Source organism: Microbacterium sp. HJ5 (genome assembly GCF_054824025.1).
The window spans coordinates 1-57,671 of the sequence record NZ_JSYE01000033.1 but is presented as its reverse complement, the minus strand read 5'-3'; the positions used below and the strand labels follow the sequence as shown (position 1 = coordinate 57,671).

51 protein-coding genes and 1 riboswitch (1 of these 52 running past the window's edge) are annotated in these 57,671 nt (G+C 70.3%); of the genes, 24 read left to right on the top strand and 27 right to left on the bottom strand.

The features are described from left to right. From OB08_RS14395 to OB08_RS14385, 3 genes are all read right to left on the bottom strand, one after another. On the bottom strand, nt 1-583 hold the beginning of the coding sequence (locus OB08_RS14395) for an MDR family MFS transporter (protein ID WP_461475879.1). Its footprint begins 1,136 nt before the window's first position; the window shows 583 of its 1,719 coding nt (coding positions 1-583); its start codon is at nt 581-583; its stop codon lies off the left edge, out of view. A 159-nt stretch (nt 584-742) separates the two neighbouring features. Further along, nucleotides 743-1,399, bottom strand: coding sequence for a YqaJ viral recombinase family protein (locus OB08_RS14390; RefSeq protein ID WP_461475877.1), 657 nt, complete (start codon nt 1,397-1,399; stop codon nt 743-745). Between the two features lie 50 nt (nt 1,400-1,449). Next, nucleotides 1,450-2,886 carry a helix-turn-helix domain-containing protein gene (locus OB08_RS14385; RefSeq protein WP_461475875.1) on the bottom strand — a complete coding sequence of 479 codons (1,437 nt, stop codon included), beginning with the start codon at nt 2,884-2,886 and terminating at the stop codon, nt 1,450-1,452. Nucleotides 2,887-3,009: 123 nt separating this feature from the next. On the opposite strand from OB08_RS14385, the gene OB08_RS14380 reads away from it, so the two are divergent. After that, nucleotides 3,010-4,890 (top strand): phosphoenolpyruvate carboxykinase (GTP), encoded by a 1,881-nt coding sequence (locus tag OB08_RS14380; RefSeq protein WP_461475873.1) that lies wholly within the window; start codon nt 3,010-3,012, stop codon nt 4,888-4,890. 62 nt (nt 4,891-4,952) lie between these two features. On the opposite strand, the gene OB08_RS14375 is transcribed toward OB08_RS14380, so the two are convergent. Together OB08_RS14375 and OB08_RS14370 are read right to left on the bottom strand one after the other, a co-directional pair. Beyond that, the gene (locus OB08_RS14375; protein ID WP_461475871.1) at nt 4,953-6,905 is read right to left on the bottom strand and encodes an ABC transporter ATP-binding protein; all 1,953 of its coding nucleotides are present in this window, start codon (nt 6,903-6,905) and stop codon (nt 4,953-4,955) included. 25 nt (nt 6,906-6,930) lie between these two features. Then, complete coding sequence (locus OB08_RS14370) at nt 6,931-7,146, bottom strand: AsnC family protein (RefSeq protein WP_461475870.1); 216 nt, start codon at nt 7,144-7,146, stop codon at nt 6,931-6,933. 123 nt (nt 7,147-7,269) lie between these two features. Here OB08_RS14370 and OB08_RS14365 point away from each other — a divergent pair, with 123 nt between their 5' ends. The 7 genes from OB08_RS14365 (at nt 7,270) to OB08_RS14335 (ending at nt 12,667) form a co-directional block, all read left to right on the top strand. Next, nucleotides 7,270-8,211 (top strand): ABC transporter ATP-binding protein, encoded by a 942-nt coding sequence (locus OB08_RS14365; RefSeq protein WP_461475869.1) that lies wholly within the window; start codon nt 7,270-7,272, stop codon nt 8,209-8,211. A gap of 32 nt (nt 8,212-8,243) precedes the next feature. After that, a complete protein-coding gene (locus OB08_RS14360) occupies nt 8,244-9,128 on the top strand; it encodes an ABC transporter permease (RefSeq protein WP_461475896.1) in 885 nt (294 codons plus the stop codon). 32 nt (nt 9,129-9,160) lie between these two features. After that, entirely contained in the window at nt 9,161-9,949 is a 789-nt protein-coding gene (locus tag OB08_RS14355; RefSeq protein WP_461475895.1) for an ABC transporter permease, read from the top strand. A 300-nt stretch (nt 9,950-10,249) separates the two neighbouring features. Further along, nucleotides 10,250-10,921, top strand: a complete 672-nt coding sequence (locus OB08_RS14350; RefSeq protein ID WP_461475867.1) for a TetR/AcrR family transcriptional regulator — start codon at nt 10,250-10,252, stop codon at nt 10,919-10,921. Beyond that, nucleotides 10,918-11,337: a hypothetical protein gene (locus tag OB08_RS14345; RefSeq protein WP_461475865.1), complete on the top strand. Its 420-nt coding sequence runs from the start codon at nt 10,918-10,920 to the stop codon at nt 11,335-11,337. Before OB08_RS14350 ends, OB08_RS14345 begins: the two co-directional genes overlap by 4 nt. After that, nucleotides 11,334-11,942, top strand: a complete 609-nt coding sequence (locus OB08_RS14340; RefSeq protein WP_461475863.1) for an SRPBCC family protein — start codon at nt 11,334-11,336, stop codon at nt 11,940-11,942. Before OB08_RS14345 ends, OB08_RS14340 begins: the two co-directional genes overlap by 4 nt. A gap of 44 nt (nt 11,943-11,986) precedes the next feature. Continuing rightward, nucleotides 11,987-12,667: a DUF4166 domain-containing protein gene (locus OB08_RS14335; protein WP_461475861.1), complete on the top strand. Its 681-nt coding sequence runs from the start codon at nt 11,987-11,989 to the stop codon at nt 12,665-12,667. A 161-nt stretch (nt 12,668-12,828) separates the two neighbouring features. On the opposite strand, the gene OB08_RS14330 is transcribed toward OB08_RS14335, so the two are convergent. From OB08_RS14330 to OB08_RS14300, 7 genes are all read right to left on the bottom strand, one after another. After that, nucleotides 12,829-14,313, bottom strand: coding sequence for an MFS transporter (locus OB08_RS14330; protein ID WP_461475860.1), 1,485 nt, complete (start codon nt 14,311-14,313; stop codon nt 12,829-12,831). Nucleotides 14,314-14,554: 241 nt separating this feature from the next. Then, entirely contained in the window at nt 14,555-14,908 is a 354-nt protein-coding gene (locus tag OB08_RS14325) for a Fe-S protein (RefSeq protein ID WP_461475858.1), read from the bottom strand. Between the two features lie 63 nt (nt 14,909-14,971). Beyond that, nucleotides 14,972-15,451, bottom strand: a complete 480-nt coding sequence (gene ribH, locus OB08_RS14320) for a 6,7-dimethyl-8-ribityllumazine synthase (RefSeq protein WP_461475856.1) — start codon at nt 15,449-15,451, stop codon at nt 14,972-14,974. Then, nucleotides 15,448-16,728, bottom strand: coding sequence for a GTP cyclohydrolase II (gene ribA, locus OB08_RS14315; protein WP_461475854.1), 1,281 nt, complete (start codon nt 16,726-16,728; stop codon nt 15,448-15,450). The genes ribH and ribA overlap by 4 nt, the downstream gene beginning before the upstream one ends. Then, nucleotides 16,725-17,411, bottom strand: a complete 687-nt coding sequence (locus OB08_RS14310) for a riboflavin synthase (protein WP_461475852.1) — start codon at nt 17,409-17,411, stop codon at nt 16,725-16,727. The genes ribA and OB08_RS14310 overlap by 4 nt, the downstream gene beginning before the upstream one ends. After that, a complete protein-coding gene (ribD, locus tag OB08_RS14305; protein WP_461475850.1) occupies nt 17,411-18,436 on the bottom strand; it encodes a bifunctional diaminohydroxyphosphoribosylaminopyrimidine deaminase/5-amino-6-(5-phosphoribosylamino)uracil reductase RibD in 1,026 nt (341 codons plus the stop codon). Before ribD ends, OB08_RS14310 begins: the two co-directional genes overlap by 1 nt. A 65-nt stretch (nt 18,437-18,501) precedes the next feature. Then, a riboswitch (FMN riboswitch) is annotated at nt 18,502-18,658 on the bottom strand. Nucleotides 18,659-18,720: 62 nt separating this feature from the next. Beyond that, nucleotides 18,721-19,683 carry a sugar-binding transcriptional regulator gene (locus OB08_RS14300; RefSeq protein WP_461475848.1) on the bottom strand — a complete coding sequence of 321 codons (963 nt, stop codon included), beginning with the start codon at nt 19,681-19,683 and terminating at the stop codon, nt 18,721-18,723. 97 nt (nt 19,684-19,780) lie between these two features. Between OB08_RS14300 and OB08_RS14295 the strand changes: the two genes are divergently transcribed. Both OB08_RS14295 and glpK read left to right on the top strand, forming a co-directional pair. Next, nucleotides 19,781-21,496, top strand: coding sequence for a glycerol-3-phosphate dehydrogenase/oxidase (locus OB08_RS14295; protein WP_461475847.1), 1,716 nt, complete (start codon nt 19,781-19,783; stop codon nt 21,494-21,496). 74 nt (nt 21,497-21,570) lie between these two features. Next, complete coding sequence (gene glpK, locus OB08_RS14290; protein ID WP_461475845.1) at nt 21,571-23,121, top strand: glycerol kinase GlpK; 1,551 nt, start codon at nt 21,571-21,573, stop codon at nt 23,119-23,121. A 45-nt stretch (nt 23,122-23,166) separates the two neighbouring features. Here glpK and OB08_RS14285 read toward each other — a convergent pair whose 3' ends face one another. Further along, the gene (locus OB08_RS14285; protein WP_461475842.1) at nt 23,167-24,039 is read right to left on the bottom strand and encodes an Fpg/Nei family DNA glycosylase; all 873 of its coding nucleotides are present in this window, start codon (nt 24,037-24,039) and stop codon (nt 23,167-23,169) included. Nucleotides 24,040-24,087: 48 nt separating this feature from the next. Beyond that, entirely contained in the window at nt 24,088-24,654 is a 567-nt protein-coding gene (locus tag OB08_RS14280; protein WP_461475840.1) for a GNAT family N-acetyltransferase, read from the bottom strand. 348 nt (nt 24,655-25,002) lie between these two features. Here OB08_RS14280 and OB08_RS14275 point away from each other — a divergent pair, with 348 nt between their 5' ends. Then, nucleotides 25,003-25,812: a DUF559 domain-containing protein gene (locus OB08_RS14275; protein ID WP_461475839.1), complete on the top strand. Its 810-nt coding sequence runs from the start codon at nt 25,003-25,005 to the stop codon at nt 25,810-25,812. Between the two features lie 142 nt (nt 25,813-25,954). Here the strand turns inward: OB08_RS14275 and trpS are convergent, their stop codons facing one another. From trpS to sdhC, 8 genes are read right to left on the bottom strand one after another with little or no spacing between them, the layout of a single operon-like run. Then, a complete protein-coding gene (gene trpS, locus OB08_RS14270) occupies nt 25,955-26,959 on the bottom strand; it encodes a tryptophan--tRNA ligase (protein ID WP_461475837.1) in 1,005 nt (334 codons plus the stop codon). A gap of 43 nt (nt 26,960-27,002) precedes the next feature. Further along, the gene (locus OB08_RS14265) at nt 27,003-27,851 is read right to left on the bottom strand and encodes an exodeoxyribonuclease III (protein ID WP_461475835.1); all 849 of its coding nucleotides are present in this window, start codon (nt 27,849-27,851) and stop codon (nt 27,003-27,005) included. A 42-nt stretch (nt 27,852-27,893) separates the two neighbouring features. Continuing rightward, a complete protein-coding gene (locus OB08_RS14260; RefSeq protein WP_461475833.1) occupies nt 27,894-29,243 on the bottom strand; it encodes a YihY/virulence factor BrkB family protein in 1,350 nt (449 codons plus the stop codon). 9 nt (nt 29,244-29,252) lie between these two features. Further along, on the bottom strand, nt 29,253-30,497 hold the full coding sequence (locus OB08_RS14255) for an MFS transporter (protein ID WP_461475831.1): 1,245 nt from the start codon (nt 30,495-30,497) through the stop codon (nt 29,253-29,255). Nucleotides 30,498-30,507: 10 nt separating this feature from the next. Next, nucleotides 30,508-31,296 carry a succinate dehydrogenase iron-sulfur subunit gene (locus OB08_RS14250; protein ID WP_461475830.1) on the bottom strand — a complete coding sequence of 263 codons (789 nt, stop codon included), beginning with the start codon at nt 31,294-31,296 and terminating at the stop codon, nt 30,508-30,510. Further along, on the bottom strand, nt 31,296-33,122 hold the full coding sequence (gene sdhA / locus OB08_RS14245; RefSeq protein ID WP_461475828.1) for a succinate dehydrogenase flavoprotein subunit: 1,827 nt from the start codon (nt 33,120-33,122) through the stop codon (nt 31,296-31,298). The genes OB08_RS14250 and sdhA overlap by 1 nt, the downstream gene beginning before the upstream one ends. 32 nt (nt 33,123-33,154) lie before the next feature. Next, nucleotides 33,155-33,607, bottom strand: a complete 453-nt coding sequence (locus OB08_RS14240; RefSeq protein ID WP_461475826.1) for a succinate dehydrogenase hydrophobic membrane anchor subunit — start codon at nt 33,605-33,607, stop codon at nt 33,155-33,157. Continuing rightward, on the bottom strand, nt 33,607-34,041 hold the full coding sequence (sdhC, locus tag OB08_RS14235) for a succinate dehydrogenase, cytochrome b556 subunit (protein WP_461475824.1): 435 nt from the start codon (nt 34,039-34,041) through the stop codon (nt 33,607-33,609). The genes OB08_RS14240 and sdhC overlap by 1 nt, the downstream gene beginning before the upstream one ends. Nucleotides 34,042-34,276: 235 nt before the next feature. Between sdhC and OB08_RS14230 the strand changes: the two genes are divergently transcribed. From OB08_RS14230 to OB08_RS14195, 8 genes are all read left to right on the top strand, one after another. Then, nucleotides 34,277-35,392, top strand: coding sequence for a mannose-1-phosphate guanylyltransferase (locus OB08_RS14230; protein WP_461475822.1), 1,116 nt, complete (start codon nt 34,277-34,279; stop codon nt 35,390-35,392). A gap of 151 nt (nt 35,393-35,543) precedes the next feature. Next, a complete protein-coding gene (locus OB08_RS14225; protein ID WP_461475820.1) occupies nt 35,544-36,671 on the top strand; it encodes a BMP family lipoprotein in 1,128 nt (375 codons plus the stop codon). Between the two features lie 100 nt (nt 36,672-36,771). Further along, complete coding sequence (locus OB08_RS14220) at nt 36,772-38,292, top strand: ABC transporter ATP-binding protein (protein WP_461475818.1); 1,521 nt, start codon at nt 36,772-36,774, stop codon at nt 38,290-38,292. A gap of 17 nt (nt 38,293-38,309) precedes the next feature. Beyond that, the gene (locus OB08_RS14215) at nt 38,310-39,677 is read left to right on the top strand and encodes an ABC transporter permease (RefSeq protein ID WP_461475894.1); all 1,368 of its coding nucleotides are present in this window, start codon (nt 38,310-38,312) and stop codon (nt 39,675-39,677) included. Then, entirely contained in the window at nt 39,674-40,966 is a 1,293-nt protein-coding gene (locus tag OB08_RS14210; protein WP_461475816.1) for an ABC transporter permease, read from the top strand. Before OB08_RS14215 ends, OB08_RS14210 begins: the two co-directional genes overlap by 4 nt. 78 nt (nt 40,967-41,044) lie before the next feature. After that, nucleotides 41,045-41,446 (top strand): cytidine deaminase, encoded by a 402-nt coding sequence (locus OB08_RS14205; RefSeq protein WP_461475814.1) that lies wholly within the window; start codon nt 41,045-41,047, stop codon nt 41,444-41,446. Continuing rightward, nucleotides 41,443-42,735 (top strand): thymidine phosphorylase, encoded by a 1,293-nt coding sequence (locus OB08_RS14200; RefSeq protein WP_461475812.1) that lies wholly within the window; start codon nt 41,443-41,445, stop codon nt 42,733-42,735. The genes OB08_RS14205 and OB08_RS14200 overlap by 4 nt, the downstream gene beginning before the upstream one ends. Before the next feature lie 89 nt (nt 42,736-42,824). After that, on the top strand, nt 42,825-43,940 hold the full coding sequence (locus tag OB08_RS14195; protein WP_461475810.1) for an adenosine deaminase: 1,116 nt from the start codon (nt 42,825-42,827) through the stop codon (nt 43,938-43,940). Nucleotides 43,941-44,159: 219 nt separating this feature from the next. On the opposite strand, the gene OB08_RS14190 is transcribed toward OB08_RS14195, so the two are convergent. Continuing rightward, nucleotides 44,160-45,116, bottom strand: coding sequence for an SDR family oxidoreductase (locus OB08_RS14190; protein ID WP_461475808.1), 957 nt, complete (start codon nt 45,114-45,116; stop codon nt 44,160-44,162). After that, entirely contained in the window at nt 45,113-45,403 is a 291-nt protein-coding gene (locus OB08_RS14185) for a hypothetical protein (RefSeq protein WP_461475807.1), read from the bottom strand. The genes OB08_RS14190 and OB08_RS14185 overlap by 4 nt, the downstream gene beginning before the upstream one ends. A gap of 75 nt (nt 45,404-45,478) precedes the next feature. On the opposite strand from OB08_RS14185, the gene OB08_RS14180 reads away from it, so the two are divergent. Together OB08_RS14180 and OB08_RS14175 are read left to right on the top strand one after the other, a co-directional pair. Continuing rightward, nucleotides 45,479-47,623, top strand: coding sequence for a family 43 glycosylhydrolase (locus tag OB08_RS14180; protein ID WP_461475805.1), 2,145 nt, complete (start codon nt 45,479-45,481; stop codon nt 47,621-47,623). 178 nt (nt 47,624-47,801) lie between these two features. Continuing rightward, a complete protein-coding gene (locus OB08_RS14175; RefSeq protein WP_461475803.1) occupies nt 47,802-48,758 on the top strand; it encodes an oxygenase MpaB family protein in 957 nt (318 codons plus the stop codon). Between the two features lie 152 nt (nt 48,759-48,910). On the opposite strand, the gene OB08_RS14170 is transcribed toward OB08_RS14175, so the two are convergent. Together OB08_RS14170 and OB08_RS14165 are read right to left on the bottom strand one after the other, a co-directional pair. Then, the gene (locus OB08_RS14170; protein WP_461475892.1) at nt 48,911-50,839 is read right to left on the bottom strand and encodes an OmpL47-type beta-barrel domain-containing protein; all 1,929 of its coding nucleotides are present in this window, start codon (nt 50,837-50,839) and stop codon (nt 48,911-48,913) included. A gap of 79 nt (nt 50,840-50,918) precedes the next feature. Further along, entirely contained in the window at nt 50,919-53,231 is a 2,313-nt protein-coding gene (locus OB08_RS14165) for a glycoside hydrolase family 127 protein (protein ID WP_461475801.1), read from the bottom strand. A 365-nt stretch (nt 53,232-53,596) separates the two neighbouring features. On the opposite strand from OB08_RS14165, the gene OB08_RS14160 reads away from it, so the two are divergent. Both OB08_RS14160 and OB08_RS14155 read left to right on the top strand, forming a co-directional pair. Further along, a complete protein-coding gene (locus tag OB08_RS14160; RefSeq protein ID WP_461475799.1) occupies nt 53,597-54,445 on the top strand; it encodes an NAD-dependent epimerase/dehydratase family protein in 849 nt (282 codons plus the stop codon). 81 nt (nt 54,446-54,526) lie between these two features. Further along, nucleotides 54,527-55,093 (top strand): DnaJ family domain-containing protein, encoded by a 567-nt coding sequence (locus OB08_RS14155; RefSeq protein WP_461475797.1) that lies wholly within the window; start codon nt 54,527-54,529, stop codon nt 55,091-55,093. 120 nt (nt 55,094-55,213) lie between these two features. Here OB08_RS14155 and OB08_RS14150 read toward each other — a convergent pair whose 3' ends face one another. After that, nucleotides 55,214-56,239 carry a LacI family DNA-binding transcriptional regulator gene (locus OB08_RS14150; RefSeq protein ID WP_461475795.1) on the bottom strand — a complete coding sequence of 342 codons (1,026 nt, stop codon included), beginning with the start codon at nt 56,237-56,239 and terminating at the stop codon, nt 55,214-55,216. A 177-nt stretch (nt 56,240-56,416) separates the two neighbouring features. Between OB08_RS14150 and OB08_RS14145 the strand changes: the two genes are divergently transcribed. Beyond that, nucleotides 56,417-57,671 (top strand): ABC transporter substrate-binding protein (locus OB08_RS14145; protein WP_461475793.1); only part of this gene is annotated, 1,255 nt, incomplete at its 3' end.

The window sequence follows — 57,671 nt, the reverse complement described above, 5'->3', positions numbered from 1 at the left end:
TCATGATGAGCGCGGCGACGGCGAACGGCAGCGCGATGAAGAAGTTCCAGCGCCAGTCGATCGTGTCGGTGATGAAGCCGCCGAGGAGCGGGCCGCCGACCGTGGCGACGGCCATGACGGCGCCGAAGAGGCCCATGTACCGGCCGCGCTCGCGCGGGCTGATGATGTCGGCCATGATCACCTGGCTGAGCGCCGCGAGACCGCCGGCGCCGATGCCCTGGACGGCGCGGAACGCGATGAGTGTGCCGGGGTCCTGCGAGAAGCCCGCGGCCGCGGTGGCGAGCACGAAGATCACGATGGCGATCTGGATGAGCAGTTTGCGGTTGAACAGGTCGGCGAGCTTGCCCCAGATCGGGGTCGAGATGGCGGTGGTGAGAAGCGTCGCGGTGACGACCCACGTGAAGGCGGCCTGGTCGCCGCCCAGGTCGTGGACGATGACGGGCAGCGACGTCGAGACGACGGTCGAGGCGAGCATCGAGACGAACATGCCGAGCAGCAGCCCGGTGAGCGCCTGCAGCACGCGCCGGTGGTGCCGCTTGTCGTCGGTGGAGACCGGATCGGTCGTGGTGGTGGGCGTGGCCATGAAGGTCCTTCGGAGGAGTGAGGGGAAGGCGGCGCGGCGACGATGGCGCGTGTGGTTGACGGAAGTCAACAGTTGATCGAAGTCAACTATAAACCCAATCGTTGATATGGGTCAACTATTCCTGCAGGGAGGAATCGCCCTTATCCGGAGCGCCGCGGATCAGTCGGCGAGGGCGAGCGCGCGGAAAGGCTGACGCGGAGCGGCAGGCTGAGGCATCCGCTCGACGGGTCGTGCCTTCGTGGTGCGGTGATACAGCTCGTCGATGAGGGCGGTCGCCAAGCGCACGAGCTCGGCGATCTCCTTCTCGTCGCGATCGACCCACGCGCAACGCGGCTCGTCGCCCACCGGCACGAACTCGTCGTGCTGCTCCCAGGCGACGAGCGTGCGCTCGGCGCCGAGCACGTGCTGCTGCCACCACACCTGCCGCAGATACGAACGCGGGATGCTGCGCCACTGCTTGTTGGTGGTCTTGATCTCGGCGAGCATCACGCGGCCGCCGGCGTCGACGGCGATGCCGTCCGGCGTCGCGAGGTGGCGCTTCTCGACCACCGCATGGAACAGCGCGGAGGAGGGCTGGATGCCGTGCGTCGCGGCGACCCAGGCGGCGATCTCGGGCTCTCGCGCCCGGCCGTGCGCCGTGTAGGCGTTGCCCGAGAAGCCCGAGCCCAGGAGCTTGGCGTCGGCCGCCCTCGTGATCGAGCGATCGGAGGTCAGGGCGGCGACGTCGGTCGCTGTGATCCCGCGGGACCGCGCACGCACCCACGCCACCCGGTCGCGGGAGTCCGCGACGATGCGGGCGGCGAGTTCGGGGGTCACCTCTCGAGGGTACGCCGCGCGATCGACATGCGCGGCCACGACCCGCGGGGTCAGACGTGGCGCTCGAGGAAGTCGTAGACCTCGTTGTCATCGACCCCGGGGAACGAGCCCCGGGGGAGTGGAGAGAACATCTGCATGTGCACGCGCGCGCTCGGCCAGGCCTTGCCCGCCCAGCGCTCGGCGACCGCCGCGGGCGGCCGGCGGCAGCACGACTCGTCGGGGCACGTCGAGGTCGCGCGCTTCTGCGTCTCGCGGCCGCGGAACCAGCGCGCGTCGTCGAACGGCACCCCCACAGTGATCGAGAACTCGCCCTCGCTCGTCGTGCCCGTCTGCGTCGAGCACCAGAAGGTGCCGGCCGGGGTGTCGGTGTACTGGTAATGCTCGGTGGTGCGGTTCTGCTCCGAGAACGCGGCCCTCGCGGAGAACCTGCGGCACGCGATCTGCCCGTCGACGGCGCCGGTGACGTCCATGGGGAGGGGAAGGTCGTCGTTCTCGTACACGCGCGTGATGGCACCCGATCCGTCGACGCGGAGGAAGTGGAGAGGGATCCCGAGGTGCCGCGTCGCCAGGTTCGTCAGGCGCAGCCCCGCCGCCTCGTGCGTCGTGCCGAACGCGTCGCGGAAGTCCTCGACCGCGAGGTTGCGGTCCTTCTTCGCCTGCTGCAGGAACGCCACCGACGCCGACTCCGGCATGAGGCAGCAGGCGGCGTAGTAGTTGATCTCGAGCCGCTGCTGGAGGAAATCGGCGTAGTCGGTCGGGCGCTTGTGCCCGAGGAGCCGGTGGGCCATGGCCTGGAGCGCCATCGAGCGCAGGCCGTGGCCGCCGGGGATCGACGCCGGAGGCAGGTAGATGCGACCGTGCTCGAGATCGGTCACCGACCGTGCGGAGTGCGGCAGATCGTTGACGTAGATCAGCTCGAACCCGAGCTTCTCGGCCATGATGCTCACCGTGCGGTGGGTGAGGGCGCCCGAGACGTGGCCCGCAGCCTTGAGCTGCTTCTCGGCGAGCTTCTCGATGTCGGGCAGGTAGTTGTCGAGCTCGCGCATGCGCAGGCGCAGCTCGGTGTTGGCGCGCCGCGCCTCCTCCGGCGTCGCGATGGCCTCGCGCTCACGGCGCTGCAGCTCGCGGTGCAGGCCGAGGAGCGACTCGAGGGTGTCGTCGGTCATGCCTTTGGTGACCTTGACGGGGGCCACGCCGAGCTGGCGGAACACCGAGCTCGCCTGCGCGCGCTCGAGCTCGATCTCGAGCGCGGCTCTGCGATTCGGCGGCTCCGACGACAGCAGGTCGCCCACCTCCACCCCGGTCGCGGTGGCGATCGCCTGGAGCAGCGAGAGCTTCGGCTCGCGCTTGCCGTTCTCGATGAGACTCAGCTGACTGCCCGCCACCCCGACCCGCTCGCCGAGCTCGTCGAGGGTGAACCCATGGGAGATGCGCTGGTGGCGGATGCGGTGGCCGAGGGTCGACAGCTCGAGCGACGTGGGAGGCATTCCTTGATGATAACGAAAGAATCGCAACTCTTGACGCCGTATTTCCTCGCAAGACAGGGGATCGGGGGGCGAAAGTAGAGGAAGACCACGGATCTGAACGTCGAATCGAAGGGGAGCGACACCATGGCTCTTGCCGACATCTTCACCCGTCCCGAAGGCACCGCCCCGGCGCGGCCGGCGGTGACGCGCGCGCACGGCGAGCTGCCCTCCATCCAGGGGGCGGGAATGGCCCAGCTCGTGGCATGGGTCGAGGAGATCGCCGCTCTGACGAAGCCGGCCCGCATCCACTGGGTCGACGGCACCCGCGCCGAGAACGACGCACTGCTGCGCGAGATGGTCGACGAGGGCAAGCTCATCAAGCTCAACCCCGAGTGGCGTCCCGGTTCGTACCTCGCCCGTTCGCATCCGAGCGACGTCGCCCGCACCGAGGGCCGCACCTACATCGCCTCCGAGCGCGAGGAGGACGCCGGGCCCACGAACAACTGGATCGCGCCCGACGAGATCCGCGCCACCATCACCCCGCTCTTCGACGGATCGATGGCCGGTCGCACCATGTACGTCGTGCCCTTCTCGATGGGCGCCGTGGGCGGTCCGCTGTCGCACATCGGCGTGCAGATCACCGACAGCGCGTACGCCGTCGCGTCGATCGGCATCATGACCCGCGTCGGCACCGAGGTGCTGCGCGAGATCGCCGGCGGAGCACCGTGGGTGAAGACGGTCCACTCCGTCGGCGCCCCCCTCCAGCCGGGCGAGCAGGACGTCGCGTGGCCGTGCAACGACGAGAAGTACATCGTCCACTTCCCCGAGACCCTCGAGGTCTGGTCCTTCGGCTCGGGCTACGGCGGCAACGCGATCCTCGCCAAGAAGTGCTTCGCGCTGCGCATCGCCTCGGTCATCGGGCGCAACGAGGGCTGGCTCGCCGAGCACATGCTGCTCATCCGCGTCGTCGACCCCGCCGGTCGCGCCTACCACCTCGCCGCGGCGTTCCCGTCGGCATGCGGCAAGACGAACCTCGCGATGCTGCGCCCAACGATCCCCGGCTGGCGGGTCGAGACCCTCGGCGACGACATCGCCTGGCTGCGACCCGGCGACGACGGCCGCCTGTGGGCGATCAACCCCGAGGCGGGCTTCTTCGGCGTCGCGCCGGGCACCGGCGAGTCGACCAACGTCACGGCGGTCGAGACCCTGTGGGGCAACACCATCTTCACCAACGTCGCGCTGCGTCCCGACGGCGACGTGTGGTGGGAGGGCCTCACCGACGAGCCGCCGGCGGAGCTCACCGACTGGGAGGGCAACCCCTGGACACCGGCATCCGGTCGTCCCGCCGCCCATCCCAACTCGCGCTTCACGGTCGCGGCCGCGCAGTGCCCGCAGATCGCGGCCGACTGGGACGCCCCGCAGGGAGTGCCGCTCGACGCGATCCTCTTCGGCGGTCGCCGCGCGACCAACGTTCCCCTCGTGGTCGAGGCCACCGACTGGACGCACGGCGTCTTCATGGGCTCGAACATCTCGTCCGAGCGCACCGCCGCAGCCGAGGGCACCGTCGGCGAGCTGCGCCGCGACCCGTTCGCCATGCTGCCGTTCTGCGGCTACAACATGGCCGACTACTTCGGGCACTGGCTCAAGGTCGGGCAGAAGCTGCGCTTCGACCGCGCGCCGCGCGTGTTCCAGGTGAACTGGTTCCGCAAGGGCGCCGACGGCCGGTTCCTGTGGCCCGGGTTCGGCGACAACGCCCGGGTGATCGACTGGATCATCCGCCGCCTCGACGGCGAGGTCGGCGCGGTCGACAGCCCGATCGGCCGCCTGCCCCGCACGCAGGACCTCGACGTCGACGGGATCGACGTGCCGCAGGCCGACCTCGACGAGCTGTTCGCCGTCGACACCCAGTCGTGGCTCCGCGAGGCCGACCTCACCGAGGAGTTCTACCGCACGTTCGAGGGCCGCGTGCCCGCGCCGCTGTGGGCCGAGCTCGCCGCGCTGCGGTACCGCCTGCAGCGCGCCTGAGCCGCTTCGGCACGGATGCCCCGGCCCCGCACTGTGCGGCGGGCCCGGGGCATCCGTCTGTCTCAGACCAGCAGCTGGTGCTTCGCGAGGTCGCGGTAGAGCGGCGTCGACTCGACCAGTTCGGAGTGCGTGCCCTGGCCCACGACGCGGCCGTGCTCCAGGACCACGATGTGGTCGCTGTCCACGACGGTCGACAGGCGGTGTGCGATCACGATGAGGGTGCGCCCAGCGGCGACCGCGTCGATCGCCTCGCGCATGCGCTGCTCGTTGAGTCCGTCGAGCGACGACGTCGACTCGTCGAGCAGCAGGATCGGCGGGGCGGCCAGCAGCGCACGGGCGATCGCGAGGCGCTGGCGCTCGCCGCCCGAGAGCATGACCCCGCTTTCGCCGACCGGAGCGTCGAGTCCGAGCGGATTGCGGTCGAGCACCTCGCCGAGGTTCACGGCGCGCAGCACCTGTTCGCAGTCGGCGTCGCTCGCCTCGGGCGAGGCCAGGCGCAGGTTGTCGCCGAGCGTGCCGGCGAGGGTCGGAGCGTCCTGCTCGACGTAGCCGAGCCTGCTGCGCAGGTCGTCGCGATCGAGCGCGCGCACGTCGGTGCCGTCCAGCAGGATCGCGCCGCCGGTCGGGTCGTAGAAGCGCTCGATGAGCGCGAGCGTGGTGCTCTTGCCCGCGCCCGATGGGCCGACGAGGGCGACGCGCGAGCCGCGGGGGACCGAGAACGAGACGCCGCGGAGCACCTCGGGGTCGGCTGCGCCGGACGGGTCGACGGACGCCTCGTCCCTCGCGATCGCCCGCGCGTCGACGTGCGCGTTCTCGAGCACCGCGATCGCCTCGGTCTCCGCCCTGCGACGGGCGACGACGACGGCCTCGGGATAGCGGAACCGGACGTCGCGGAACTCGACTGCGACGGTGCCGGCCGGGTTCGCGGCATCCGTCCCGCTCTCGACCGCCGTGGCCAGCGCGGCGTCGTCCTGCGACTCCGTCGGTAGGTCGAGCACCTCCTGGATGCGGCCGAGCGCGCCCAGCGCCTGGTTGACCGACGTGATCGCCCCGAAGAACGAGCCGAGCGGAGCGATCAGCATGAAGAGGAACATGATGAACGTCACCAGGTTCGCGATGGTGATCGCGCCGGTCGCGACGCGGAACCCGCCCAGGCCGATGACCACGAGAAGCGACACCTGCAGGGCGATGCCGGCGATCGGCACGACGAGCGCCGAGACCTTCGCGATACGCACGCCGACGCCGTACGCATCGGTCGCGCGGGCGGTGACCTCGGCGATCTCGCGCTCGGTGGCGCCCGCGGCGCGCACCGTGCGGATCGACCCGACGGCGCGCTCGACGCCCGAGGCGAGCTCGCCGACCTTCTCCTGCTGCTGCGTCGAGGCGGTGCGGATGCGTCCGCTGAGCACCGTCACGCCGACCACCGAGACGCCGATGACCACGACGATGATGCCGAGGAGCAGCGGATCTATGAGCGCCATCGCGATGAGCGCGCCGGCGAACAGGAGCGCATTGCCGATCGCGTCCGCGAGCCCCTGGGTGAGGGCCGAGTAGAGCAGCGTCGTGTCGCTGCCCACACGCGACACGAGGTCACCGGTGCGGCGCGCGTCGAACTCGCTGATCGGCAGATGGAAGATGCGCGCGATGAGCTTGCGGCGGCTCGAGTAGACGACCGCGGTGCCGGTGCGCTGCAGCAGATAGTGCTGCCACCCGGAGATGAGCGACGACAGCACCACGAAGCCGACGAGCGCCCAGAGGAGCAGCCCGAGGTCGAGGTTCGCCTGCACCCGCTCGATGACCTGGCCGACGAGCAGCGGCTGGACGAGCATCGTCGCGGCGCTGAAGACGCTCAGCACGGAGACGACGACGAGCGTGCCCTTGTGCTCGAAGAGGAAGGGGAGGAGCTGGCCGAAGGTGGCGCGCGGGCCGTCGTCCTTGGGGCGGCGGGGGCGGCCGCCTCGCGGTGCGGGGTCCTGCGCGGGGGCGGGGGCTTCGTCGAGTTCGGCGGAGGGCATGGCGGTACCTCGTTCGTGCGGGGAATTACCTTCGACCGTACTTCTTGTGCACGGCCTGCTTCGACACACCGAGGGCGAGGGCGATCGCCTGCCACGAGAAGCCCAGGTTGCGGGCTCGGCGGACCGCGACCTCCTCGGCCCGCGCCAGCTCGACGCGGGCGTCGGCGAGGCGCCGGAGCTCGGCGATCGGCTCGCGCTCGGGGGCCGAGCCGATGAGGGTGCGCAGGTCGTCGCCGCTCACGGTGCTCCTTCGGTGTCGGATGCCTCGGCCGAGGCATCCGACGTCAACCGTAGTTGACGGGCGCGCGCGCGTCAACTTTCATTGACGCACCGGGTGTCCGACAGGGGGGGTTAGGGTTGTCCGGTGCCCGCCCCCGTGATCAATGCTGAGAACCTCGTCAAGGCCTACAAGGTCAAAGGCAAGCCCGACTTCCTGGCTGTCGACGGCCTGTCGTTCGAAGTGGCGCCGGGCGAGTCGTTCGGGCTTCTCGGGCCCAACGGAGCGGGCAAGTCGACGACGATGAAGATGATCGGCGCGGTGTCGACGCGCACGGCCGGCGACCTGTCGATCCTCGGGCTCGACCCCGACCGCTACGGCCCCGAGATCCGGTCGCGGCTCGGCGTCGTCCCGCAGCAGGACAACCTCGACGGCGAGCTCAACGCGCGCGAGAACCTCTACATCTACGGACGCTACTTCGGCCTGCCGGGCAAGGTCTGCGCGCAGAAGGCCGACGAGCTGCTCGCGTTCGCGGCGCTCGAAGACAAGGCCAAGAGCAAGGTCGACGCCCTGTCGGGCGGCATGAAGCGCCGTCTCACCATCGCGCGCGGGCTCATCAACGACCCGCGCATCCTGCTCCTCGATGAGCCGACGACGGGCCTCGACCCGCAGGCGCGCCACGTACTGTGGGACCGCCTCTTCCGCCTCAAGGAGCGCGGCACCACCCTCGTGCTCACGACCCACTACATGGACGAGGCCGAGCAGCTGTGCGACCGCCTCATCGTCGTCGACAAGGGCCGCATCATGGCGGAGGGCACACCCGCGTCGCTGATCCGCGAGCACTCGAGTCGCGAGGTGCTCGAAGTGCGCTTCGGGTCCGACCGCAACGAGCAGGTCGCGCCGCAGCTGCAGGGCATCGGCGACCGCGTCGAGGTGCTCCCCGACCGCGTGCTCGTCTACGCGAGCGACGGCGAGGCCGCCCTCGAGCAGGTGACCCAGCGCGGGCTGCACCCGGTGACGAGCCTCGTGCGCCGCTCCAGCCTCGAAGACGTGTTCCTGCGCCTCACCGGAAGGTCGCTGATCGAATGAGCGACGTCCTTCCGCCGTCGGGCAGCGAGCGGATGCCTCGCCCCCCGGCCGGTGCGACCGACACCGGCGACGGTCTCGACGAGCTCCGCGCCGAGGCGATGGAGTGGGGTCGCAAGCCCCGCGCCTTCGGCTCGGTGTACGTCACCGAGCACATGGTGCGGGCCATGCGCGCCTACGGCTGGACGATCATCGTGGGCGCGCTCGGGCAGCCGGTGCTCTACCTGCTGGGCCTTGCGGTCGGACTCGCTGCGCTGATCAACGCGCCGATCGATGTCGGCGGGCAGCAGGTGCCGTACCTCGTCTTCGTGGCTCCGGCGCTGCTGATGACCTCGGCCATCGCGGTGGCCTCCGAGGAGTTCACCTATCCCGTCATGGCGGGATTCAAGTGGCGGCGCTACTTCTACGGCTTCAACGCGTCGCCGCTGTCGTCCGGCCAGATCGCGAACGGCGTGGTCGCCGGCGCGGGTGCGCGCATGGCCGTGACCGTCGTGCTCTACTTCGTCTTCATCGTGCTGTTCTTCGCGTGGCTGCAGCCGGACGCGACGAAGCTCTCGACCGCGTGGCTCGCTCCCTTCATCGCCCTGCTGGGCGGCCTCGCGTTCGGCATTCCCCTGATGGCATACGCCGCCTCCGTCGAAGACGACAAGGGTCAGTTCGCGCTCGTCCAGCGCTTCATCTTCATGCCGATGTTCCTGTTCTCGGGCACCTTCTACCCGCTCAGCTCCCTGCCCGACTGGCTCGAGTGGATCGGGTGGATCTCGCCGCTCTGGCATGCGACCGAGCTCGGCCGCGTCGTGACGTACGGCCAGCCGTCGCCGCCGATGCTCATCGCCCTGCATGTCGTCTACCTCGTCGGGCTGTCGGTCGGAGGGCTGATCATCGGGCGACGACTGTTCGAGCGGAGGCTGGCCAAGTGAGCGCGGGGACGACGATCGAGACCCCCACCCGCATGGGCGGCGTGCGCGCGCTGTGGGCAGGCAACCCCCAGTCGGTCGTGCAGCGCGGACTCATCGCGGCGCGCTCGTCGAGCTGGATCGTGGTGCTCTCGGGATTCTTCGAGCCGGTGTTCTACCTCGTCTCGATGGGCGTCGGACTCGGATCGCTCATCGGCGACGTCGAGACGTCGAGCGGCGTCGAGGTGTCGTACGCCGCCTTCATCGCCCCTGCGCTGCTGGCCGTGTCGGCCATGAACGGGGCCATCTACGACTCCACGTGGAATGTGTTCTTCAAGCTCAACTACGGCAAGCTCTACGAGGGCATGCTCGCGACATCGCTGGGGCCGCTCGATGTCGCGCTCGGCGAGATCATGTACGCGCTGCTGCGCGGCCTGCTGTACGCCACGGGCTTCATGATCATCATGCAGGTCCTCGGGCTGAACCTCGCGTGGACGGCGATCCTCGCCATCCCGGCCGTGCTGCTCATCGCCTTCGGCTTCGCAAGTCTGGGCATGGCTGTCACGAGCTACATGAAGACCTTCCAGCACATGGACTGGATCAACTTCGTCCTCCTGCCGATGTTCCTGTTCTCGGCGACGCTGTACCCGATCTCGGTCTACCCGGAGTGGATCCAGCACATCATCATGGCCTTCCCGCTGTGGCACGGAGTCGAGCTGGTGCGCGGCCTCACGACGGGCGTGCTCACGCCCGATATGTGGTGGCACGTGCTGTACTTCGTCGTCATGATCGCCGTCGGCCTCGTCTTCACGACGAAGCGGCTGCGCGCCCTCTTCCTCGACTGACACCGTGCTGATCGTCGAACTCGTCCGTCTCGCGCCGCGAGGCGCAGCTCGCGCGTGACCGTGCGCTGCGCGACGACGCCTGACCGCGGGTGGCTTGCCGCTGCGGCGTCCGGCTCTTCCCATTGCCGTGCCAGGCCGCAAGGGCGCGTGTTTCCTGCTGCTGCTGCGCTGATTGGTGCCGCCGGAACATGAAACTGCCGCCCAAGCGACCCCGGCGCTGCTGTGCGATCTCGGCCGGCGCTCGAGTGACTTCGCGCGCACTTTCTTGAACATGTTCAGTTCGTGCACTACGTTCTGAACATGTCCAGTTCCGTCGTCCAGACCAAAAGCGAACGCACGCGCGCGATCATCCGCGACGTGGCGCTCCGCTCATTCCGCGAACGAGGGTACGACCAGACGACGATCCGCCTGATCGCGCACGAGGCCGGGGTGTCGGTCGGTACCACGAACTACCACTTCGCGTCGAAGAACGACCTTGTGCAGGAGCTGTACCTCGACGTGCAGCAATCCCACCGAGCGGCGGCCGTGCCGCTGCTCGCCGACAGCGACGACCTGGTCGATCGGCTGGGCATCGTGTTCCGCACGGGGGTGGCACAGCTCGAGCCCTACCACCGCTACGCGCCGGAGTTCCTCTCCGCGGCGGTGTCGCCGCGCTCCTCGATCAACCCGCTGTCCGGCGAGTCCGCCGAGTCGCGCGACATCGTCGTGGGGCTGTTCCGCGACGCCATCGAGGGGTCGAGCGACAAGCTCCCGGCCGAGTTCCGCGACGACCTGCCCGACGCGCTGATGCTCGCGCACCTGCTCCTCGCCCTCTTCTGGGTCTACGACTCCTCGGCGGGCCAGGTGCGCACGCGGCGACTTCTCGACCGCGGCCTCCGCCTGCTGAAGCTCTCCCTGCCACTGGTTCGGTCGCGCCTCCTCCGCCGTCCGCTGCGTGAACTACTCGACCTGATCGCCGAGGTCAAGGCATGACCGCACAGACCTTTGGTGCGCACAGCCCGGGGAGGGATCCCGAAGCCGATGACGAGGGACGGGAGGTGGGACTGTGGCGCGAACGGTGGTTCCGTGTGCTCACGATCCTCAACGGCAGCCTCGTCGCGTGCTCGGCACTGGTCGGGATCGCCATGCAGTCAGATGTGCTGTCCGGGCCGGCCGCATGGCTCACGCTCTTCTTCCCCGTCGTACCCGTCACCTTCACGGCGCCCGTCGTCTCGGTCGTCGTCATCGCGGCGGCTGCTGCCCTGTCCTCGCTGAACATGCTGGTGTACAGACAGAAGTGGGTCCGCTTCCTCCGCGCCTTCACGGTCTGGGGCACGCTCGCTCTGACCGTCCCTTCGGTGCTCGCCTGTCTCATGATCGCTCCTGCGGTCTTCGGGTGGCTCCGGTGAGCCGCCGGCGCCCGGTCTACGTCGCCGTGGGCATTCGGGCATCGATCGATCGGGTGTGGGAACTCACCCAGGACGCCACCCACCACGCGAGGTGGGATGCGCGCTTCAGCCGCATCACGCCGACCGAGCCGCTCGCCGGTGGCGGGACGCGCTTCCGGTACGAGCGCAGGTTCCCGGGCGGCATCATCTCGGGAAGCGGCGCGACGATCGGCGAGCGGACCCGCCCGGACGGCACCCGCACCTCGGCACTGCGCTTCGACGCAGATGGTCGGATGTCGCCCCTCGGCGCCGGCCGCGGGTACTGGCGGTACGTTCCTCACGACGGCCAGACCGTGTTCCTCACCGGGTACGACTACGAGCCGGCGTGGGGCCGTCTCCCCGACCTCCTCGTGCGCCCGCTCGTCGCGTGGGTCACCGCGTGGAGCTTCGACCGGCTGCGCATCTGGGCGGAGACCGGCACGCCTCCCGAGCGGTGGCCGCTGGCGTCGGTGCTCGCCTTCTGGCGTCCGGAGCGTCCGCGCGCGCAGCGATGCGAGAGGCACCCGGCTCGGCGCGACGTGATGGGCGAGGCCCCCGCGACGCTCCGAGGGCTGGTGCAGCCGTGACCCGGGCGAGCGCTGCCGCCGCAGCGCCGAGCGAAGCTGGGTCGATGACGGCGGCGACATCGATGTTCGCCCGCGCGATGGGTGACGACTTCCGCAGGCTCCATCCGATGCTCCGGCGCCGCTTCGGCGTCGGCCTCGAAGCCGGCTACGCGTGCGTCGGCCACGGCACCATGGCGCGCATCCGGCGCGGTCCGTGGTGGACTGTCCCCTTCCTGCAGATCGGCCGCTTCCGCAGCATCCTGGTGCCCGACACGGGCGAGGAGGTGCCCTTCACGATCGAGAACTTCCCGTACCGCGACCCTTTCGGCCGCGAGACCGCGACCTTCGTACGGCACTTCCGCATGCGCGGCGGCGTGCGACGATTCGACGCGACCATGATCCGGGGCGCCGACGGGGGCATCGTCGATTACCTCGGCACCCACCAGCACCTGGCCGTCGACCTCGAGCTCACGGCGGAGCCCGATGGGAGCCTGCTGCTGCGGTCCGACGCGCAGCGGTTCTACGAGGGGCCGGTGGGGTTCCGGTTCCCCATGCTGTTCAGCGGGCGCGCCGAGCTCCGCGAGAGCTACGACGACGAGGCCGGCGTCTTCCGGATCCGCCTCGAGGTGCGCAACCGAGTGTTCGGGTTCCTGTTCGGCTATGAGGGCGAGTTCCGGTGCGAGTTCCCCGATGCAGCCGACGTCCCGCTGCACGTGCTCCCGATCCGCCACGAGCGTCGGGAGTGAGCAGGGGCGCGACGACAGCGCCTCGATCCTGCGGGTGCGGCGTCGGCCGACGCGGCGCTCGCAGGAAACAGCAGCGGGAACGGCCCTCGCGTCTACCCGAGCAGAGAGCAGCGGATGCCGCGGCCCACGCAGGCCGCGGCATCCGCTGTCTCGAATTGGGGTCAGAGGGATCCGGTCGCTCCGACTCCCAGGTCGGCCTCGTAGTCGATGTCCTTCGTCTCGGGTGCGAGGAGCAGCGCGATGAAGGTCAGCACGCCCATCGCCGACAGGTACACACCGACGAGAACGGGGCTGCCGCCCGAGCCGGCCCACAGGGCGACGGCCACGATGGGGGCGAGCGCCGCGCCGAGGATCGACGACAGGTTGTAGGAGACCGCCGATCCCGTGTAGCGCACGTTCGTCGGGAAGAGCTCCGGCAGCACCGCGCCCATCGGCCCGAAGGTCGAGCCCATCAGCATGAAGCCGAAGATGAGGAAGGCCTGCGCCAGCGCGCCGGTGAACTTCGGGTCGGCCTGCGGCAGCAGGAACAGGTTGAAGGTCAGGCCGAACACGATGATCAGGCCGGTGACCCACAGCAGCAGCTTGCGGCGGCCGATGGCGTCGGCGATCGGCCCGGACAGCAGCGTGAAGATGCCGAAGAACACCACGCCGATGATCTGCATGATGACGAAGTCGGTGTAGCCGAAGCCGAGGCCGGGATAGAACTGCGCTGCGAACGCGGCCGCGTCGAACGACTGACCCGCGGCCTCGGCGGCCTTCTGCGCGGCGGCGGACGCCGTCGCGAGATCGGCTGCCTTCGTGCCGTAGGACAGCGTGAAGTTCGTCATCAGGTAGAACAGCACGTAGGTCGCCAGCATGATGAACGTGCCGAGGATCAGGTGCCACCAGTGGCGGCGGACGACCGTGCCCAGCGGGAACTTGCGGATCGCGCCCTTCTGCTCCGCCTTCACGAACGTCTCGGACTCGACGAGGCGCAGACGCACCCACAGGCCGATGATCACCATGACGGCCGAGAAGAGGAACGGCACGCGCCAGCCCCACGCGAGGAAGTCGGCCGAGCGCTGGCCGGCGCCGTCGGGGTGCGGCAGCAGGAAGTTGATCGCGAGGAAGACCGAGTTGGCGATGATGAAGCCGAGCGGCGCGCCGAGCTGCGGGAAGGTGCCGTACCAGGCGCGCTTTCCGGCCGGGGCGTTCTCGGTCGCGACGAGTGCCGCACCCGACCATTCGCCGCCGAGCGCGAAGCCCTGCGCGAGGCGGAGGAAGAGCAGCAGCAGGGCCGCCCACCACCCGATGTCGTTGAAGGTGGGGAGGCAGCCGATCAGGAACGTCGCGATGCCCATCGTGAGCAGCGAGGCGACGAGCGTGGCCTTGCGGCCGAATCGGTCGCCGAAGTGGCCGAAGACGATGGCGCCGAGCGGCCGGGCGATCATCGCGGCGCCGAAGACACCGAACGACGCGAGGAGCGCCGTGGTGTCGTTGCCGGTGGGGAAGAAGAGGATCGGGAAGACGAGCACCGCCGCGGTGGCGTAGACGTAGAAGTCGTAGAACTCGATCGTGGTGCCGACGAGGCTCGCGGTGATGACGCGCGAGCGGGGGTTGGCGGGAACGGTCGGGGAGGACAGTGAGGATGCAGTGGGGGAAGACATTCGAACCTGTAGAACGCGTAGCGGGGCATCCTCGTGGGATGTGCGGTGGGCGGTCGCCGGGCGCGGGGTGACGCGTCCGGCGGCTCTGCGCTGGGTCACCGGGTGCCGTGGCTCGTTCGCCGGGGCACGAAGATCCAGCCTACCCGCGGGCGGAGCGGCCGGTCGCGGGTGGGCAGGAATGCGGAGAGCGGATGCCTCGACCCGTCGCCGGGCGAGGCATCCGCTCTCCGTTCTGTCCGAGTCAGCGCCAGAGCACCGCGATCGCGGCGTTCGCCAGCGTGAGCACGCCTATCGACCAGAAGATCGCGGGAGGCACCTTGCCGGTCTTGCGCTGGCGCCCGGCGCCGATGCCGAGCAGCGCGCCGATCACCACGAGGATGACGAGCTTGGTGCCGATCTTGGCGTAGTTGAGCTCATAGTCGATGCCCCACGGGGCGGCGAGGATGAGACCGGCCAACCCCGCGATCGCGAGACCCCAGTTCATGAGGCGCGTGATGCCGCGGTGGCCGTTCACGAGTTCGACGACCCACGCGCCGAAGAGGATGGCGAAGCCGACGAGGTGGAAGAGCAGGACGAGGTGGCGCAGGAACTCCATGGACGTCACGGTAGGCCGATCCCCGCCTCCGCGCCACCAAGGCGCGCCTCACCGCGCGGAGGCTCAGCCGGCGCGCAGCTCCCGCAGCACGAGCGCGGTGCGGATCGCGGCATCCGCCGCCTCGTGGCCCTTGTCCTCCTCGGACCCGGGGAGCCCGGCCCGGGCGATGCCCTGCGCCTCGTCGTCCAGCGTCAGCACGCCGAAGCCCACCGGCTTGCCGGTGTCGAGAGCGACGCGCGTGAGCCCGTCGGTCGCGGCGTTCGAGACGAAGTCGAAGTGCGGTGTGCCGCCACGGATGATCACGCCGAGGGCCACGACCGCGTCGGCTCCGGCCTCCAGTGCGGCCTTGGCGACGACGGGCAGCTCGAACGAGCCAGGTACCCGCACGAGCCGCCACGTCGCACCGGCCGCGTCGAGCGCGCGCTCCGCGCCGGCGATGAGCCCGTCGGAGATCTCGTCGTGCCAGGTTCCCGCGATGACGACGACGTCGAGTCCCGTCGCGTCGACGGGGGCGGATGCCTGGGGTGCGCCCCTGCCGCTCATCGGTCTGCTCCTTCGTGCATCTGCGCGAGGGCGTCGGCGAGGTCGCCCTCGTCGATCAGGTGGCCCATTCGGTCGCGCTTGGTGGTGAGGTACTGGTGGTTGTTCGGACCGACGCCCACGAGCAGGGGCACCTGCTCGACGATGTCGAGGCCGAATTCGCGGAGCTGCTTGACCTTGTCGGAGTTGTTGGTCAGCAGGCGCACCTTGTCGACGCCGAGGTCGGCGAGGATGCCGGCGGCCGCCGCGTAGTCGCGGGCGTCGGCGGGCAGGCCGAGGGCGAGGTTCGCGTCGACCGTATCGAGCCCGCGCTCCTGCAGGGAGTACGCGCGCAGCTTGTTGATGAGTCCGATGCCTCGTCCTTCGTGGCCGCGCATATAGACGACGACGCCGCCGTCCTGCTCGATGGCGTCGAGCGCGGCATCCAGCTGCGGTCCGCACTCGCACTTGAGCGAATCGAACGCCTCGCCGGTCAGGCACTCCGAGTGCACCCGCACGAGGGGCGCGTCGGTCAGCTCGCCGGACACGATCGCCAGGTGATCGGTGCCCGTCACGCGGTCCTTGTACGCGAGGAAGCGGAACTCGCCGTGCGCGGTCGGCACGAGCGCCTCCGCCCGCAGGCTCACGCGGCGCTTGTGCGTGGCAGGGGTCTCTGCCTCCGCAGCGAGCGGCTCGTTCTCGTTCAGGTAGGCGATGAGCTGCTCGATGGTGATGACCGGGATGCCGTCGCGCTCGCCGAGCTCCTGGAGGCCGGGGAGGCGCATCATGGAGCCGTCCTCGGCCACGACCTCGGCGATCGCCCCGACGGGGTGCACGCCGGCGAGGCGCATGAGCTCGACCGCGGCCTCGGTGTGGCCGCCGCGTTCGCGCACGCCGCCCTCGACCGCGCGGAGGGGGAGGATGTGCCCGGGCCGGATGACGCTCGTAGGCACCGAATCGGGGTCGGCGAGCACGTTGAGCGTGTGCGCCCGGTCGGTGGCGCTGATGCCCGTCGAGACGCGGTCGGCGGCGTCGACGCTCACCGTGTACGCCGTGGCGCGGGCGTCCTGGTTCACCTCGACCATGGGAGGCAGGTCGAGGCGGTCCGCCCACTCGGCGGGCATGGGGGCGCAGATGAATCCGCTCGACCAGCGCACCGTCCAGGCGATCCACTCGGGCGTTGCGAGCTCCGCCGAGAGGACGACGTCGCCCTCGTTCTCCCGGTTCTCATCGTCGGCGACGATGACGGGCTTGCCGGCGCGGATCGCGTCCAGCGCCTCGGGAATGGTGGAAAGGCTCATGCCGAGCCTCCTTCCGTGGGTGCGGCCGTGGCCGCGGGATCTTCGGGGGCGAGGGTGGTCGAATCGGTGCTCGGTGCGAAGGCCAGGAGCCGCTGCACGTGGCGGGCGAGGATGTCGGTCTCGAGGTTGACGCGGTCGCCGGGCACGCGGCCGCCGAGCGTGGTCGCGGCGAGCGTCTCGGGGATCAGCGAGACCTCGAACCAGTGGACGCCGTCCGCGGGGGCTGCCGGGCTGGCGTCGCTCACCGTGAGCGAGACCCCGTCGACCGCGATGGAGCCCTTGTCGACGACGAGCGGCGCGAGCGCGGCGGGCAGGCCGATGCGCAGGACGCGCCATTGCGCGCCGGGCCGCACATCCAGCACCTCTCCGGTGCCGTCGATGTGACCCTGCACGATGTGGCCGCCGAGGCGTCCGTGCGCGACGGTGGCGCGCTCGAGGTTGACGGGTCGTCCCTCGGTCACCCCGAACAGCGTCGACATGTCGAGGGTCTGGCGCATCACGTCCGCCGTGAACCAGTCGGCTCCCTGGTCGACGACGGTGAGGCACACGCCGCTCACCGAGATGGAGTCGCCGTGCGCGGCATCCGTCACCGCTTTCGGCGCCTTCACGGTGACCCGCACGCCGTCGCCCGAGGGCTCGACCGCGGTGATCTCGCCGATCTCCTCGACGATTCCGGTGAACATCAGCTGACTCCTTCTGTGGCGGGGGCGGCGACGATCAGCAGATCGTCGCCGAGCTTCTCGACGGCGTGCACGCTCAAACGGCGCGCCTCGCCGATGGTGGTGACGCCGAGATCGCGGAGCGCGAGCATCTCGCCGCCGATGAGCACGGGGGCGACGTAGACGAGGAACTCGTCGGCCAGCCCTCCGCGCACGAACGACGCGGCGACCGCCGGCCCGCCCTCGACGAACACGCGGTGGACGCCGCGGTCGCGCAGGTCGGCGAGAGCCTCGTCGAGGTCGCCCGCGTACTGGACGAGGGGGAGCGGATGCCGGTGCACGGCCGCCCCCGCGGGAACGGCGCGCTCGCCGAGCACCACCGGCATCGGCTGGTGGGGGAGGAGGGAGCCGTCCTCGGCGCGGGCGGTCAGGGCCGGGTCGTCGGCGAGCAGGGTGCCGGTGCCGACGATGATGGCGTCGGCTTCGGCGCGGCGACGGTGCACGTCGGCGCGTGCGGCGGGTCCGGTGATCCACTGGCTCGTGCCGTCGGATGCCGCAGCCCGGCCGTCGAGGCTCTGGGCCCACTTGACCGTGACGTGGGGACGGCCGAGGGCCTGCACCGTGAGCCACGAGTCGAGCAGCGCGTGGGCCGCGTCGGCCTCGACGTGCGACTCGACGGCCACCCCCGCGGCGCGCAGCCGCGCGGCGCCGCCGGACGATGCGTCGCCCGGGTCGTCGATCGCGTAGACCACGCGCGAGACGCCCGCGGCGATGAGGGCCTCGGCACACGGGCCGGTGCGGCCCGTGTGGTTGCAGGGTTCGAGGGTGACCACGGCGGTGGAGCCCTGTGCGTCGCCGGGGGCGAGGTGGGCGAGGGCGGCGACCTCCGCGTGCGGTGTGCCCGCGCCGCGGTGCCAGCCCTCGGCGAGGATCTCGCCGTCGGCGGACAGGATGATCGCGCCGACTTGCGGGTTCACCCCGCGCGGGCCGCGACGGGCGAGGTCGAGCGCCCGACGCATCGCGTCGTGCTCAGCCGGTGTCGCCGTCATCCGTATCCTCCGTGTCCGCTCGCGGCGTTCCGGGGCACGGGAGACCGGCGACGCGCATGGCGTCGCCCGTGCTGCCTCCCATCCGGACTAGCGACAGTCGCCTGTCGCATCACCGTCGGTTCCGGAATTCCACCGGATCGGCCGCGGTCTGTCCTTGCGGACAGGCCTTGGCTCGCGGACTCTCACCGCCGGTTCGGATTCACACCGACCCCGGAGCACGTTGATGCTCTCGAGTCTACTCAACGCCCTCCCGGCGAGTTCATTCCATGTCTTCGCATGAAACGTCATCCCTCGCTGAGGGAGCGCGCCACCGCTTCGTCGATGACGAGCTCGGTCACGAGACCCGCCGCCAGCGCGCCCCGCAGGCTCGCCAGCTTCGACACTCCCGACACCACGCAGAGCCGCCGGGGAACGGCGCGCAGCACGTCGAACCGCGGTCCGGTGGCGCGCTCGTTCAGCGGAATGCCGTCGCTCGACCCGTCCGCCCGGAAGAACACCGTCGCGACGTCGCCGACCACGCCCTCGGCCTCGAGCGAGGCCAGCTCCTGGGCTTCGAGGTAGCCGCCCGAATAGACGTGGCTGGGCACGCGCGAGTCGGCGGATCCGGTGCTGAACACCACCAGATCCATGGCCGCCTGCATCGCGAGGATGCGCCGCGTGCTGCGTTCGCGCCACATCGCGCTGCGGGTGCGCGGGTCGTCGAAGAAGGCGGGCACCGGGAACTGCTGTGCGCTTCCGCCGTAGGCCGCGGCGAAGCGGCTGAGGATCTCGCTCGCATAGAGGAGGCCGGTGGTGTGGGTGTTCCCCGATCCGTTGAGCTGCACGAACGTGGCGCCGTGCACCGGCTTCGGCGCGAGGCGCCGGCTGATCGCAGCGGTCGTCGAGCCCCACGCGACGCCGACCGTCATGTCAGCGGCGACGAGGTCGCCGAGAAGGTGCGCGGCTGCGACCGAGACGCGCTCCAGCCGCTCCACCTCGCTCGCGTCGTCGGGCACCGGCACGACGTGGGCGGTGACGCCGAAGCGCTCGGCGAGGTGCTCCTCGAGGAGCTGAGGGGCCGCGAACGGGGAGCGGACGCGGATGTCGACGATGCCCGTGGCGCGCGCGTGGGTGAGCAGGCGCGACACGGTCGAGCGCGACGTGCCGAGTTCACGCGCGATGGCCTCCATCGTGCGGTCCTGGACGTAGTAGAGATGCGCGGCAGTGAGGGCGCGCTGCACGGCGCGTGCGTCAAGGCCCTCGTCCATGAGGACATCCTTGCACATATGTGCAAACCGCCTGCAAGGACGTCCAGCGGTGTCATCATGGACGCAGACACCGACACAAGGACGACGGGGGATCGCGATGGGCGACGGCACGGCACGAGGATTCGACGCTCTGGCGGAGCGTCCCTACGCGGATGTGCTGATCATCGGCGGCGGCATCAACGGCCTGGCCACGTTCCGCGATCTGGCCCTGCAGGGAGTGGACGTCGCCCTGGTCGAGCGCGACGACTTCATCAGCGGAGCATCCGCGGCGTCGTCGCATATGATCCACGGCGGCATCCGCTACCTCGAGAACGGCGAGTTCCGCCTCGTGCACGAAGCGGTCACCGAGCGCAACGGCCTGCTGCGGATCGCCCCCCACTACGTCCGTCCGCTCCAGACCACCATCCCGATCTTCTCGACGTTCTCGGGCGTCCTGAGCGCCCCGCTCCGCTTCCTCCGCCACGGCGGCGGGAAGCACTCCGAGCGCGGCGCCGCCCTCATCAAGATCGGCCTCGTCATCTACGACTCGTTCTCACGCGGCGGCGGACGCGTGCCGCGCCACACTTTCCGCGGGCGCAAGCGCTCCCTGCAGGAGCTGCCTGCACTCAATCCCGGCGTGAAGTACACGGCCACGTACTGGGACGCGTCGCTCCACGACCCGGAGCGTCTCGCGATCGACGTGCTGCGCGACGGCCGGAAGGCGGGTGGCGACACGGCCCGCGCCGCGAACTACGTCGCTGCGGCGGGCGTCGAGGACGGCCGCGTCGTGCTGCGCGACATGGTGTCGGGCCGCGACCTGCCGTTCGCGGCATCCGTCGTCATCAACGCCTCCGGCCCATGGACCGACTTCACGAACCTCGCGCTGGGAGACCCCACGCGGTACATGGGGGGAACCAAGGGCTCGCACATCGTCCTCGACCACCCCGAGCTGCTGGCAGCGACCGGCGGACGCGAACTGTTCTTCGAGAACGCCGACGGCCGCATCGTGCTCATCTACCCCCTCAAGGGCCGCGTGCTCGTGGGAACGACCGATCTCGAGCACGACATGGGCGACCCGATCGTCTGCACCGAGGCGGAGGTCGACTACTTCATCGACCTCATCGGGCAGGTGCTGCCGAAGATCGGCGTGGACCGGTCGCAGATCGTCTACCGGTTCTCGGGCGTGCGCCCGCTGCCCGGGCACGGCGACGTGGCGCCCGGCTTCGTCTCGCGGGACTACCGCGTCGAGGCCGCGCCGCTCCTCGGCGGCGATGCCACGGTCCTGAGCCTCGTCGGCGGCAAGTGGACCACCTTCCGTGCGTCGGCCGAGCACCTCGCCGACCGTGCGCTCGACCTGCTCGCCCGGCCGCGACGTCGATCGACGAAGGGCCTGGCCATCGGCGGCGGGAGCGGGTTCCCCACCACCGAGCGAGCTCGCCAGCAATGGATCGGCGGTCACTCCGACGGGCTCCCGGCCGATCGCGTCGCCACGCTGCTCGACCGTTACGGCACGGTCGCGACCTCTGTCATCGCGGCGATCGCCGACGACGCCGACGACGAGATGCTCGAGCACGCCCCCGGCTACAGCACGGCCGAACTGCGGTTCCTGACCTCGAGCGAGGACGTCACCCACCTCGACGACCTGCTGATGCGGCGCACGAGCATCGCGTTCACCGGCGGCGCGAGCGAGGCAGCGGTCACCGAGATCGCCGCGACGGTCGCACCGGTCCTCGGGTGGGATGCTGCGCGCACCGCGTCGGAGATCGCACGCGGGCTCGCGAAGGTGCACGCCGCCGACCCGTCGTGGGCCGAGGCATCCACCACCCCGCGATAATCTGACCGCAGCCGGACGCGAGGGCGCCCCGGCGACGCATGCGGGCGTGGACGCCCGCGAGGAAGGAGCCGGCGTTGGCCGATCACGTTCTGGCGATCGATCAGGGCACGACCTCGACCCGGGCCATCGTCTTCGACGCAGCCGGCGCCGTCGTCTCGGTGGCGCAGCGCGAGCACGAGCAGATCTTCCCGCGGGCCGGCTGGGTCGAGCACGACCCCGTCGAGATCTGGACCAACACCGAGTGGGTCGTCGCGTCGTGCCTCTCGCGGGCGGGCGTCGGCGCCGATGACGTCGCCGCCGTCGGCGTGACCAATCAGCGCGAAACAGCCGTGGTGTGGGATCGTCGAACCGGCCGGCCCGTCCACAACGCGCTCGTGTGGCAGGACACCCGCACCCAGCCGCGCATCGACGAGCTCGCCGGCTCGGACCCCGGCGCCGAGGGCACCTACCGCTTCGCGGAGAGCACCGGCCTGCCCCTCGCGACGTACTTCTCGGCCTCGAAGGTCGCGTGGATCCTCGACAACGTGCCGGGCGCTCGCGCGGCCGCCGAGGCCGGGCACCTCGTCTTCGGCACACCCGACACGTGGGTCATCTGGAACCTCACCGGCGGCGCCCGCGGGGGGATCCACGTCACCGACGTGACCAACGCCTCGCGCACGCTGCTGATGGACCTGCGGACGCTCGACTGGTCGGACGACCTCCTCGACGTGTGGGGGATCCCGCGGTCGATGATGCCCGAGATCCGGTCGTCGTCCGAGGTCGTCGGCACGTCGCGGCTGCCGGACGTGCTGCACGGCACCCCCATCGCCGGCATCCTCGGCGATCAGCAGGCCGCCACCTTCGGCCAGGCCGCGTTCGACGCCGGAGAGTCGAAGAACACGTACGGCACCGGCAACTTCCTGCTGGTGAACACCGGGACCGAGATCGTGCGCTCCGACAGTGGGCTCATCACGACCGTCGCCTACCGCTGCGGGGACGAGCCGGCGCGGTACGCGCTCGAGGGCTCGATCGCCGTCACAGGGTCGCTGGTGCAGTGGCTGCGCGACAACCTCGGCATCATCCAGCGGTCGGAAGACGTCGAGAGCCTCGCCGCGACCGTGGACGACAACGGCGGCGCGTACTTCGTGCCGGCGTTCTCGGGACTGTACGCCCCGTACTGGCGGCCCGACGCGCGCGGGGCGCTGGTCGGCATGACCCGCTATGTCAACAAGGCGCACATCGCGCGCGCCGCTCTCGAGTCCACGGCGTTCCAGACCCGCGACGTGATCGACGCCGTCGTCGCCGACACGGGCCGCGGGCTCGACGAACTCCGCGTCGATGGAGGGATGACCCGCAACGACGCCCTCATGCAGTTCCAGGCCGACATCCTCGGCATCCCGGTCGTGCGGCCGAAGGTCGTCGAGACGACGGCCCTCGGCGCCGCCTACGCCGCAGGCCTCGCGACCGGAGTGTGGACCGACCGCGATTCGCTGCGCGCCCACTGGCAGGAGGACGTGCGCTTCGAGCCGCGTATGGCAGAAGAGGAGCGCGAGCGCCGCTACCGGCTATGGAAGAAGGCCGTGTCCAAGTCGCTCGACTGGGTCGACGACGACGCCCGCACGATGATGGGCACGACCGGCCGCTGACCCCCGGGCGTCCGCGTAAGCGGGCGGGCGCGCTGAGCAGGGGCTCTATTTGAGCAGGCGCGACAGGCGCCGGTCGGCGAGGATCTTGCCGCCGGTCTGACACGTCGGACAGTACTCCAGCGAGTTGTCGGCGAAGAACACGCTGCGCACCTCGTCGCCGCAGACGGGGCACGTCTCGCCGCGACGGCCGTGCACCTTCATGCCCCGGCGCTTGGCGTCTTTCAGCTCGGCGGGCGGTTTGCCGGATGCCTCGGCCACCGCCTCGGCGAGGGCGTCGGTCATCGCGGCGAACAGCCGGTCGATCTCGGCGTGGTCGAGGCTCGAGGCGAGCGCGTACGGAGACATCTTCGCCGCGTGGAGGATCTCGTCGGAGTACGCGTTTCCGACGCCGGCGATCGTGGCCTGGTCGCGCAGCACGCCTTTGATCTGCGTGCGGCGCCCCGCGAGGAGCCCCGCCAGCGTGTCGCGGGTGAACGCGGGGTCGAGCGGGTCGGGGCCGAGCCGAGCAACGCCCGGCACATCGGCCGGGTCGCGCACGACGTATACGGCGAGCGACTTCTTCGTGCCCGCCTCGGTGAGGTCGAAGCCCGACCCGTCCGAGAGAGCGACCCGCAGCGCGATCGGCGTCTTGCCCGGACGGATGACGGTCGTCGGCAGCTGGTCGTAGAAGCGCAGCCACCCGGCCTTCGCGAGGTGGAACACCAGGTGCGGCGCGGCCTCGGTGCCGGTCGTCGCGAGGTCGACGAACTTGCCGTGGCGCCCGACGCCGCTGATCGTGGCGCCCTTCAGGGCATCGACGGGCGGGTCGTAGGTCTTGAGGGCGGCGATGTTCGCGACGGAGACGCGCGTGACCTCGAGGCCCGTCACGCGTCCGCGGAGGAAGTCGACCAGACCCTGCACCTCGGGCATCTCGGGCATGGGGCCATCCTGCCACGCGGGTCGGACGTGCGGACCGGCCGAGGTGGCTCAGCCCTCGAGGAAGGGCCAGAGGTGCGGCATCCGATCATCCGTTCTGAGCAGAGCCGCGATCCAGCCGTCGTCGCGGTACTTCGCGTTGGCGAGCGCCCGTCGGAGCACGCCCTCGTACTGGAAGCCGAGCCGGCGGGCGACCCGTGCCGACGCGACGTTCCCGACCACCGCGCGCCACTCGATGCGCGTGAGATCGAGGCCGGCCTCGGCGAAGCCCCAGTCGATCACGGCGTCGGCCGCCTCGGCGAGACGATCGCCGCCACGGGCCCACGGCGCCATCCAGAAGCCGATCTCGCCGTTGCCCATGCCGTCGACGCGGTACAGGCCGATCGTGCCGATGAGCGCACCGCGCTCGCGGATCGCCCACGTGAGGTTCTTGCCGGCATCCCAGTCCTTCGGCACCTGGGCGACGAAGCCCTCGGCGTGACTGCGCTCGTACGGCACCGGTACGGGCGTGTACCGCTGGATGCCGCCGTCCTGGCACGCCTCGAAGATCGCGTCGACGTCATCCTCGGTCGGCAGCGACAGCTCGAGCCGCGCCGTGCGCAGGGTGACCGGTTCCATTCGGCCAGGGTAGCCCGCCGCGCCGGGGCCGGTGCCTCCGGCGGGGCGGCAGCGGCTCGGCGGGCCGGGCGGGCGCGGCTGGGGGTGCGGCGGGTGCCGCAACTCCGCCTCACTCCGGGCGGAGCGGGCGGATCCGCGATGCCGGGCGGGCCGCGGGCCGCGTCCAGGCGGAGTTGAGGTACGCCGGATGCGCGCGGCAGTGACGGCGCCTCCTCCCCAAGCGCCCGATTCACGGTGCTTCCCACGGCCAGCGGTCTGCGGCGGAGCGGGACAAGGGCGGCGCTGCATCGTCGCAGGGTGCTGGATGGAATGACGGTCGCGACCCGAGAAGAGCTGCGGGCGAGAGGGATGACCCGGCGAAGGCTCTCGCGAGCGCTTGAAACGGGGGAGCTGGTCCGCGTCCGGCGCGACCGCTACGTCTCGGCGACGGCGCCGGACGACCTGGTACAGGCGGTGAGGGTCGGCGGGCGCCTCGCCTGCATCTCCCTGCTCCGGATGCTGGAGGTCTTCGTCTTCCGCACCGACCAGGTCCACCTCCACGTCCTCCGGGGCGCGAGCAGGCTCAGGTCGCCGTCGGACCGCACGGTGCCGCTGCCCGGCCGCTCTGAACGCACCGTGCGGCTGCATTGGCTCCCGCTCACCAGACCCACCGTCGCGACGAGTGCGCGCGTGGGGATCGTGGATGCCCTCGTGCAGTCGGTCCTCTGCCAGCTGCCGCGTCACGCCGTCGCGACGCTCGACAGCGCACTCAACAAGCGGTTGATCACCCGCGATCAGCTTGCGGACGTGTTCGCCGCGTTGCCCGCGAGGTTCTCTGCACTGATGCCGCTGGTGGACGGGCGAGCGGAGTCGGGCCCGGAGACGCTCGTGAGGCTCATGCTTCTGGCCCTCGGGTGCTCGGTCGAACTGCAGGTCAGCTTCGACGGCGTCGGGCGGGTCGACCTCCTGGTGGACGGCTGGCTCGTGGTCGAATGCGACGGCAAGGCGTTCCATTCGAGTTGGGAGCAGCAGCGCGCGGATCGACGTCGCGACACGGCACTTGCCGCGCTCGGCTACCCGACCTACCGCCCGACGGCCGAAGACATCATGTATCACCCCGACACGGTGCTCGCAGCTTTGAAGGGACTGGTGTTCGCGCGGTCGCGGTCGGCGCAGTAGCCCGTACCCCAACTCCGCCTCGAAGAGCCGTCCCCATGGGCAGCACGCCCGAGAGCCCGCGACTGCCTGAAAAGATTGGCGGAGCCGGGCGGAGTTGATGCCCACTCGGCGCGAACCGCCGGGTCGCCCGGCCCGCCGTGCCTCAGACCCGGCGGAGCAGGCCGACCTTGTCGTAGACGGCGCCCAGCGTGCGATCGGCGACCTCGTCGGCCTTGGCCGCGTTGGCGGCGAGCACCCGGTCGAGCTCGGCCGGGTCGTCGAGCAGGTCGAGCGCACGCTGCCGCACCGGGCCGAACTCCTCGACCACGACCTCGGCGAGGCCCTTCTTGAAGTCGCCATAGCCGCGGCCCGCGTACTCGTCCTCGATCGCGGGGATCTGGCGTCCGCTGAGCGCGGCGTAGATGACCAGCAGGTTCGAGACGCCGGGCTTGGCCTCACGGTCGTACCGCACCGACCCCTCGCTGTCGGTGACCGCCCGCATGACCTTCTTCGCGCTCTTCGACGGGTCGTCGAGCAGCCACAGGACGCCGGCGTCGGACTCTGCCGACTTCGACATCTTCGAGGTGGGGTTCTGCAGGTCGTAGATGCGGGCCGTCTCGCGCTGGATCACCGGCATCGGCACTGTGAACGTCTGGCCGAAGCGGCTGTTGAAGCGCTCCGCGAGGTCGCGCGTGAGTTCGACATGCTGCTTCTGGTCGTCGCCGACGGGCACGATGTCGGTCTGGTACAGCAGGATGTCGGCGGCCATGAGCACCGGGTAGGTGAAGAGCCCGACCGACGTGGCGTCGGCACCGTAGCGCTGCGACTTGTCCTTGAACTGCGTCATGCGTCCGGCCTCGCCGAAGCCCGTGATGGTCGAGAGGATCCAGGCGAGCTCGGCGTGCGCCCTCACGTGCGACTGCACATACAGCGTCGACTTCGACGGCTCGATGCCGGCGGCGATGTACTGCGCGGCCGTGCGGCGGGTCTTCTCGCGAAGGTGCTCCGGGTCCTGCGCGACCGTGATGGCGTGCAGGTCGACGACGGAGAAGAACGCGTCGTACGACTCCTGCAGGTCGCGCCACTGCATGAGGGCCCCGATGTAGTTGCCGATCTGGAGGGAGTCGGCCGAGGGCTGCATGCCGGAGTACAGACGGGGTTTGCTCACCCGACAATCCTAGAGGCGAGCGGATGCCGCGCCCGCGGCCGGCTCAGGAGCCGATGCTGTAGTCGGCCACGACGGGGGAGTGATCGCTCCACCGGGTGTCCCACGACGGGGCGCGCACCACCTGGTAGTTCGTCGCGCGCGCAGCCAGCCCGGGCGTCGCCAGGTGGTAGTCGATGCGCCACCCGCTGTCGTTGTCGAACGCGCGGCCGCGCATCGACCACCACGTGTACGGGCCGTCGACCTCGCCGTGTGCCACGCGCCCGACGTCGACCCAGCCGAGCCCGGTGCCGACAGAGCCGTCGACGCCGGTCACCTCCTCGCCGGCCGCACCCAGGAACCGGTCGAAGTACGCGCGCTCGCGGGGCAGGAAGCCGGACTTCTTGACGTTTCCCTTCCAGTTGCGGATGTCGAGCTCGCGATGGCCGACGTTGAGGTCGCCCATGACGAGCGCGAACGGGGAGTGCTGCTCGAGCTGCGGCATCCGCTCCTCCATCGCATCGAGGAACGCCCACTTCGCATCCTGGCGGGGCGTCTCGGCTTCGCCCGTGTGGACGTAGGCGCTCACGACGGTGAGGCGCTCGCCGTCGATGTCGAGGTCGGCCTCGATCCACCGGCCGGCGGAGTCGAGCGGCTCGGGGCCCAGCACCCGCCGGACCTCGACCGCCGGCATGCGCGTCGCGACGGCCACGCCGGCACGCCCCTTGGCCAGCGCCTCGTCGTTGACGATCTCCCAGCCCGGGAGCACGGCGTGCACCTCTTCGAGCGTCGCCCTGACCTCTTGCAGCGCGAGCACGTCGACGTCGGCGGCATCGAGCCACTCGATCATGCCCTTGCGGGTCGCAGCTCGGATTCCGTTGACGTTGACAGAGGCGATTCGGACTCGGCGTGGCACGCCCGCCAGCCTAACCGCGACCGACGACACCGAGCGGCGCCGTCAGTGGGCGCCGGCGTCCGTGGTCGGGTGCGGGGAGCGCTTGGACGGCTTCTTGGGCGCCTTCGGCGCCGGCGCGAGCGGCGACAGCCTCGGGGGCGGGGCAGGCGGAGCGGATGCCTCGACCTGACGCAGCTCGTCCTCGGCCTCGCGCAGCGCGCGGTCGGCGAGCCACGAGCGGTACCAGGGCGCCTGGTCGCGGGCATCCCTCGCCGTGCGGACGCGCACCCTCGCGGCCACGACCAGCGCGGCGTGCTCTGCGGCCAGGCGCTCCGCCTCGGTCTGGGGCAGCAGCACCACGTCGTGGTCTTTGGCCGCCACGGCGATCCACGCCGCGGCGACCAGCATCACGATGCCTAGCAGCCGGAACCACAGCAGCAGCCCGATGAAGAAGGCGAAACCGGCCAGCAGCGGATTCGACGGGGTGTAGCTGAGGAGGAGGCCGGCGCCGAGCTGGAGGATCGAGATGCCCAGTCCCCCGAGCAGCGCCCCGGGCCAGATCCGGCGCCACGGCAGCTTCGTGCCGGTGAGGAAGCGGAAGAGGCCCGCGAGGGCGACCGAGGTGACGACGAAGCCCACCAGGAACGAGCCCGTCTTGAGGGTGATGTCGGCGAGGGCGCTCGTCTTGCCGAAGCCGAACAGCGAGAGGACCCAATCGATCGCGAGCGTGCCGATCGAGCTGAGAGCCGCGCCGAGGATGAGTGCGGCACCGAAGATGAGCGCCGCCAGGAAATCGCGTGCTTTGAGCAGGAAATAGCTGCGCCGGTCGGGGGGGATCGCGAACAGCACGCGGACCGCCCGGCGGGAGTAGGTCACCCAGTCGATCGCCGTCCAGATGAGGGTGCCGAGGGCGATGACGCCCGTCCACCCGAGGACGCCGGCGTTCTGCGACGCGATCTGCTGCACCTGCTCCGGCGTCGCGAGACCGCCTGACTCGGAGATGAGCCCGGGGATGTAGGTGTTCAGGATCTCGATGAGGGTGTTGACGGCCTGCTCGCTGCCTCCGAGCCACAGGCCGACGATCGCGAAGGCGACATAGATCGCGGCGAAGCATGCAAACAGCGCGACGTAGCTGACGCCCGCGCCGAGCAGGAACCCGTTCTCGATGAGGAAGTGGCGCCAGACCCGCACGGGGAACCACGCCATCGTCGCCTTCGTCAGGCGGGTGGCCTGACTGATCGGCGCGTCGAATCGCTCACGCAGGGACGTCTCGGTCTGCTCCCACCGCTCGCGGAGGGTCTCCTCCTCGCGCTGGGCCGCATCCGCCGCGGCACGGGCGTCCGGCGCACCATGCGTGCCGGGCGCTGCGCGCGCGCTCGCCGCACGGGCGTCGGGCGAGGACGTGTGGGTCACGGAGTCAGATTAGCGACCGGGTGCGTCGTCCGGCGTCCGCGTCGCCGATGCCGCGGCGACTCCCGCCGCCGGCGCCGAGCGGAAGCGGGGAACGGCGAACAGGATCGCGGCGAGCGCGACCGCGGGCAGCAGGAACGCGGGGCCCAGACCCGTGCCGTCGGCGAGGAGGCCGATGACGACGGCGCCGAGGATCGCGCCGGCGTAGTTGAAGAGGTTCACTCGCGCGATGACCTGGTCGCTGTGCTCCGGCGCGAGCTCGCCGGCAGCGCCGAACGTCACGGGGATGAGCACGCCGGCGCTCACCCCGGCGAGGGCGAAGCCCACGATCGCGGCCGCAGGGAAGGGCAGGAGCGCCACGACGAGGCATCCGATCGCGGATGTGATCGCCGCGGACGCCACCAGCCGGCGGCGACCGACGACCGGGATCAGCCGGTCGGTCACGAGGCGTGTGAGCAGCACCACCGCCTGGTATGCGGCGTAGCCGAGGGGTGCGATCCACGCGAGCGCCGCGAGGTCGTTCTGCAGGTAGACCGTGCTCCAGGTGCTGACGGCGGAATCGGCGATGAAGACGGCGAGGATCACGAGGCCGAAGATGCAGATGCCGGCGCGGGGGAGGCGCGCGCGCTCTGCGGGCGGCAGGGCCTCGTCGATCGGCACCTCGCGGGCGAAGAAGCGCACGCCGATGAGGCCGACGGCGAGGGCGATGACGGCGGCGCAGCCCAGCGCGATCCCCGCAGCGGTCGCCGTGAGCGCGACCGCCGAGACGAGCAGGGCTCCGGCGATCGCCGCGGCCGTCGCGGCGGCGAAGAACGACCCGAGCAGATGGCGGCCGTACGCGCGCTGCACTGCGACACCCTGCATCGCGGCAGCGGCGTCGACGCAGCCCAGGCCGATGCCGAAGATCCCGAAGGATGCCGCGAACAGCGGGAACGGAGTGGGGAACGCGATGATCGGCAACGCGAGGCCCTGCACGATCAGGCCGAGTGCGAGCGCCGTGCGACTTCCCCAGCGCACGGCGACGGCGTTGGCGATGACCGAGCCGACGGCCGCGGCGACGGCGACGCCGAGGACGAGGAGCGAGACGACGATCTCGTCGTCGATCCCCTGACGCAGCTGAAGCGCCGGGAGGGACGTCACGATCACGGCGTACCCCAGCCCCTGCGCCACGTAGGCGGCGGTGACCGCGCCGCGAGCGCGGCGGAGCGAGGGGTCGAGCGGAGCGGTCGGCGCGTCGTTGCGCAGGGCCTCTGTCACAGACGGAAGCTTAGGGGCGACCGCGCAGAACGGCCTGCTTCACCTCGGCGATGGCCTTCGTGACCTCGATGCCGCGCGGGCAGGCCTCGGTGCAGTTGAAGGTCGTGCGGCAGCGCCACACTCCCTCTTTGTCGTTGAGGATGTCGAGGCGCACGTCGCCCGCGTCGTCGCGCGAGTCGAAGATGAAGCGGTGCGCGTTGACGATCGCGGCGGGGCCGAAGTACTGGCCGTCGGTCCAGAACACCGGGCACGACGAGGTGCACGCGGCGCACAGGATGCATTTGGTGGTGTCGTCGAAGACCTCGCGGTCGACGATGGACTGCACGCGCTCCTTGCCGGGCTCGGGCTTCGAGCTCGCGATCAGGAACGGCTGCACCTCGCGGTAGGACGCGAAGAAGGGCTCCATGTCGACGACGAGGTCCTTCTCGAGGGGCAGGCCCTTGATCGCCTCGACGTAGATCGGCTGCGAGATGTCGAGGTCCTTGATGAGCGTCTTGCAGGCCAGCCGGTTGCGGCCGTTGATGCGCATCGCGTCCGATCCGCAGATGCCGTGGGCGCACGAGCGACGGAACGTCAGCGACCCGTCGACCTCCCACTTGATCTTGTGGAGGGCGTCGAGCACGCGATCGGTCGAGTACAGCTCGACGTCGTAGTCGACCCAGCGGGGCTCCTCGTCGACCTCGGGGTCGAAGCGCCGGATGATGAACGTGACGAGGAAGGACTGGATGCCGGTGTCCGCCGGCGTCCCGACCTCGGTGGTCGCCTCGGCGGGCGTGTCCACAGCGACGAGCGACGCCATCAGTACTTCCTCTCCATCGGCGGGTAGTTCAGTTCGCCCTTGTCGTTCTTCGTGAAGACGACGGGCTTCCAGCCGAGCTGGATGTGGTCCTCGGCGTGCGACGAGTGCGGGTCGCCCGTGAGGTACGCCATGGTGTGCTGCATGTAGTTCTCGTCGTCGCGCTTCGGGAAGTCGTCGCGCATGTGGCCGCCGCGGCTCTCCTTGCGGTTGCGGGCGGTGACGACGACGACCTCGGCGATGTCGAGGAGGAAGCCGAGCTCGACGGCCTCGAGCAGGTCGGTGTTGAACCGCTTGCCCTTGTCGTCGACGTGGACGTTCTTGAAGCGCTCGCGGAGCTCTTCGATGACCTCGAGCACCTCGCCGAGCGACTCCTCCGTGCGGAAGACCTGCGCCTTGCGGTCCATCTCGTCCTGAAGCTTCTTGCGGAGGACCGCGATGCGCTCGGTGCCCTGGTTGTTGCGCAGACCTTCGATCAGCCCGCGCACCTCTGCGGCCGGGTCGTCCGGAAGGGCGACGAATTCAGCCGTCTTCACGTACTCCACGGCGTTGCGGCCGGCACGCTTGCCGAACACGTTGATGTCGAGGAGTGAGTTCGTGCCGAGCCGGTTCGACCCGTGCACCGACACGCACGCGCACTCGCCGGCGGCGTAGAGGCCCGGGACGACGGTGGTGTTGTCGCTCAGGACCTGCGCGTCGTTGTTGGTCGGGATGCCGCCCATGGCGTAGTGCGCGGTCGGCATGACCGGCACCGGCTCGACGACCGGGTCGACGCCGAGATACGTGCGGGCGAACTCCGTGATGTCGGGCAGCTTCGTCTCGAGCACCTCGGCACCGAGGTGGGTGCAGTCGAGCAGCACGTAGTCGCGGTGCGGGCCGGCGCCGCGACCCTCCGCGACCTCCTGGACCATGCAGCGGCTGACGATGTCGCGCGGCGCGAGGTCTTTGATCGTGGGGGCGTAGCGCTCCATGAAGCGCTCGCCGGACACGTTGCGCAGGATGGCGCCCTCGCCGCGGGCGCCTTCGGTGAGCAGGATGCCGAGGCCCGCGAGGCCGGTCGGGTGGAACTGGAAGAACTCCATGTCCTCCAGCGGCAGGCCCTTTCGCCAGATGATGCCGACGCCGTCGCCCGTGAGCGTGTGGGCGTTCGACGTGGTCTTGAAGATCTTGCCGAAGCCGCCGGTCGCGAAGATGACGGCCTTCGAGTGGAAGACGTGCAGATCGCCGGTGGCCAGTTCGTAGGCGACGACGCCCGCGATCTCGGTCTTGCCCGCCGCATCCTTCACCGTGATGAGGTCGAGCACGTAGAACTCGTTGAAGAAGTTGATGCCGAGCTTCACGCAGTTCTGGAACAGCGTCTGGAGGATCATGTGACCCGTGCGGTCGGCGGCGTAGCACGCGCGGCGGACGGGGGTCTTGCCGTGGTCGGCGGTGTGGCCGCCGAAGCGGCGCTGGTCGATCTTGCCCTCGGGGGTGCGGTTGAACGGCAGGCCCATGTTCTCGAGGTCGATGACCGCGTCGATCGCCTCTTTCGCGAGGATCTCGGCGGCGTCCTGGTCGACGAGGTAGTCGCCGCCCTTGACCGTGTCGAAGGTGTGCCACTCCCACGAGTCCTCTTCGACGTTGGCGAGCGCCGCGGCCATGCCGCCCTGCGCCGCGCCGGTGTGCGAGCGGGTCGGGTAGAGCTTCGAGATGACGGCCGTCTTGGCGCCCGGGCCCGCTTCGATCGCCGCGCGCATGCCGGCGCCGCCGGCGCCCACGATGACGATGTCGAACTGGTGGTAGTGGACGCCGTCCTTGACGTAGCTGTCCGAGGTCTGAGTGGTCACGTAGGAGTGCTTTCGGTCTCTGTCGGGTCTCGTCAGTTCGCCACGCTCTGGCACATCTCCCACAGCGAGCTCTCGCTGGTCACGCCGATGCAGGGATCGAACGTGAACACGACGAGCGTGCCGAGGACGATGAGGAAGCCCGCCGACAGCCACAGGGCCCAGACGAGCACCTTGCGCGTGGTCTCGTGCCCGACGTAGTCGTTGACGATCGTGCGCATGCCGTTCGCGCCGTGGATCAGAGCGAGCCACAGCATGAGGACGTCCCACCACTGCCAGAACGGGGTGGCGAACTTGCCGGCGACGAAGGCGAAGTCGATCTGGTGGATGCCGTCACCGGTGAGCAGGTTGATGAAGAGGTGCCCGAAGATCAGGACGATCAGCAGCACGCCCGAGGCGCGCATGTAGATCCAGCCCCACTTCTCGAGGTTGGGGCCCGTCCGGCGCACCGCGGCGCGCGGGGCGCGGGGGTCGGCGATCGCAGTCATCAGTGACCCCCTCCGATCTCGGCGAAGACGTTCATCAGGTGACGGGGCGCGAAGCCCAGCATCGTCACGGCCCAGAGGCCCAGCACGCCCCACCACAGCTGGCGCTGATGGCGCGTCGCCCATGACCACATGTCGACCAGGATGATGCGCAGCCCGTTGTAGGCGTGGTACGCGACGGCTCCGACGAGGGCGATCTCGCCGACTCCCATGATCGGGTTCTTGTACGTGCCGATCACGGCGTCGTAGGCCTCGGGCGACACGCGGATCAACGCCGTGTCGAGCACGTGGACCAGCAGGAAGAAGAAGATCGCGATGCCGGTGATGCGGTGCAGCACCCATGACCACATGCCTTCGTTCCCGCGGTACAGAGTGCCGCGGGGGACTCGGGACGTGGTTTCGGATACCGACGGTGTGACGCGTGCTGGTGCAGACACGGCCGTCCTCCCTGGATCGAACATGGCGGGGCGGGAACGATGCCCCTGAGGTGGCCCGGCACTGGAGACTCGGGCCATCGGCGTCACGCGGGCGCTTCGTCCATCCTATTCCCGCATTTCGCGTGGCGGCGACGAAGGGGAGCCTTAGTCCGCTCCATCCGGAGGGGTCCTTCACGGGCGGCAAGAACCCGGGATCTTTCCAGGCTCCGGGGCGGCCGCGGATACGCTGTTGCACATGCCAGAACCCATCGAGGACTTCTACGCCGTGATCCCCGCCGGGGGCATCGGCAGCAGGCTGTGGCCGCTCTCGCGCGCAGACGCCCCCAAGTTCCTGCACGACCTCACGGGCTCCGGTCAGACCCTGCTGCGCGACACGTGGGATCGCCTCGAGCCGCTCGCCGGTCCCGACCGCATCTCAGTGGTGACGGGGCGCGCGCACCGGGCCGCCGTCGAGAAGGAGCTGCCCGGCATCCCCGACAAGAACGTGTTCCTCGAGTCCGAGCCGCGCGATTCGACCGCCGCGATCGGGCTCGCCGCCGCGATCCTGGCCAAGCGCGAGCCGAACGTGATCATCGGGTCGTTCGCCGCCGACCACGTGATCCGCGTCTCGCACCTCTTCGACTGGGCGGTGCGTCAGGCGGTCGCGACCGCGCGCGAGGGCTACATCTGCACGATAGGGATCCAGCCGTCCGAGGCATCCGTCGGCTTCGGATACATCCGCAAGGGTGCCGAGCTGGTCGTCGACGGCGCACCCGAAGCCGCGCTCGTCGACAGCTTCGTCGAGAAGCCCGATCTCGAGACCGCGAAGGAGTACTTCGCGGACCGCTCCTACCTCTGGAACGCCGGCATGTTCATCAGCCGCGCCGACGTCCTGCTCGGCGAGATCGCCGAGAACGAGCCGCACCTCTACGCCGGCATCATGGACCTCGCCGAGGCGTGGGACGACCGCGAACGGCGCGGACCGGTGGTCGACCGGGTGTGGCCCGCGCTCAAGAAGATCGCCATCGACTACGCGGTCGCGGAGCCGGCTGCCGCGCGCGGGCGGCTCGCCGTGATCCCCGGCCACTTCGACTGGGACGACGTGGGGGACTTCGCCAGCCTCGCGAAGCTCAACTCGCACGGGCGCAAGAACGACCTCGCGATCCTCGGCGAGAATGCGCGGATCCTCTCGGATGCCGCAAGCGGCATCGTCGTCAGCCAGACGTCGCGCGTGATCAGCCTCATCGGCGTGCGCGACATCGTCGTCGTCGACACCGACGACGCGCTGCTGGTGACGACGAGCGAGCACGCGCAGCGCGTGAAGGGCGTCGTCGACGCGCTGAAGCTCAACGGACGCGGCGACGTGCTCTGAATTCCGCGGCCGTCACCCGCTCGTGTCGGCATATTGCGTCTTTGTAACCATTCGGCCCAGACGTGCCGCCGCGACTTCAAGCACGGCGTCACACTGGGTAACTTTGTGCAGTCCCCGTGAAGGACGCGGGGCGATAAAAGTGGAGGCTGAGTTGACCATCTCACGCACCAAGAAGCTTGCCGGCCTCGTCGCCGCCGCGGGCCTTCTCGTCGCCCTCGCGGGCTGTGGCTCCGCCCCGGAGGCGACCCCGACCAACGACGAGTCCGACGGCCCGGCCGCGGTCGAGGGCTTCAAGCCCTGCCTCGTGTCCGACGACGGCGGCTTCAACGACAAGTCGTTCAACCAGTCCGCTCTGACGGGCATGGAGATGGCCGCCGACGAGCTCGGTGTCGAGTTCACCGAGGTCGAGTCGGCTTCGGCGAACGACTACGCGCCCAACCTCGAGAACCTCGTGGCCGAGGGCTGCACGTTCATCGTCGCGGTCGGCTTCAAGCTCTCGGCCGACACGATCGCCTCGGCGACCGCGAACCCCGACATCGACTACGCGATCATCGACGACTCGGCTGACGCCGACTTCAACGGCGAGTCGGATGCCCCGAACATCAAGCCGCTGCTCTTCGACACGGTTCAGGCCGCCTACCTCGGCGGCTACGCCGCGGCCGCGTGGTCCGACGCCGCCGGCGTCAACAAGGTCGGCACCTTCGGCGGCATCCAGATCCCGCCCGTGACGATCTTCATGGACGGCTTCGTCGACGGCGTCGCGAAGTTCAACGAAGACAAGGGCGCCTCGGTCGAGACCGTCGGCTGGGACGTCGCGGCCCAGGAGGGCTCGTTCACCGGTGGCTTCGCCGCGAACGACACCGCCAAGCAGACCGCGCAGGGCATCCTCGACCAGGGCGTCGACGTGCTGCTGCCCGTCGGCGGCCCGATCTACCAGAGCGCCGCGGCCGCGATCGACGACGCCGGCTCCGACGCGCTGCTGATCGGTGTCGACTCCGACCTCGCCGTCGTCGACCCGTCGGTCGCCGACCTGGTGCTCTTCTCGATCATGAAGCGCATCGACGTGGCGGTCCACGACGCGACCATGCAGGCTGCGACGGGCGACTTCGACGTGACGCCGTACGTCGGCACGCTCGAGAACGAGGGCGTCGGCCTCTCCGGCTTCGGCGCGTTCGAGGCGGAGCTTCCCGAGGGTCTGGCCGACGAGCTCGCCGCCCTGCAGGAGGCGATCATCTCGGGTGAGCTCGAGGTGACCTCGCCCAGCTCGCCCAAGCAGTGACCTCGACGTAGTCGAACCGACTGCCGACCGCGGCCGGGTGGATGCCTCCACCCGGCCGCGGTTCTTCCAGCCCGATGGAGACACTGACTAAGGTGCAGATATGAAGCTCGAGCTCCGTGGGATCACGAAGCGCTTCGGATCCCTCGTCGCGAACGACCACATCGATCTCGTGGTCCAGCCCGGAGAGATCCACGCCCTCCTGGGCGAGAACGGCGCAGGCAAGTCCACGCTGATGAATGTCCTCTACGGTCTGTACCAGGCCGACGAGGGGGAGATCCTCCTCGACGACGTCGTCCAGCATTTCCGAGGCCCCGGTGACGCGATGGCCGCGGGCATCGGCATGGTCCACCAGCACTTCATGCTCATCCCGGTCTTCACGGTCGCAGAGAACGTGATGCTCGGTCATGAGGACACCAAGGCGCTGGGCGCGCTCGACCTCAACAAGGCCCGCCAGCACGTGCGCGACGTCGCGCAGCGCTTCGGCTTCGAGGTCGACCCCGACGCGATCGTCGGCGACCTGCCCGTCGGCGTGCAGCAGCGCGTCGAGATCATCAAGGCTCTCTCGCGCGACGCGAAGGTGCTCGTCTTCGACGAGCCGACCGCCGTGCTGACGCCGCAGGAGACCGACGAGCTGATGGCGATCATGCGCCAGCTCCGCGACGAGGGCACCTCGATCGTCTTCATCACCCACAAGCTCCGCGAGGTCCGCGAGGTCGCCGACCGCATCACCGTCATCCGGCTCGGGAAGGTCGTCGGCGAGGCATCCCCCACCGCGACGAACGCCGAGCTCGCCTCGCTCATGGTGGGCCGCGCGGTCCAGCTCACCGTCCACAAGGATGCGCCGAAGATCGGCGACGGCGGCGGCCTGTCGGTCGCCGACCTGCGGGTCGTCACGGCCACCGGCGCCGTGGTGGTCGACGACGTCAGCTTCGACGTCAAGCCGGGCGAGGTGCTCGCGCTGGCGGGCGTTCAGGGCAACGGTCAGACCGAGCTTGTCGAGGCCATCGTCGGCCTCGCCGATCGGGTCTCCGGCTCCATCACCCTCGACGGCGTCGAGCTCGTCGGCAAGAGCGTCCGCGGCATCCTCGACGAAGGCGTCGGGTTCGTGCCCGAGGACCGCACCGAGGACGGCCTGGTCGGAGGCTTCACGGTCGCCGAGAACCTGATCCTCGATCGCTCGGGCGACACCGAGTTCGTCCGTGGCGGGACCATCCGCCGGGCCGCTCTCGAAGATTTCGCCAAGGCGCGCATCGCGGAGTACGACATCCGCACGCAGGGCCCCGACATCCCGGCGGGCACCCTGTCGGGCGGCAACCAGCAGAAGGTGGTCATCGCGCGGGAGATGAGCCGCGAGCTCAAGCTGCTCGTCGCCGCGCAGCCCACGCGCGGCGTCGACGTCGGCTCGATCGAGTTCATCCACACGCGCATCGTCGAGACGCGCGACGCCGGCGTGCCGGTGCTGGTCGTCTCGACCGAACTCGACGAGGTCGCCGCCCTCGCCGACCGCATCGCGGTGATGTACCGCGGCGCGATCGTGGGCATCGTGCCCGGCGACACCCCGCGCGACGTGCTGGGTCTGATGATGGCGGGCGAGACGCCGGGGAACGGGGTGGCGGCGTGAGCGACGACGGCAAGGGGATGACGCCGGGCGCGTCCGAGCCCACGCGAGGTCTTCCGCCCGAGCAGCTGCCGACGGTGTCGGGACCGCTGACGGGCACGCCCGAGGCTGTCGCCGTGACCGCGCCGGGGACGGCCCCGGCGGGGACGGCCCCGGCCGGCGAGGTCCCGCCCCCGCCGCGGCAGAACGTCGTCATCAAGGAGATGCTGCGCAGCAACTGGGTGACCACGATCCTCGCGATCGTGGCCGCCATGATCGTCGGCGGCATCCTGATGGCCGTCACCGACGAGGATGTGCGCGCGGCATCCGTCTACTTCTTCGCCCGTCCGGGCGACACGTTCGTCGCCATCTGGAACTCGGTCTACGGCGGCTACGAGGCGCTCTTCCGCGGAGCGATCTACAACCCGCGCGCGCCCGACTTCCTGACGCAGATCCGTCCGCTCACGAACACGCTCGGATTCGCGGCGCCGCTGATCGCGGCCGGCCTGGGCGTGGCCCTGGCGTTCCGCGTCGGCCTGTTCAACATCGGCGGTCGCGGTCAGATGCTCATCGCCGCCGCCGTCGCCGCGCTGGTGACGTTCAACCTCGACCTGCCGATGTTCATCCACCTGCCGCTCACGCTCGCCGCCGGCATCGCGGGCGGTGCGATCTGGGGTGGCATCGTGGGTGTGCTCAAGGCACGCACCGGTGCGCACGAGGTGATCCTCACGATCATGCTCAACTACGTCGCGTTTTACCTCGTGGCGTGGATGGTGCGCACGCCGGGGCTGCTGCAGCGCGCGGCGGAGGATCAGCCGATCTCCGACCCGACACCGCCCAGCGCGCAGTTCCCGGACCTGCTCGGGCCGCGCTTCCCGCTGCTCGACTGGGGCTTCGTCATCGTCATCGCGGCGACCGTGTTCGTGTGGTGGCTCGTCGAGCGCTCGAGCCTCGGGTTCCGGCTGCGCGCCGTCGGCGAGAACCCGCACGCCGCGCGCGCCGCGGGCATCTCGGTGCAGCGCATGTACATCTACGCGATGCTGTTCGCCGGCGGCCTCGCGGGCCTTGCGGCGATGAACCAGATCCAGGGTTCGGTCACGAGCGGCTTCGACGGCTACATCGACGCCGGCATCGGCTTCGACGCGATCACCGTCGCCCTGCTCGGTCGCAGCCGCGCGTGGGGCGTGTTCGCCGCCGGCATCCTGTTCGGCGCGCTCAAGGCCGGGTCGTTCACGATGCAGGCATCGCAGGACATCCCCACCGACATCGTCCTCGTCGTGCAGTCCCTCATCGTGCTGTTCATCGCCGCGCCGCCGCTCGTGCGCACGATCTTCTTCCTGCCCAAGACCGATGCCGAGAAGGCCGCCAAGGCGCGAGCCAAGGCCGCGAAGAAGGCGGTGGCCGCATGACCACGCTCGCACCCTCGACCGCCGCAGACGGCACGATCCAGCTCGCGACCATCAAGGTCCGCCACTGGAAGCTCGCGATCAGCCTAGGCATCGCGACCATCCTGCTGTTCCTCCTCTTCCTCCTCGTCCCGCGCGGCGGCGTGAGCACCTTCCGGCTGGGCGACCGCTCGTCGGCGATCGCGCTCCCCGATATCAGCGTCCCGGCCGCGGCGACGTGCTGGGGGGTGCTGGTCGTCCTCTTCCTCCTCACGCTGTGGGCGGTGTGGGATGCCTGGTCGTATCGTCGGGCCGGAATGTGGCTGCCGATCGTCTTCGGCGTGCTGGCGATCTTCGCGTTCCTCACCTGGGCGGCTGCTTCCGCGCCCGCCTTCGTGCCCGTCACGAGCCTGCTCGCGGGTGCGCTGTCGCTCTCGGTGCCGCTGATCTTCGGCGCGCTCGGCGGCGTCATCGGCGAGCGGGTGGGTGTCGTGAACGTCGCCATCGAGGGTCAGTTCCTCCTCGGCGCGTTCAGCGCGGCGCTCCTGGCGAGCATCACCGGCAACCCCTTCGTCGGCCTGGTCGGCGCGATGGTCGGCGGCGTCCTCGTCTCCTTCGTGCTCGCGGCGTTCTCGATCAAGTACCTCGTCGACCAGGTGATCGTCGGCGTCGTGCTGAACGTCCTCGTCGCCGGACTCACCGGTTTCCTCTACGGCGCGCTGCTGGTGCCGAACGAGGCGACGCTCAACCGGCCGGTCAGCTTCACGCGCTGGGAGATCCCGGTGCTGAGCGACATCCCGATCATCGGGCCCGTGCTGTTCAACCAGACCTTCATCGTGTACCTCATGTACTTCACGGTCGCGATCGTCGCGTGGGGCCTTTACCGCACCCGCTGGGGCCTCCGTCTCCGCGCGGTCGGCGAGCACCCTCAGGCCGCCGACACCGTCGGCATCAAGGTGAACACGAGCCGCTTCTGGAACGTGTCCCTCGCCGGCGCGATCGCCGGCATCGGCGGCGCGTACTTCACCCTCGTGTCGGTGCCGCAGTTCACGAAGGAGATGACGGCGGGCCTCGGCTTCATCGCCCTCGCCGCGGTCATCTTCGGTCGGTGGGACCCGCTCCGCGCGACGCTCGCGGCGCTCCTCTTCGGCTTCGCCACCAACCTCCAGAACCTGCTGACGGTGCTGAAGACGCCTATCCCCAGCGAGTTCATGCTGATGCTGCCGTACGTGGTGACCATCGTCGCGGTCGCCGGGTTCGCCGGGCAGATCCGCGGACCGGCGGCGGCGGGCAAGCCGTACATCAAGGGCTGACATGACCTCGATCGCAATCGGCGGCCCTCGGGCCGCGGCATCCGACCCTCCTGATACCGACCCGAAGAGAGGCCGTTCGTGACCGACATCGACTGGGATGAGCTGCGCGCGGCCGCGACGGACGCGATGCGCCGCGCGTACGCGCCGTACTCGCGCTACAAGGTCGGCGCCGCAGCGCTCGTCACCGACGGCCGCATCGTCACCGGGTGCAACGTCGAGAACGCCTCCTACGGGATCGGGCTGTGCGCCGAGTGCGGTCTGGTGAGCGAGCTGCACGCATCGGGGGGCGGCAACCTCGTCGCGTTCGTCTGCGTCAACGGGCACGGCGACACGATCATGCCGTGCGGTCGCTGTCGCCAGCTCCTGTACGAATTCGCGATCCCCGGGATGCTGCTCGAGACCGTGTCGGGCATCCGCACGATCGACGAGGTGCTCCCCGACGCGTTCGGGCCACGCGATCTCGAGGAGGCGGGGCGATGACGGCGGTGGAACCGCACGACGCCGTCGACGTCATCCGCACCAAGCGCGACGGGGGCGCCGTTCCGGAGGACGCGCTGCGCTGGATGGTCGACGCCTACACGCGCGGCTACGTCGCCGACTCGCAGATGGCGGCGTTCGCCATGGCGGTGCTCCTCAACGGCATGGCGCGCGACGAGATCCGCGTGATGACCGACGCGATGATCGCCTCGGGGGAGCGCATGAGCTTCGCCGGGCTCGGCAAGCCCACGGTCGACAAGCATTCGACGGGCGGCGTCGGCGACAAGATCACGCTGCCGCTCGCCCCCCTGGTCGCCGCCTTCGGGGTCGCGGTGCCGCAGCTGTCCGGCCGCGGTCTCGGTCACACGGGCGGGACCCTCGACAAGCTGGAGTCGATCCCCGGCTGGCGCGCCGCGCTGTCCAACGACGAGATGTTCGCCCAGCTGCGCGACGTGGGTGCCGTGATCTGCGCCGCCGGGTCGGGCCTCGCCCCGGCCGACAAGAAGCTCTACGCCCTGCGCGACGTCACCGGAACGGTCGAGGCGATCCCGCTCATCGCGTCGAGCATCATGTCGAAGAAGATCGCCGAAGGCACCGACTCGCTCGTGCTCGACGTCAAGTTCGGCTCCGGCGCCTTCATGCGCGACGTCGACAGGGCCCGTGAGCTCGCCCGGACGATGGTGGCGCTCGGCACCGATTCGGGTGTCGCGACGACCGCCCTCCTCACCGACATGAACACTCCGCTCGGTCTCGCGATCGGCAATGCCAACGAGGTGCGCGAGTCGGTCGAGGTCCTCGCGGGCGGAGGCCCTGCCGACGTCGTCGAGCTGACCGTGGCCCTCGCCCGAGAGATGCTCGCTCTCGCCGGTCAGCCCGACGCCGACGTCGAGGCCGCGCTGAAGGACGGTCGGGCGATGGACGTGTGGCGCGACATGATCCGCGCGCAGGACGGCGACCCGGACGCCCCGCTGCCCGAGCCCCGCGAGACGCACACCGTCACCGCGACGGAGTCGGGCTTCGTCACGAGCCTCGAGGCGCTCCCGTTCGGCATCGCCGCATGGCGGCTCGGTGCCGGACGCGCGCGCGCCGAAGACCCGGTCCTGCACGCCGCGGGCATCGACCTGCACGTCAAGCGGGGTGACGAGATCGCCGCCGGTCAGCCGCTGTTCACCCTGCTCGGCCACGATGACACCCGATTCGAACGGGCGCTCGACGCTCTCGAGGGCGCGTGGGCGATCGGGACGGATGCCCCGGCCCCGGCCCCGCTCGTCCTCGAACGGATCACGGCCTGAGGGCGCGGCATCCGCTCCCTCACTCGACGGCCCGACCGCCCTCACCGACCGACACCGACGACCGACAGCCGATCTCCGAGGAGAGACCAATGCCCATCGACCAGCACGGAGACGCCGTCCTCGACGGAGTCTCGATCCGTGAGCTGCCCAAGGTCTCGCTGCACGACCACCTCGACGGAGGCGTGCGGCCGGCGACGATCATCGAGCTCGCCGACGCCATCGGACTCGAGGTCCCGGAGTCGGACGCGGACGACCTCGCGGACTGGTTCTCCGAGAAGAGCGACTCGGGATCCCTCGTCGAGTACCTGAAGACGTTCGATCTGACGACGGCGGTCATGCAGACCCGCGAGGGCCTGACGCGCGTCGCGCGCGAGTTCGTGGAGGACCTCGCCGCCGACGGCGTGATCTACGGCGAGGTGCGGTGGGCTCCCGAGCAGCACCTGGCGAGCGGTCTGTCGCTCGACGACGTGGTCGCCGCCGTGCAGGAGGGCATCGAGGAGGGCGAGGACGCCGCAGAGCGGGCAGGGCGCGACATCCGCGTCGGTCAGCTCATCACCGCGATGCGTCACACCGACCGCTCCCTCGAGATCGCGAAGCTCGCCGTCGACTGGCGCACGCGCGGAGCCGTCGGCTTCGACATCGCAGGCCCCGAGGACGGCTTCCCCGCGTCGAACCACCGCGAGGCGTTCGACTATCTCGCGGCGCAGTTCTTCCCGGCGACGGTGCACGCCGGCGAGGCGGCCGGTCTCGACTCGATCCGCTCGGCGCTGATCGACGGCCGCGCACTGCGGCTCGGCCACGGGGTGCGGATCGCCGAGGACCTCGAGGTTGTCTCGCGCGCGGGCGAAGAGGTGCTGGTGCAGTTCGGCGACCTCGCCCGCTGGGTCCGCGACCGCGAGGTCACCCTCGAGCTCTCGCCGTCGTCGAACCTCCAGACCGGCGCCATCGCGGCGTGGGGCACGACGATGGAGGACCACCCCTTCGACCTCCTCTACCAGCTGGGCTTCTCGGTCACCGTGAACGTCGACAACCGCACGATGAGCCGTACGTCGCTGACGCGCGAGCTGGCGCTGCTGGTCGAGACGTTCGACTACGGCCTCGACGACCTCGAGTCCTTCCAGCTCAACGCCGCCGCCGGGGCGTTCCTCCCCGTCGAGGAGCGCGAGGAGCTCATCGAGCTGATCGCCGAGGGCTTCGCCGAGTAGCTCGTCGAGGGCTTCGCCGAGTCGCTCCCGGTGCGGACCGCGCACCGCGGTACGGAGCACTCACGCGCAGCCCGCGCATGTCCCACTTTCTGTCGCCAGAGCCGCCCGGAGCGGCACAAATCGGGACACGACCGCCCCAAAGTGGGACACGTAACCCAAGCGAGGACCGGAAGCGGTGGGATGCCGCGCTCAGCGCCGCGCGACGCCGGATCCGGCTCGTCAGCGCCGCGCGACGCCGGGGTGGGCGTCGAGGTAGGCCTCGAACGCCTCGGCCGAGGTCTTCGCGGGCGTGAAGCCGAAGTCACGCTTCAGGGCGTCGTTCGCAAGCACCGGGCGGTAGCGGAGGAAGCCGACCTGCTCCGGTCCGTGGACGGTGAGGCGCAGCATCCGTCCGACGCGCAATGCGAGCGCCAGCACGCCGGCCGGCACGACGAGCAGGGGCTTGCCGAGACGCCGGGCGATCTCGTGGAGCGTGAGCCGCCCGTCTCCGGCGACGTTGTAGACGCCCGCCGGGCCGTCGGTCGCCGCGCGCACCATCGCAGCGGCGACGTCGTCGACCCAGACGAACACGAAGGGGGAGTCCGAGCCGCGGATCGCGAGGATGCGGCGGCCGTCCCACAGTGCCGTGATCTGGTTTCGCACCGTGGGGCCGAGGATCGTGCCGATGCGGAACACCACCTGCTCGAGAGCGGGATGCGTCGACCGGAACCCCGCCAGCATCTCTTCGACCAGGCGCTTGTGCTTCGCATACGGGAACTCGTCGTTGCCGCGGAGCGGGTCGGACTCGCGCAGCCACTCCGCGTTGTCGGGGTGATACCCGTAGGCGGCGCCCGACGACGAGACGACGATGCGCCTCACGCCCGCCTCGACGCACGCGTCGAGGACGTGCTGCGTCCCGTCGACGTCGACCCGGTACTCCAGGTCGTGGTCGCGACCCGGGTTGACGATGGCGGCCAGGTGCACGACGACGTCGATGCCGTGACGCTCGAGCAGGGGGGCGAGCCCGGAGGGGCGCGTCACGTCGCAGTCGTCGTAGACGACGCCCTCGATCGGATGCTCCGGCCGGCGCACATCGCCGGCGACGACGTGCTCGACATCGGGGTGCGCGACGAGCGCGGCGGCGACGTTCGAGCCGAGGAAGCCGGCCCCGCCGGTCACGAGGACGCGGACGCTCACGAGGCCGGACCGGAGGTGACGTCGGGGGCGGCCCCGTCGCCGGCGGCAGCGTCGTGGGTCGCGGCATCCGTCCGGCCGCGCAGTGCGTGCCGCGAGGCGTCTCCCTTCGCCGAGCCGGTGCGCTTGCGCGTGTGCCGCGCCCACAGGGCGGCGACGATGAGGCCGGCGATGATGTCCCAGATGCCCCACCAGCCGGCGACGATCGCCATGCCGCCGAGGCCTCCGAAGAACGCGAAGACGAGGCCCAGGCCGAGGCCGGCGTTGCGGATGCCGACCTCGAAGGTCATCGCCTTGCGCTCCCGGGTGCCGAGCCCGCCGACGACCGCGGTGCTGTAGCCGATCGCGAGGGCGACCGCGTCACCGTGGCGGTCAAGGCGCAGGACACCGGCCGCGCCGTCGCGTACGTGCGCACGGGAGGCACGGCCAAGACCGAGGTGCTCCACCTCGCGATCGGCGCGGACGGCGACCCGCTCGTCGCGCTTAACAACAACAAGGGCGTCCTGTACCCGACGTTCGGCACCGGCACGTCGCAGTTCGCGAACCCCACGCTCTTCCGCAACCCGGATGGCAGCTTCGGGCTCGTGGCAGCCGACAACGCCGCGAACGGCCGCATCTTCGTCTACACGTCGAAGGACCTCGTGAGCTTCACGGGTCAGAAGCTCGCGACGACCAACACGCAGGGCATCACGGTGGCGCGCGCCGACGTCGCGTACGACAACGGCATCCGGGCCTACCGAGTGGTGCTGCGCACTCCGGCCGGTGCCGCGTACGAGGTGACGACGACCGACTTCACGACGTTCAGCACGCCCGTCGCGATCACAGCACCGGCGGCGCCCGCACTCACCGGCCTGCCCGCCGGTGCGATCGAGGCATCCGCTCTTCCCCTCACGACGGCGGAACTCGCGGTGCTGCAGAAGTCGCTCGGTCGCATCGTCAACACGACGGTCGACGTCGGGGACGACGTCGAGGTCGCGGTGGGCGGCGCCCTGGAGCTGCCCGCGAAGGCGCAGCTCGGGTACTCCGACGGCTCCACCAAGCAGCTCGGCGTCAACTGGGACACCTCGACCGTGGACCTCGACACCCCGGGCGAGTACACCGTCACGGGCACCGTCAACCAGCCGGTCTACGGCGACAGCAAGGGCATCCTCGTGCCCGAGCGTGCCGACCCGTGGGTCTTCCGCGACGACGAGCGCACCGGCGAGGCGGAGTACTACCTGACCGGCTCGTACCCGACCACGCAGGCCAACCCCGGGGTGGGCTACGACCGCATCGTGCTGCGCCGCGCGGACACGATCAACGGCCTCACGACCGCGCAGGAGCAGGTGCTGCTGTGGTCGCGGAACGCCGCCGCGCCGAACACCTCGAACGGCTCGAAGATCGCCGTGGGCGCGTACCGGTACTTCTGGGCGCCGGAGCTGCACAAGATCAACGGGGACTGGTACATCCTGTTCACGTCGAGCCGCAGCACCGACGTCTGGAACATCCGTCCTGCGATCATGCGCGCTCCGGGTGACAGCGACCCGATGGTCGCCTCGAACTGGGAGGAGCTCGGCTACATCAAGGCCGCCCCCGGCGACAGCTCGGCGTTCACGAGCTTCTCGCTCGACATGACGTACTTCGAGGCTAACGGCAAGCACTACATGGTGTGGGCCGAGAAGCCTGGCAGCTCCGACCTGCGCATGGCGGAGATCGACCCGTCGAACCCGAGCCAGCTGATCACGCCGTCCATCCTGCTCTCGACGCCCAACTACGCGTGGGAGCGGACGGCCAGTCAGGTCATCAACGAAGGCCCCGCCGTTCTCAAGAGCGACGACGAGGTGTTCGTGTACTTCTCGGCCTCGGAGGTGAACGAGACGTACTCGATCGGTCTGCTGCGCGCGCCGCTCGACGGCGACCTGCTGAAGCAGTCGACGTGGAAGAAGACGGGTTACCCGCTGCTCACGTCGGATGACTTCGGCGGCCAGCAGAACGGTCCCGGCCACAACTCGTTCACGCTCGACGAGAACGGCAACCCGGTGATCGTCTACCACGCCCGCCCGCCGATCTCGGAGTGGATCCCCGGCGCGGACGGCGGCCTGAACGACCCGAGCCGCCACGCGCGCGTCAAGACCGTGCACTTCGCCGCCGACGGCTCGGCCGTGCTGAACCAGACGCGCGATGAGGAGGTGGCGCCGGCCAACCGGACCGTCTCGCTCACCGTGACGGTCGTCGGTCCCGCGCTCGACGTCGATGCGACGGTCACCGCTCGCTGCGTCGCCGGCAAGGTCGTCCAGGTGGTCACGGTGAAGAACGCCGAGGGCTTCCCGGTGTCGCTCACCGCGACGACGGCATTCGGCTCGAAGGCCTTCGGACCGGTCGCCGCGGGCAAGAGCGCCTCCGCGAGCTTCACGACCCGTCAGCCCTCGGTGCCGGCCGCGTCCGTGACGCTCAAGGCCACGGCGACCGTCGACGGCAAGCCCGTCACCGTCGAGAAGGAGATCGCGTACAGCGCCGCCACCTGCGGCTGACGCGCTGATGCACGAGGGGCCCGTCCGTTCGCGGACGGGCCCCTCGTCGTGGGGGTCGAGCATCCCGAGTGCGACGCGGGCGAGGCATCCGCTCGACTCGTACGTGCGACGGGGCGAGGCATCCGCTCCCTGGCTCCCGGCGGGCCGGAGCCTCCGTCGCGCGTGGCACGCTGGAGGGATGACGACGCCGCGCACGGCCGCGGGTCCGCGACGGGGCGCGACCGCCCGGCTGCGGGTCCGGCTGCTCACCGCGCTGTCGGGCGACCCCGACGGTCAGCCGCCGTGGGTGCGGGAGCTCGCCGAGGGCGACGACGCCGGCTGGTTCGCCGAGGACGGTCCGGCGTGGACGGTGCACGCCGGCATGGGCACCATGGTCGCGGGCATCCGGGCGCTTCTCATGCAGGCGCTGCATCCCGGCGCCCTCGCGGGGGTGCACGACTGGTCCCGGTACCGGGAGGATCCGATCGGCCGCCTCACCGGGACGGTGCGCTGGGTCATCTGCCTCACCTACGGCTCGCGCACGCAGGCCGAGCGCGAGACCGGCCGCGTCGGGCGCTTCCACCAGCGGGTGGCGGGGACGTACACCGCCGCGAGCGGCGAGTCGGTGGCGTACTCCGCGGCCGACGCCGACCTGGTCGAGTGGGTGCACCTGGCCTTCACCGACGCGTTCCTCACCTGCCACGAGGCGTGGGGACCGCCGATTCCCGGCGGACCCGACGCCTATGTGGCCGAGTGGGCGACTGCCGGCCGGCTCATGCGGGTGGCGGATCCGCCGCGCACCGAGGACGAGCTGCGACGCCGTCTCGACGCGCACCTCGACAGCGGAGTGCTGCGGCGCGACGAGCGCGTCGACGACGTGGTGCGCTTCCTCCGTCGCCCGCCGTTCCGCGGGTCCCGCTCGATGTCGCTGGCGTACCGGGTGCTCTTCGCGAGTGCCGTCGCCACCATCCCGCGCCGCTACCGGCGCCTGCTCGGGGTGCGGCGCAGCTGGCTCCCCGTCGTGACGCTGACCCGCGGCATCCTGTCGATGACCGGCCGTGCGCTCGGCGCGGGCCCGCGCGCGCAGGACTTCGCGCGCCGGCGGCTGCGCCGCCTGGAGGCCGCGAGCGCCGCGGTCGAAGACCCGTCCGCCTGACGCGCGCTTCGTCGGAGGATGCGCCCGATCTCGGAGGATCGGCGCCGGATCCTCCGAGATTCAGCGAATTCTCCGAGAGCGGCTCGCGCCGCCGACGCGAAGACGCGGAACGGCCCGCGGTCCGAAGACCGCGGGCCGCCCGACAGAGTGGGTCAGCCGCAGCTGAACGCCGGGTACGAGACCGATCCCTCGTAGGTGGCGTCGTCGGCGGTCGATCCCGTCACCGAGATCTCACCGCCGCCCACGCCGACCGTGCGCGTCGAGAAGGTCGTCGTCGCCGTGCTGCCCGCCTTGACCGACGCGATCGTCTTCGAGCCGAAGGGGCTCTCGATCGTGACAGCGGCGGCCGCGTCGTCGGCGTTCTTGATCGCGACCACGATGACCGCCTTCCCGGCGACGCACCGCTGCGCGACGCTCGGCTGCAGGTCGAGCCCGCCGCCGACGAGCGTGGGCAGCTCGACCGTGACGTGCGTCTCGACGTTGCCCGCGGCATCCTGCGCCTGCACGTGCACGTAGCGGGCCTCTTCGGTGAGCTGCACCGAGAAGGGCTCGTCGTACGTGGCGTACATGTTGTTCGTCTCGCCGGTCGGCGAGGCGTCCGGGCCGTCCGACCACACGGTGCGGGTCACGCCCGAGCCGGGCTCGGCGTCGGTCGGTGTGAGGGTCACGAGCGCCGAGGTGCCGTCGACAACGACCCAGTCCACGCCGGTGGTCGGGGCGATCGTGTCGACCTTGATGGACTCGGATGCCTCGCCCGCGGCGTCGTCCTCGCTCGTCGCGCGGGCGCTCACCGTGACCTCGCCTTCGGCGTCCACCGTGAACGGCTCGTCGTACCGGGTCCAGGTCTCGCCGTCGAGGCTGTACTCGATGCTCGCGATCGGGCTCGCCGTCTCCTCCGCCGTCACGGTGACGGTCGGCGCGGTCGTGTACCAGCCCGAGCCCTGCGGCGCCGCGTCGAACTCGATCGCGACGATCGGTTCGGTTTGGCTGAGCGGCTCGACGACGAACACCGTGGCGATCGCACCGGGCTCGAAGCCCTGGACCGCGCCCTCGACGTCGAAGATCGCGTCGGCCTCGGCGTAGGCCGCCGGCTCGATCGCGTCCCATTCGACGTCGACGCCGCTGGAGGCGGTGCCGTCGTCGTACGTCGCGCGGACCGTGTCGGGCAGCACCGGAGCGACCCCGGGCGTCGTGATCGTCGCGGTGTAGTCGACCGACTCGATGTCGTCCGACAGCGTCGCGGCGACGAACACGGTGGCCGTGACGGTCTGGCCGTCGTAGCCGGCCGGGTCGCCGACCACGTCGAAATCGCCGGCCGACGCGTAGGCGGATGCCGCCACCGGCGCCCACTCGACGTCGACGTACTCGAGCGGTCCGTCCTCGCCGATCACCCACAGCTGCTCAGGCAGTTGCGGCGCGGTGCCCGTGACCGTGCGGACGGCCACCTGCTGGGCGTCGATGAAGGCATTCGGGTCTTCGGGCTCGGGCTCGACGACGGGGGCGTTGACGCCCCACACCTCCCACTCGATGACACTCGTGGCCTTGCGCTGGCTGTTGAACACCACGCGGTCGAGCACGAGGCGCACCGCGGTCGTGGTGACCGCGTCCCAGTTCGCCTGCACGACGGGCTGCGACGTCACCGGGGCGGCGGCGTTGAGGACCGGCAGCGGGTAGGTGAGGCCCGCACCCGTCACGGGCGCCCACTCACCGGCGCTGTTGCGGTACTCCACCTTCCACGCGGCCGGTATCATCACGCCCGAGTCGCCGCCCGGCGTGAGGTGGTTCTGCCACAGGTAGAGCTTCGACGAGCTCACCGTGACCGGACGCTCCCACGTGTACGTGGCGATGTCCTGCGTCGGGTTGCCCGGCGCGCCCCACGTGCCCCACATCGCGGACAGCGTGTTGGTGGGTCCGACGACGCCGTTGTTGAGCGCGGCGGACGAGTTCCACCCCGGCACGTAGCTCACCTCGACGGTCGGTGCGTTCTCACCGCTCGCGAGGCCGACGTTGAACGGCTCCTCCGCCGCCGTCGCCGGGATCGCGACGGCTCCGGCGGCGACGAGCGCGACGGCCGCGGCCATCGCCACCGCGAACCTCCTCATTCCGGCTCTGCCGGGACGAAGCGTGTGCATTGATGTCCTCTCGGAGTTCTTCGACATGTCAGTTGCCCGCATCGATCGGGGCGCGTCCGGCGGCGAGCAGGATCCTCTGGCGGTTGCGCGCGGTGAGCAGGCCCGCCGCGACGTACGCCGCGGAGACCTCGCCGACGGCGTCCAGGAACGCCGCCCGGCTCGCGAAGGGAGCCTGCTCCCACACCTCGTCCAGCAGCGTCTTGCCCGAGCGCTTCGGGTTCGCGACGCCCGAGCTCTGGCCGGCGAACGTCACCGTCGGCTCGTTGCGCTGGAAGTACATGTGATACGCGACGTCCCGGCCGTTGTAGGCCGGCTCGAACGACAGGCTGCCGACCGTGAACACGTTCGCGGCCGTCTTCGAGATGCCGCGGCTGACGTCACCGTCGAGGTCGAGCCGGTCGGCGAGCGACACCTTCAGGTAGCTCGTCGACGAGCTGGTCGCGGTGAGCACGACCGGTCCGTACATGAGCGTCTGGATGTCGGCACGGTCGACCGCCGCCTCGACGCGCACGGACAGCGGGATGCGCACGGTGATCGTGTCGCCCACGGCCCACGTGCGGTCCACCGTCGCGTAGGCGCCGGGCTCGACGGCCACGCCCGTGGACGCGCCGTTGACCTCGACCTCGGCTCCGCGCGACCACTCGGGGATGCGCAGGTGCACCTTCAGCGGCCGGTCGGGCGCCGCCTTCACCGTGAGGGTCGACGTGTCGCCCTCCGGGTACGACGAGACCTGCTCGAGCTCGAGACCGTTCTCCTCCCACGTCAGGGTCGACGCGATGTAGAGGTTCACGTACAGCTCGGTCTGGTCGGCGGAGCGGAAGTAGATGCCCTCCTGGTACTTCACGTGGCTCTCGAGCCCGGTGCCACCGCAGCACGTGCCGATGTTGCCGTTGCCGTACTCCTTGCGGGCCCCGGGGTGCACCGGGAACATGTACAGGTTCTCGGGTCCGTTCGTCGACTCCTGGTTGCGGCGGCCGCCGAGGATGTGGTTCAGCACGGTCCGCTCGTAGTAGTCCATGTACTTCGGATCCTGCTCGTTGAAGAACAGGTAGCTGGCGACTTTGAGCATGTTGTACGCGGCGCAGGACTCGGCGTTGCGGGGGCCGATGTCACCGGCGACGGCGCCGGCCGGACCCCACAGCTCGCCTTCGCCGGTGCCGCCGTGCGCGTACGAACGGCCGGGCACGACCATGTCGTAGAAGCCCTTGGTGGCGTCGAGGAAGTGGTCGTCGCCGGTCTCGGCGGCGAGCTTGATGTAGCCCGGGAACTGCGGGATGTGCTGGTTGGCGTGCTTGCCGTTGAGCGTGTCGGTGCCCGCGGCGCACGCGTCGACGAGCGTGTGCAGCGTGAACAGCTTCGCCGCGTCGAGGAACTCGCTCTTGGCGGGATCGGCCGAGCGCCAGTAGAGCTCGACGAGCACTTCGTTCATGCCGCCGTACTCGCCGGCGATGTAGGAGCCCCACATGCGCGCGAGCTGTGCAGGCGTGCACTTCGACAGACGGCTGTACACCCAGTGGCCGATGCCCTCCGCGAGTGCGAGCGCCTGGTCGTTGCCCGCGAGCGCGTGGGCGTCGAGCAGACCGGCGAGGATCTTGTGCAGCGTGTAGTACGGGGCCCAGATCTCGCCGTACGGAGCGAACTCCTCGAGAGCCGAGAACTGCCACTCCCCGTAGGCCGAAAGGAACCCGGGGTGCGAGTACCGCGGCGCGCCGCCGACCTCCTGGGCGGCGAGCGCCGCCCGGCACTCCTCGAGGCCGGTCACGATCGCGTTGACCTTGTTGAGCAAGGCGATCTCGCCGGTCGCGGCATACGCCATCGAGATGCCGCTGAGGAAATGGCCGCCGTAGTGGCCGCGCAGGCAGCCGCCGGCGCCGGCGGTGTTCTGGCCGCGCGTGTACTCCGCCGGCCCCCAGCGCTGCGCGTCGGGGTTGGGACCGTACTCCTCCCAGCCTCCGGGCGGGGTGGCACCCTTGGTGTCGAGACCCGCGTTGCGGCGGAAGACCGCGAGGATCTTGTCGACGTTGTAGGCGCGGTACAGCACCAGGTGCTGGTTGAGCGCACGGGTGAACACGCTCTGCCCCAGCGACACGGAGGTCAGCGGGAAGGGACGGACGCTCCACGAGTCGGGGTAGACGAGCGTCTGACCCGCTCGCACCACCTGTGCGGAGCGGGCGGGACCGGCGGCGCGGAAGCCTGCGGCGCTCGGTCCTCCTCCCGATGCGGCGGCTCGTGCCTGTGCGGGGTCGAGGAGCGCGACCGCGGCGGCCATGCCGGCGAGCGCGAAGCCTCCTCCGACGACGACCTTGCGTCGTGAGATCCCGGTGTCGGTTTCGGGTGTCATCGTGATTCCTTTCTGGGGACGGCGAGGACGGATGTCGCGTGCCCGGGCACGCCGAAGAGACCCGCGCCATGCGCGGGAGGTCGGAGAGGCCGAGGCCTCATCGCGGGTGGGACGCCATCCCGGTCGGCGTCCGCGGGGAGCCGGCGAGCGCGCGGTCAGCCTGGCGAGGCGCCCCGCCGTGACGGGCTCGGGCGGTGGCGAACGGTCATGATCGTGGACCTCCTCGTGCACGACGTCGGGGCGACGCCGAAAGGGGTTTCGGTCGCGCGTTCTTAACGGTAGCGCTAACAGTTAGCGGAAACAATCTTTTCTTCTCGAAACGCTTTTCCGGCCATGCCGTGAGTGGCCCGTGGCACGCTGGACCCATGCGCATCGCTCTCACCGGCTCGACCGGAAAGCTCGGAACCGTCGTCGCCCGCGAACTCCGCGAGGCGGGGTACGACGTCATCGGCATGGACGTGGTCGGCACCAGGGGTCCCTCGTTCGTGCAGGTCGACCTCACCGACTACGGCCAGGTCATCGACGCCTTCGGGGCCGTCGGCGACCGGCACGACGGCATCGACGCGGTCGTCCACCTCGGGGCGATCCCGGCCCCCGGCATCCGCTCGGACGTCGCGACCTTCCACAACAACATGGCCGCGACGTTCAACGTGTTCTGGGCCGCGGTGAGGCTGGGCATCCGGCGCATCGTCTACGCGTCGAGCGAGACCGTGCAGGGTCTCCCCTTCGACGTGCCGCCGCCGTACATCCCGGTCGACGAGGAGTACCCGCCGCGACCCGAGTCCGTGTACTCGCTCGTCAAGACGCTCGAGGAACGGCTCGCGGTGGAGCTCGTCCGCTGGCACCCCGACCTGTCGATCACCGGGCTGCGCTTCTCGAACGTCATGGTGCCCGAGGACTACGCCGAATTCCCCTCGTTCGACGGCGACGCCCTCCAGCGCAAGTGGAATCTGTGGGGCTACATCGATGCCCGCGACGGGGCGCAGGCCGTGCAGCGGGCGCTCGAGGTCGCTCCCGCGGGCTTCGACCAGTTCATCATCGCCGCGGCCGACACCGTCATGTCGCGCCCGAACGCCGAGCTCATCGCGGAGGTGTTCCCCGGCGTGGCCGTCACACGCGACGTGGGCGAGCACGAGACCCTGCTCTCGATCGACAAGGCACGGCGCCTGCTCGGCTTCGACCCGCGCCACAGCTGGCGCGACCACGTGGGCTGAATCGCTCGTGACGAGACGCGGGGGCCGAGCCGGCCCCCGCGTCGCCGCCCTAGGCTCGAAGCAGAGTCCCGGAGGTGTGCGATGAGCGAAGACCCGCGACAGGCCGCCGCCCGCTACCGCCAGGAGCGGGATGCGGAGATGGATGCCTCGGCGGAGCCCTCCGCCGAGAGCCGCGCCGCAGCGAACGCGGTCGACCGTGCCGCCTACGTCGAGACCGCGATCCAGCAGGCGATCCGCCGGGGCGAGTTCGACGACCTCCCCGGCGCCGGCAAGCCGATCCCGGGCCTCGGCGAGAGCCACGACCCCGACTGGTGGATCCGCCGCAAGATCCAGTCCGAGCAGCTCACCGGCCTCGGTCCGCCCGCACTACTCCTGCGGGTCGAGAGCGCCGAGCTCGAGCAGCGCCTCGACGCTCTCGGCACCGAGAAGGACGTGCGCGACTCGCTCGACGACTTCAACCGCCGCGTCATCGAAGCACGGCGGCAGCTGCAGGGCGGGCCGCCGGTCGTGACGCCCACGCGCGACGTCGAGTCCGAGGTCGCGGCGTGGCACACCCGCCGCGCGGCGGCGGAGAAGGCGACGGACGCCGCGCCCCCGCCGCGTGCGCCGCGCCGGCGGGTGCGCGGCCGGTGGCTCCGGCGGGGCTGAGGCGCAGCATCCGCTCGCTTTCTGCCCTGCACAGCGTCGGAGCTTTTCCGCGACACGCCGGTGGACGGATGCCGCGACCCGGCGTGTCGGAAAGAAGCTCCGATCCTGTGCGCCGCCGCGTCAGCGGCGCGGGATCGTCGAGCCCCGGATCACCAGGCGCACCGGCGAGTGGTGTTCACCGCGGCCGATGTCGACGCCGTCGATCGCATCGAACACCCGCTGCGCGGCCTGGCGACCGAGCATCTGGAGGTTCGCGTCGATGCTCGTGAGTTCGGGGCGCGAGTTGGTCGACAGGACCTCCCAGTTGTCGTAGCCGATGATCGCGAGGTCATCGGGCACTCGGCGGCCGAGGTCGCGGGCCGTGTCGAGCGCGCCGCGGGCGATCTGGTCGGAGCCGCAGAAGATCGCGTCGACCTCGGGGTGCCGCTCGAGCAGCATCGCCGCGGCATCCCTCCCCCAGTGCTCGGTCCACTCCGAGAACATCGGCTCGCCGACGAGCGACAGTCCCGCCGCCTCGAGACCGGCGCGCGCTCCGGCGAGGCGGTCCTGGGCGGCGGCGTACGAGGGGTCGCCGGTGATGTGCGCGATGTTCGTCCGGCCGCACGCGAGCAGGTGCTCGACGGCGAGGCGTCCTCCCGAGTAGTTGTCGGGAGTCAGGGAGAGGTCGCGCGGGTCGTCGGAGGGCGCGTAGGCGTAGACGACCGGCACGGGGAGGTCCTGACCGAGCGACGGCCGGGGGTCGGTCTGGCGGCCGACCACGATGATGCCGTCGACCCGGCGACTGAGCAGCGCCTTGAGGTGATGCTGCTCACGGATCGCGTCGCCGCGCGCGTCGCACAGGAAGACGTTGATCTGCCCGGCGCCGAACGCGTCCTCGGCGCCCATGAGGATCGGGATCATGAAGCGGCCCTCGAGGTCGCTCGTGAGGAGGCCGACGGTGCCGGTGCGGCCGGCCAGCAGGCCCTTCGCCATGGCGTTCGGTGTGAACGACAGCTCGTCGGCGGCACGCAGCACCCGCTGGCGTGTGGCGACGGCGACGTCGTCGCGATTGTTGAGCGCCTTGGAGGCGGTCGCGATGGACACACCGGCGAGCTTCGCCACGTCGCTGAGCGTCGCGGCGCGCGATCCGTTCTCCGTTGATGTCACGTTCGCCTCCTTGCTGCGGAAAGGTTATCGGAGAGGCTACTTGACCTTCCGTCGAAACTCACGATAGCGTGCCGAAAGGGATTTCGTAGATTTCGAATCCCACCATGCACCCCACGCAGCGGTGCCGGCCTGGGGCCGGCGTCATCCGCTCGAAGAAGAGCTAGAGGAGACAGTTGCATGACCACCACCCGACGCCGTGCCGCACTGCGGGCGACCACGGCCGCCCTCGCGGCGGGAGCCCTCGTCGTCAGCCTGGCCGCCTGCGCGAGCAGCGGCGACACCCCTGATCCCGCCGCATCCATCCCCGCCGAGGGCATCGATGACGGCTCGACCCTGACGCTCTGGACGCGTGCGCCGATGGAGGCGCAGGCAAACCTCCTCGTCGACGCGTACAACGAGTCGCACGAGAACCAGGTCGAGCTCACCGTCGTCCCCAACGACGACTACGTCGCCAAGGTCGGCGCGGCCGCCGGCTCGAACGGTCTGCCCGATCTGTTCGCGGCCGACATCGTCTACGTGCCCAACTGGGTCCAGCAGGGTCTGTTCACCGACATCACCGAGCAGATCGACGGCCTGGAGTACAAGGACGCGATCAACAAGGGCCACCTGGGCGCCGGCACCTACGAAGGCGCCGAGCACGTGCTGCCCTTCGTGCTCGACCTGTCGATGCTGATGTGGAACAAGGACCTCTTCGAAGAGGCGGGCCTCGACCCCGAGAAGGCACCGGAGACGCTCGCCGAGTTCGCCGACGCCGCCAAGGCGATCCAGGACCTCGGCAAGGAGGGCGTGTCGGGCACCTCGACGGGCCTCAACTGCGGCGGATGCCTCGTGTTCACGTGGTTCCCGACGATCTGGGCCTCGGGCGATGAGGTCATGAACGAGGACGGCACCGAGGCGCTCCTCGCGAGCGACACCGCCAAGGAGCTCTACTCCACGTGGCAGGAGCTCGAGGAGTACGGCGCCGTGGCCCCCGGCTCGGCCGAGGAGACCGGCGCCACGTGGGTCGCCGGCTTCCAGGAGGGCAACGTCGGCATCATGCCGTACCCGGCCACCCTGCTCGGGGCGCTCGAGTTCGACGCGGGCGTCGCCGGCATCCCCGGTGTCGACGGCGGCGCCTCGACGTTCGTCGGCGGCGACGGCATCGGCATCTCGAAGGACTCGAAGCTCTCGGCTCAGGCCTGGAACTTCCTCTCCTGGATGATGTCGGAGGAGGCGCAGGTCGACGTGCTCGCCCAGGCCGGCAACGCGGTCTCGCGCTCCGACCTCGCCGACAACGAGTACGCAGCGCAGGACCCGCGTCTCGTGACGATCAACGAGGTCGCCGGTGAAGGCGACACCCCGGTGGCGCTGAACTTCCAGCAGGCGTACAACGCCCCGGGAAGCCCGTGGATCACCCTCGTCCGCAACGCCGTCCTCGAGAACGCCGATTCGG

Excerpts from the sequence above, each read along its gene's own strand:
- OB08_RS14385 (WP_461475875.1), bottom strand. The coding sequence starts at position 2,886 with ATGCCTCCCACGTCGCTCGAGCTGTCGACCCTCGGCCACCGCATCCGC.
- OB08_RS14380 (WP_461475873.1), top strand. The coding sequence starts at position 3,010 with ATGGCTCTTGCCGACATCTTCACCCGTCCCGAAGGCACCGCCCCGGCG.
- OB08_RS14375 (WP_461475871.1), bottom strand. The coding sequence starts at position 6,905 with ATGCCCTCCGCCGAACTCGACGAAGCCCCCGCCCCCGCGCAGGACCCC.
- OB08_RS14360 (WP_461475896.1), top strand. The coding sequence starts at position 8,244 with ATGCCTCGCCCCCCGGCCGGTGCGACCGACACCGGCGACGGTCTCGAC.
- OB08_RS14355 (WP_461475895.1), top strand. The coding sequence starts at position 9,161 with ATGGGCGGCGTGCGCGCGCTGTGGGCAGGCAACCCCCAGTCGGTCGTG.
- OB08_RS14350 (WP_461475867.1), top strand. The coding sequence starts at position 10,250 with ATGTCCAGTTCCGTCGTCCAGACCAAAAGCGAACGCACGCGCGCGATC.
- OB08_RS14345 (WP_461475865.1), top strand. The coding sequence starts at position 10,918 with ATGACCGCACAGACCTTTGGTGCGCACAGCCCGGGGAGGGATCCCGAA.
- OB08_RS14335 (WP_461475861.1), top strand. The coding sequence starts at position 11,987 with ATGACGGCGGCGACATCGATGTTCGCCCGCGCGATGGGTGACGACTTC.
- OB08_RS14330 (WP_461475860.1), bottom strand. The coding sequence starts at position 14,313 with ATGTCTTCCCCCACTGCATCCTCACTGTCCTCCCCGACCGTTCCCGCC.
- OB08_RS14325 (WP_461475858.1), bottom strand. The coding sequence starts at position 14,908 with ATGGAGTTCCTGCGCCACCTCGTCCTGCTCTTCCACCTCGTCGGCTTC.
- ribH (WP_461475856.1), bottom strand. The coding sequence starts at position 15,451 with ATGAGCGGCAGGGGCGCACCCCAGGCATCCGCCCCCGTCGACGCGACG.
- ribA (WP_461475854.1), bottom strand. The coding sequence starts at position 16,728 with ATGAGCCTTTCCACCATTCCCGAGGCGCTGGACGCGATCCGCGCCGGC.
- OB08_RS14310 (WP_461475852.1), bottom strand. The coding sequence starts at position 17,411 with ATGTTCACCGGAATCGTCGAGGAGATCGGCGAGATCACCGCGGTCGAG.
- ribD (WP_461475850.1), bottom strand. The coding sequence starts at position 18,436 with ATGACGGCGACACCGGCTGAGCACGACGCGATGCGTCGGGCGCTCGAC.
- OB08_RS14300 (WP_461475848.1), bottom strand. The coding sequence starts at position 19,683 with ATGGACGAGGGCCTTGACGCACGCGCCGTGCAGCGCGCCCTCACTGCC.
- OB08_RS14295 (WP_461475847.1), top strand. The coding sequence starts at position 19,781 with ATGGGCGACGGCACGGCACGAGGATTCGACGCTCTGGCGGAGCGTCCC.
- OB08_RS14285 (WP_461475842.1), bottom strand. The coding sequence starts at position 24,039 with ATGCCCGAGATGCCCGAGGTGCAGGGTCTGGTCGACTTCCTCCGCGGA.
- OB08_RS14280 (WP_461475840.1), bottom strand. The coding sequence starts at position 24,654 with ATGGAACCGGTCACCCTGCGCACGGCGCGGCTCGAGCTGTCGCTGCCG.
- OB08_RS14275 (WP_461475839.1), top strand. The coding sequence starts at position 25,003 with ATGACCCGGCGAAGGCTCTCGCGAGCGCTTGAAACGGGGGAGCTGGTC.
- OB08_RS14250 (WP_461475830.1), bottom strand. The coding sequence starts at position 31,296 with ATGGCGTCGCTCGTCGCTGTGGACACGCCCGCCGAGGCGACCACCGAG.
- OB08_RS14240 (WP_461475826.1), bottom strand. The coding sequence starts at position 33,607 with ATGACTGCGATCGCCGACCCCCGCGCCCCGCGCGCCGCGGTGCGCCGG.
- OB08_RS14230 (WP_461475822.1), top strand. The coding sequence starts at position 34,277 with ATGCCAGAACCCATCGAGGACTTCTACGCCGTGATCCCCGCCGGGGGC.
- OB08_RS14220 (WP_461475818.1), top strand. The coding sequence starts at position 36,772 with ATGAAGCTCGAGCTCCGTGGGATCACGAAGCGCTTCGGATCCCTCGTC.
- OB08_RS14215 (WP_461475894.1), top strand. The coding sequence starts at position 38,310 with ATGACGCCGGGCGCGTCCGAGCCCACGCGAGGTCTTCCGCCCGAGCAG.
- OB08_RS14210 (WP_461475816.1), top strand. The coding sequence starts at position 39,674 with ATGACCACGCTCGCACCCTCGACCGCCGCAGACGGCACGATCCAGCTC.
- OB08_RS14200 (WP_461475812.1), top strand. The coding sequence starts at position 41,443 with ATGACGGCGGTGGAACCGCACGACGCCGTCGACGTCATCCGCACCAAG.
- OB08_RS14195 (WP_461475810.1), top strand. The coding sequence starts at position 42,825 with ATGCCCATCGACCAGCACGGAGACGCCGTCCTCGACGGAGTCTCGATC.
- OB08_RS14185 (WP_461475807.1), bottom strand. The coding sequence starts at position 45,403 with ATGACCTTCGAGGTCGGCATCCGCAACGCCGGCCTCGGCCTGGGCCTC.
- OB08_RS14175 (WP_461475803.1), top strand. The coding sequence starts at position 47,802 with ATGACGACGCCGCGCACGGCCGCGGGTCCGCGACGGGGCGCGACCGCC.
- OB08_RS14170 (WP_461475892.1), bottom strand. The coding sequence starts at position 50,839 with ATGGCCGCGGCCGTCGCGCTCGTCGCCGCCGGAGCCGTCGCGATCCCG.
- OB08_RS14165 (WP_461475801.1), bottom strand. The coding sequence starts at position 53,231 with ATGACACCCGAAACCGACACCGGGATCTCACGACGCAAGGTCGTCGTC.
- OB08_RS14160 (WP_461475799.1), top strand. The coding sequence starts at position 53,597 with ATGCGCATCGCTCTCACCGGCTCGACCGGAAAGCTCGGAACCGTCGTC.
- OB08_RS14155 (WP_461475797.1), top strand. The coding sequence starts at position 54,527 with ATGAGCGAAGACCCGCGACAGGCCGCCGCCCGCTACCGCCAGGAGCGG.